At 66.9% G+C, this 57671-nt stretch carries 48 protein-coding genes and 1 riboswitch (1 of these 49 running past the window's edge); of the genes, 27 read left to right on the top strand and 21 right to left on the bottom strand.

Annotation, left to right across the window (positions count from 1 at the left end):
- The 5 genes from ACR9ZH_RS04350 to ACR9ZH_RS04330 all read left to right on the top strand — a co-directional run.
- A protein-coding gene (locus ACR9ZH_RS04350; RefSeq protein WP_166699672.1) for a response regulator transcription factor crosses the window boundary here: on the top strand, positions 1–384 show its 3' portion. Its footprint begins 303 nt before the window's first position; only the last 384 of its 687 coding nucleotides appear in the window; its start codon lies beyond the left edge, outside the window; its stop codon occupies positions 382–384.
- Positions 368–1651 (top strand): sensor histidine kinase, encoded by a 1284-nt coding sequence (locus tag ACR9ZH_RS04345; RefSeq protein ID WP_481289526.1) that lies wholly within the window; start codon positions 368–370, stop codon positions 1649–1651. The genes ACR9ZH_RS04350 and ACR9ZH_RS04345 overlap by 17 nt, the downstream gene beginning before the upstream one ends.
- A gap of 325 nt (positions 1652–1976) precedes the next feature.
- A complete protein-coding gene (locus ACR9ZH_RS04340; protein WP_481289580.1) occupies positions 1977–4277 on the top strand; it encodes a TonB-dependent receptor in 2301 nt (766 codons plus the stop codon).
- Entirely contained in the window at positions 4277–5851 is a 1575-nt protein-coding gene (locus ACR9ZH_RS04335; protein WP_481289525.1) for an esterase-like activity of phytase family protein, read from the top strand. The genes ACR9ZH_RS04340 and ACR9ZH_RS04335 overlap by 1 nt, the downstream gene beginning before the upstream one ends.
- A 12-nt stretch (positions 5852–5863) precedes the next feature.
- Complete coding sequence (locus ACR9ZH_RS04330; protein WP_481289524.1) at positions 5864–6739, top strand: hypothetical protein; 876 nt, start codon at positions 5864–5866, stop codon at positions 6737–6739.
- 129 nt (positions 6740–6868) lie between these two features.
- On the opposite strand, the gene ACR9ZH_RS04325 is transcribed toward ACR9ZH_RS04330, so the two are convergent.
- The 5 genes from ACR9ZH_RS04325 to ahcY form a co-directional block, all read right to left on the bottom strand.
- Positions 6869–7786, bottom strand: a complete 918-nt coding sequence (locus tag ACR9ZH_RS04325) for a branched-chain amino acid transaminase (RefSeq protein WP_481289523.1) — start codon at positions 7784–7786, stop codon at positions 6869–6871.
- A gap of 117 nt (positions 7787–7903) precedes the next feature.
- A complete protein-coding gene (locus ACR9ZH_RS04320; RefSeq protein ID WP_481289522.1) occupies positions 7904–8392 on the bottom strand; it encodes a DUF4124 domain-containing protein in 489 nt (162 codons plus the stop codon).
- Between the two features lie 72 nt (positions 8393–8464).
- Positions 8465–9295, bottom strand: a complete 831-nt coding sequence (gene metF, locus ACR9ZH_RS04315) for a methylenetetrahydrofolate reductase [NAD(P)H] (protein ID WP_481289521.1) — start codon at positions 9293–9295, stop codon at positions 8465–8467.
- Between the two features lie 67 nt (positions 9296–9362).
- Complete coding sequence (locus ACR9ZH_RS04310) at positions 9363–11612, bottom strand: glycoside hydrolase (protein WP_481289520.1); 2250 nt, start codon at positions 11610–11612, stop codon at positions 9363–9365.
- Positions 11613–11745: 133 nt separating this feature from the next.
- Entirely contained in the window at positions 11746–13179 is a 1434-nt protein-coding gene (ahcY, locus tag ACR9ZH_RS04305; RefSeq protein ID WP_481289519.1) for an adenosylhomocysteinase, read from the bottom strand.
- A gap of 18 nt (positions 13180–13197) precedes the next feature.
- Positions 13198–13279, bottom strand: a riboswitch (S-adenosyl-L-homocysteine riboswitch).
- Positions 13280–13373: 94 nt separating this feature from the next.
- Here ahcY and ppc point away from each other — a divergent pair.
- Positions 13374–16079: a phosphoenolpyruvate carboxylase gene (gene ppc, locus ACR9ZH_RS04300; RefSeq protein ID WP_481289518.1), complete on the top strand. Its 2706-nt coding sequence runs from the start codon at positions 13374–13376 to the stop codon at positions 16077–16079.
- Positions 16080–16305: 226 nt separating this feature from the next.
- On the opposite strand, the gene ACR9ZH_RS04295 is transcribed toward ppc, so the two are convergent.
- From ACR9ZH_RS04295 to ACR9ZH_RS04285, 3 genes are all read right to left on the bottom strand, one after another.
- Entirely contained in the window at positions 16306–18165 is a 1860-nt protein-coding gene (locus ACR9ZH_RS04295; protein WP_481289517.1) for an ATP-binding cassette domain-containing protein, read from the bottom strand.
- A 120-nt stretch (positions 18166–18285) separates the two neighbouring features.
- A complete protein-coding gene (locus tag ACR9ZH_RS04290) occupies positions 18286–19329 on the bottom strand; it encodes an aldose epimerase family protein (RefSeq protein WP_481289516.1) in 1044 nt (347 codons plus the stop codon).
- A gap of 23 nt (positions 19330–19352) precedes the next feature.
- A complete protein-coding gene (locus tag ACR9ZH_RS04285; RefSeq protein ID WP_481289515.1) occupies positions 19353–20531 on the bottom strand; it encodes a XylR family transcriptional regulator in 1179 nt (392 codons plus the stop codon).
- A gap of 150 nt (positions 20532–20681) precedes the next feature.
- On the opposite strand from ACR9ZH_RS04285, the gene xylA reads away from it, so the two are divergent.
- From xylA to ACR9ZH_RS04260, 5 genes are read left to right on the top strand one after another with little or no spacing between them, the layout of a single operon-like run.
- Positions 20682–21998 carry a xylose isomerase gene (gene xylA, locus ACR9ZH_RS04280; RefSeq protein WP_481289514.1) on the top strand — a complete coding sequence of 439 codons (1317 nt, stop codon included), beginning with the start codon at positions 20682–20684 and terminating at the stop codon, positions 21996–21998.
- A 12-nt stretch (positions 21999–22010) separates the two neighbouring features.
- Positions 22011–23528 (top strand): xylulokinase, encoded by a 1518-nt coding sequence (gene xylB, locus ACR9ZH_RS04275; RefSeq protein WP_481289513.1) that lies wholly within the window; start codon positions 22011–22013, stop codon positions 23526–23528.
- 16 nt (positions 23529–23544) lie between these two features.
- Complete coding sequence (gene xylF, locus ACR9ZH_RS04270; protein ID WP_481289512.1) at positions 23545–24558, top strand: D-xylose ABC transporter substrate-binding protein; 1014 nt, start codon at positions 23545–23547, stop codon at positions 24556–24558.
- Between the two features lie 10 nt (positions 24559–24568).
- Complete coding sequence (locus tag ACR9ZH_RS04265) at positions 24569–26116, top strand: xylose ABC transporter ATP-binding protein (protein WP_481289511.1); 1548 nt, start codon at positions 24569–24571, stop codon at positions 26114–26116.
- A gap of 39 nt (positions 26117–26155) precedes the next feature.
- Entirely contained in the window at positions 26156–27301 is a 1146-nt protein-coding gene (locus tag ACR9ZH_RS04260) for a sugar ABC transporter permease (protein WP_481289510.1), read from the top strand.
- 111 nt (positions 27302–27412) lie between these two features.
- Here ACR9ZH_RS04260 and ACR9ZH_RS04255 read toward each other — a convergent pair whose 3' ends face one another.
- The 3 genes from ACR9ZH_RS04255 to ACR9ZH_RS04245 all read right to left on the bottom strand — a co-directional run bounded on the left by ACR9ZH_RS04255 (position 27413) and on the right by ACR9ZH_RS04245 (position 30508).
- Positions 27413–27925 (bottom strand): DUF4142 domain-containing protein, encoded by a 513-nt coding sequence (locus ACR9ZH_RS04255; RefSeq protein ID WP_481289509.1) that lies wholly within the window; start codon positions 27923–27925, stop codon positions 27413–27415.
- A 119-nt stretch (positions 27926–28044) separates the two neighbouring features.
- Positions 28045–29262, bottom strand: a complete 1218-nt coding sequence (metK, locus tag ACR9ZH_RS04250) for a methionine adenosyltransferase (protein WP_481289508.1) — start codon at positions 29260–29262, stop codon at positions 28045–28047.
- A gap of 268 nt (positions 29263–29530) precedes the next feature.
- Positions 29531–30508: an aldo/keto reductase gene (locus ACR9ZH_RS04245; protein WP_481289507.1), complete on the bottom strand. Its 978-nt coding sequence runs from the start codon at positions 30506–30508 to the stop codon at positions 29531–29533.
- Between the two features lie 477 nt (positions 30509–30985).
- Here ACR9ZH_RS04245 and fusA point away from each other — a divergent pair, with 477 nt between their 5' ends.
- From fusA to ACR9ZH_RS04230, 3 genes are all read left to right on the top strand, one after another.
- Complete coding sequence (gene fusA, locus ACR9ZH_RS04240) at positions 30986–33055, top strand: elongation factor G (protein ID WP_481289506.1); 2070 nt, start codon at positions 30986–30988, stop codon at positions 33053–33055.
- 218 nt (positions 33056–33273) lie between these two features.
- Entirely contained in the window at positions 33274–33807 is a 534-nt protein-coding gene (mobA, locus tag ACR9ZH_RS04235) for a molybdenum cofactor guanylyltransferase (RefSeq protein ID WP_481289505.1), read from the top strand.
- On the top strand, positions 33804–34139 hold the full coding sequence (locus ACR9ZH_RS04230; protein ID WP_331546050.1) for a hypothetical protein: 336 nt from the start codon (positions 33804–33806) through the stop codon (positions 34137–34139). The genes mobA and ACR9ZH_RS04230 overlap by 4 nt, the downstream gene beginning before the upstream one ends.
- A 13-nt stretch (positions 34140–34152) precedes the next feature.
- Here ACR9ZH_RS04230 and fdhD read toward each other — a convergent pair whose 3' ends face one another.
- Positions 34153–35007 (bottom strand): formate dehydrogenase accessory sulfurtransferase FdhD, encoded by an 855-nt coding sequence (gene fdhD, locus ACR9ZH_RS04225; RefSeq protein WP_481289504.1) that lies wholly within the window; start codon positions 35005–35007, stop codon positions 34153–34155.
- Entirely contained in the window at positions 34997–37312 is a 2316-nt protein-coding gene (locus tag ACR9ZH_RS04220) for an FdhF/YdeP family oxidoreductase (RefSeq protein WP_481289503.1), read from the bottom strand. Before ACR9ZH_RS04220 ends, fdhD begins: the two co-directional genes overlap by 11 nt.
- A gap of 291 nt (positions 37313–37603) precedes the next feature.
- Here ACR9ZH_RS04220 and ACR9ZH_RS04215 point away from each other — a divergent pair, with 291 nt between their 5' ends.
- The 7 genes from ACR9ZH_RS04215 (at position 37604) to ACR9ZH_RS04185 (ending at position 44833) form a co-directional block, all read left to right on the top strand.
- Positions 37604–38956: a carbohydrate porin gene (locus ACR9ZH_RS04215; RefSeq protein ID WP_481289502.1), complete on the top strand. Its 1353-nt coding sequence runs from the start codon at positions 37604–37606 to the stop codon at positions 38954–38956.
- 12 nt (positions 38957–38968) lie between these two features.
- On the top strand, positions 38969–39877 hold the full coding sequence (locus tag ACR9ZH_RS04210; RefSeq protein ID WP_481289501.1) for a LysR substrate-binding domain-containing protein: 909 nt from the start codon (positions 38969–38971) through the stop codon (positions 39875–39877).
- Positions 39878–40120: 243 nt separating this feature from the next.
- Positions 40121–41203: a 4-oxalomesaconate tautomerase gene (locus ACR9ZH_RS04205; RefSeq protein ID WP_481289500.1), complete on the top strand. Its 1083-nt coding sequence runs from the start codon at positions 40121–40123 to the stop codon at positions 41201–41203.
- A gap of 22 nt (positions 41204–41225) precedes the next feature.
- The gene (locus ACR9ZH_RS04200) at positions 41226–41948 is read left to right on the top strand and encodes a PIG-L deacetylase family protein (RefSeq protein ID WP_481289499.1); all 723 of its coding nucleotides are present in this window, start codon (positions 41226–41228) and stop codon (positions 41946–41948) included.
- Positions 41945–42637 carry a 4-carboxy-4-hydroxy-2-oxoadipate aldolase/oxaloacetate decarboxylase gene (locus ACR9ZH_RS04195; protein ID WP_481289498.1) on the top strand — a complete coding sequence of 231 codons (693 nt, stop codon included), beginning with the start codon at positions 41945–41947 and terminating at the stop codon, positions 42635–42637. Before ACR9ZH_RS04200 ends, ACR9ZH_RS04195 begins: the two co-directional genes overlap by 4 nt.
- Positions 42638–42645: 8 nt before the next feature.
- On the top strand, positions 42646–43518 hold the full coding sequence (locus ACR9ZH_RS04190; protein ID WP_481289497.1) for an amidohydrolase family protein: 873 nt from the start codon (positions 42646–42648) through the stop codon (positions 43516–43518).
- A 22-nt stretch (positions 43519–43540) separates the two neighbouring features.
- The gene (locus ACR9ZH_RS04185; RefSeq protein ID WP_481289496.1) at positions 43541–44833 is read left to right on the top strand and encodes a dicarboxylate/amino acid:cation symporter; all 1293 of its coding nucleotides are present in this window, start codon (positions 43541–43543) and stop codon (positions 44831–44833) included.
- Positions 44834–44844: 11 nt separating this feature from the next.
- Here the strand turns inward: ACR9ZH_RS04185 and dusB are convergent, their stop codons facing one another.
- From dusB to ACR9ZH_RS04145, 8 genes are all read right to left on the bottom strand, one after another.
- A complete protein-coding gene (gene dusB, locus ACR9ZH_RS04180) occupies positions 44845–45831 on the bottom strand; it encodes a tRNA dihydrouridine synthase DusB (RefSeq protein WP_481289495.1) in 987 nt (328 codons plus the stop codon).
- A gap of 10 nt (positions 45832–45841) precedes the next feature.
- Positions 45842–47158 (bottom strand): S8 family serine peptidase, encoded by a 1317-nt coding sequence (locus tag ACR9ZH_RS04175; RefSeq protein ID WP_481289494.1) that lies wholly within the window; start codon positions 47156–47158, stop codon positions 45842–45844.
- Positions 47155–47796, bottom strand: coding sequence for an anti-sigma factor family protein (locus ACR9ZH_RS04170; protein ID WP_481289493.1), 642 nt, complete (start codon positions 47794–47796; stop codon positions 47155–47157). The genes ACR9ZH_RS04175 and ACR9ZH_RS04170 overlap by 4 nt, the downstream gene beginning before the upstream one ends.
- Positions 47793–48389: an RNA polymerase sigma factor gene (locus ACR9ZH_RS04165; RefSeq protein ID WP_481289492.1), complete on the bottom strand. Its 597-nt coding sequence runs from the start codon at positions 48387–48389 to the stop codon at positions 47793–47795. Before ACR9ZH_RS04165 ends, ACR9ZH_RS04170 begins: the two co-directional genes overlap by 4 nt.
- A gap of 57 nt (positions 48390–48446) precedes the next feature.
- Positions 48447–49136, bottom strand: a complete 690-nt coding sequence (locus tag ACR9ZH_RS04160; RefSeq protein WP_481289491.1) for a TorF family putative porin — start codon at positions 49134–49136, stop codon at positions 48447–48449.
- Positions 49137–49263: 127 nt separating this feature from the next.
- The gene (locus tag ACR9ZH_RS04155) at positions 49264–49644 is read right to left on the bottom strand and encodes a c-type cytochrome (protein ID WP_481289490.1); all 381 of its coding nucleotides are present in this window, start codon (positions 49642–49644) and stop codon (positions 49264–49266) included.
- Positions 49645–49679: 35 nt separating this feature from the next.
- Positions 49680–50957 carry a cytochrome C gene (locus ACR9ZH_RS04150; protein ID WP_481289579.1) on the bottom strand — a complete coding sequence of 426 codons (1278 nt, stop codon included), beginning with the start codon at positions 50955–50957 and terminating at the stop codon, positions 49680–49682.
- A 117-nt stretch (positions 50958–51074) separates the two neighbouring features.
- A complete protein-coding gene (locus ACR9ZH_RS04145) occupies positions 51075–51632 on the bottom strand; it encodes a cytochrome b (protein WP_481289489.1) in 558 nt (185 codons plus the stop codon).
- Positions 51633–51771: 139 nt separating this feature from the next.
- Here ACR9ZH_RS04145 and ACR9ZH_RS04140 point away from each other — a divergent pair, with 139 nt between their 5' ends.
- The 6 genes from ACR9ZH_RS04140 to ACR9ZH_RS04115 are packed head-to-tail and all read left to right on the top strand — an operon-like array spanning position 51772 to position 57471.
- A complete protein-coding gene (locus tag ACR9ZH_RS04140) occupies positions 51772–52197 on the top strand; it encodes a sugar 3,4-ketoisomerase (RefSeq protein WP_481289488.1) in 426 nt (141 codons plus the stop codon).
- On the top strand, positions 52194–53318 hold the full coding sequence (locus ACR9ZH_RS04135; RefSeq protein ID WP_481289578.1) for a DegT/DnrJ/EryC1/StrS family aminotransferase: 1125 nt from the start codon (positions 52194–52196) through the stop codon (positions 53316–53318). The genes ACR9ZH_RS04140 and ACR9ZH_RS04135 overlap by 4 nt, the downstream gene beginning before the upstream one ends.
- A complete protein-coding gene (locus ACR9ZH_RS04130; RefSeq protein WP_481289487.1) occupies positions 53315–54565 on the top strand; it encodes an O-antigen translocase in 1251 nt (416 codons plus the stop codon). Before ACR9ZH_RS04135 ends, ACR9ZH_RS04130 begins: the two co-directional genes overlap by 4 nt.
- A 1-nt stretch (position 54566) precedes the next feature.
- A complete protein-coding gene (locus tag ACR9ZH_RS04125) occupies positions 54567–55502 on the top strand; it encodes a glycosyltransferase family 2 protein (protein ID WP_481289486.1) in 936 nt (311 codons plus the stop codon).
- Positions 55499–56677: a S1 domain-containing protein gene (locus tag ACR9ZH_RS04120; protein WP_481289485.1), complete on the top strand. Its 1179-nt coding sequence runs from the start codon at positions 55499–55501 to the stop codon at positions 56675–56677. Before ACR9ZH_RS04125 ends, ACR9ZH_RS04120 begins: the two co-directional genes overlap by 4 nt.
- A complete protein-coding gene (locus ACR9ZH_RS04115) occupies positions 56650–57471 on the top strand; it encodes a Wzz/FepE/Etk N-terminal domain-containing protein (RefSeq protein ID WP_481289484.1) in 822 nt (273 codons plus the stop codon). Before ACR9ZH_RS04120 ends, ACR9ZH_RS04115 begins: the two co-directional genes overlap by 28 nt.
- Positions 57472–57671 lie beyond the last annotated feature (200 nt).

The raw sequence follows: 57671 nt of genomic DNA, 5'->3' as shown, positions 1-57671 counted from the left end.
AAGCCGTTCGCGCTGCAGGAACTGGCTGCGCGCCTGGAAGTGCTGGCGCGCCGCGGCAAGGGCCCGCAGAGCCGCGTGCTGAAGGTCGGCGGGCTCACCTACAACCTCGACACCCTCACCGTTACCCGGGAAGGCAAGTCGATACAGTTGAATCCGATCGGCCTGAAGCTCCTGCAGGCGCTGATGGAAGCGAGCCCGTCGGTGGTCACCCGGCAGGACCTGGAACAGCGCGTGTGGGGCGAGGAGCTTCCCGATTCCGACTCGCTGCGCGTGCACATCCACGGGCTGCGTGCGGCCATCGACAAGCCGTTCGAAAAGCCGCTGATCCACACGCGTCACGGTATCGGGTACCGCATGGTCGATCCGGATGCGGTCCAGGCGTAAGCTCCGCTTCCGGCTCGTAGTCACCTTCACGCTGTTCGGATTCGGGCTGAGCGCGCTGTTCGCGTTCGCCGCGCTCAACATCCGCGAGCGCGTCGAGGAACAGCTGATCAATTCCGCCCTGCAGGACGAGGTCGATTCGCTCAACGCGAAGGTGCGGGCGAATCCGAACGAGCGTCCGCAGTTCGAGATCGTCACTGCGGCTACATTCAGCGACCGTACCATCTATAAGGCGCCGCTAAACTGGCAGTCGCTGGGCACGGGCGTGCACGATCTCTACGAGACGGACAAAGCTGGGAGGAACCGGCACTACAAGGTGGCCGTACGCCGCGAAGGCGGCATCATCAGCTTCCTGCAGTTCGACGTGTCACGCGACGAACTGGGCAAGCGCCAGCTCATCACCAGCGTCATCGCCGCGGTGTTCCTGTTCGGTCTCATGTCGCTGGTGATCGGGGTCTGGCTGTCGTCGCGCGTGTTGCGTCCGGTGACCGACCTCGCGCGCCGTCTTCGCGACTTCCGCCGCGTGGGGAAGGCGGAGGCGCTCGCCCCGCACTTCGCGGACGACGAAGTGGGCGAACTGGCGGTGGCGCTCGACGAATACGCGATGCGCCTTACCTCCGTGGTGGAGCGCGACCGTGAGTTCAACTCCGACGTCAGCCACGAATTGCGCACGCCGCTTGCCGTGATCGCGAGCACGACCGAACTGCTGCAGGGTTCGCCCGACCTCACCGACAAGCTGCGCGAGCGGCTGAAGCGCATCGAGCGCGCGTCGCGCCAGGCCACGGAGCTCATCGAAGCGCTGCTGCTGCTTTCGCGTGCGGAGCGCCGCGGTCCGACGCGCGGGGAGACCACGGATGTCGCCAAGGTGGCGGCCGACGTCATCGAGAGCCAGCGTCCGCAGATGGGTGGCAAGCCGATCGAGATCGAGCTGATCGCCGATGGCTCGGTCACCGTCAACGCTCCCGCTTCGGTGCTGTCGGTGGCCCTCACCAACCTGATCGGCAACGCGATCAAGTACACGATGGAAGGCATGGTCACGGTGCGCGTGCTCGACGGCCGCATCGACGTGATCGATACCGGGCCGGGTATCAAGCCCGAGGACGCGGAGAAGCTCTTCCAGCGCGGTATCCGCGGTGAGAGCGCCACTGGCGGCGGCGCGGGCCTCGGGCTGGCGATCGTTCGCCGCCTGTGCGAACTCTACGGCTGGGACGTTTCCCTGCGCCCGCGCCCGGAAATGGCCGGCGCCATCTCCACCATCGACTTCCGCTAATGGGCGTCCCCGTCCGTAAATGTCCGCTAGCGGTGATGTAGGAGCGCGCTCGCGCGCGACATCTTTTCGCGAAGAGCAACAGGCCCTGTAACACACGGCCCCAAAAGATGTCGCGCGCAAGGCGCGCTCCTACCCGCCCGACCAGTCCGAGTAATCGAGACTCCTGTCATCTCACCTGTCATCAGACTTTCATTCAGAGATCCGAACATGCGTCGCTTCAACGACGCGTACCGGGCCATCTCTGGGGAGTAAGGCCGCGGCGTGTCAGCACAAGGAAGGACACCGCCTCTTGTTCAAGCAGACCGTTCTGGCCGTCGCCCTCGGCATGGCCTTCGCCTCCGTCGCCTCCGCGACCGACATCCCCGCTGACACTGACAACGCCGTCGCCAGCCGCGACAAGGCGCAGGACCTCGACGCCGTCTCCGTCATCGGTACCGGCGAAACGCGGCAGGTGCAGCGCCTGCGTCCTTCCGACCAGAAGGTGCTGCCGCCGGGAACGAGCCTGCAGAAGGTGCTGAACACCCTGCCGGGCGTGAATGCACAGTCGGTCGACGCGCTGGGCAGCAACGAACAGTCCATGACCCTGAGCCTGCGCGGCTTCAGCGGTACGCGCCTTGGCTACACGCTCGATGGCGTGCCGCTCGGCGACAGCGCCTACAACAATTACAACGGCCTCACGATCAACCGCGCGCTGATCTCGGAGAACTTCGCGGGCGCCGAGCTTTCGGAAGGCATCGGCAACCTGGGCACGCCCTCCACCAGCAACCTTGGCGGCACCATCGCCTATACGTCGAGCGATCCCGCGAAGACCATGGGCGGGCGCGTCGTGCAGAGCTTCGGCAGCGACCGGAACCGACATACGTTCGCCCGCTTCGATACGGGCGAATACCACGGCTTCTCGATGTACCTGTCGGGTGCGCGCACCACCTCCGACCTGTTCAACGACCAGGACGCGTACAACGGCTCGACCACCAAGCAGTTCAACGGCAAGGCGGTCTGGGACTTCGACTGGGGCCGCCTGACCGGCTTCGCCGATACCTCGCGTACCTCGCAGGCGGATTACTTCTACCTCTCCAAGAGCGAGCTCGCCCGCGGCCTCGGATGGGACTGGGGCGGCTATGCGCCGGACTGGCAGCGTGCCGTCGGCAAGGCTTACTGCAATGCCGGCACCTTCAATGCCAGGCTGTGCGACAACAGCGGCGCGGACAAGGACGCAGACGGCGCGTTCACCGCCGGACAGATCCTGCGCAGCGACGATCTCTACTACCTCGCCGGCGATTTCTTCCCCAGCGATTCGGTGACGATCCATGCGCAGGTCTACCATCACGAGGACGCGGGCGAAGGCCACAACTGGAACAGCGGCACGTACTCGTACCCGGGCACGCCGCAGCAGCTGCCGATCATCTTCCGCAACACGCTGTACACGATCAACCGTTCCGGCGCGATCCTGTCCGCGTCGTGGGACGTCGCCAACCAGCACATCGAAGGCGGCGTCTGGTACGAGCACAACATCTCCAGCGCCTCGCGCTACAGCAGCTACGTGACAGGGCCGCGCGACCTCAGCGGGCCGATCGACACCACGCCGGACCTCGGTGTCTTCGACCAGCGCACCGTATGGAACACGCGCCAGGCCTTCCTGCAGGACACGATCGGCTTCCTCGACGATGCGCTCGCCGTCGACGTGGGCGTGAAGAGCCCGCACGTGACCTCGCAGGCGACGGCCCTCCCCGGCGACGCGGTGCAGCCGATCAAGCCAACCTCGAACAACCAGTTCGCGAGCGGCAAGCTCAGCGCGAGCAAGGCCTTGCTGCCGCAGTTCGGCGCGCGTTACCGCCTCGCCGAGGGCCAGGAAGTGTTCGCCAGCTTCGCCAAGAACATCGCCATGTTCCAGGGCGGTTTCAAGCTCGGCCCGCAGGCGGTCAGCCAGGCGACCTGGGATACGCAGGGCGACCTGAAGCCCGAGAAGTCGCGCAGCCTCGAGGCCGGTTACCGCATCCAGACCGGTCCGGTGGCCGCATCGGTCGCGGCGTACAACGTGCGCTTCGACAATCGCCTGCTGCAGTACAACCCCTGCGATTCGCGCCAGCCGGTGGGGCCGACCTGCGGCAACCGCTTCTACAACGTCGGTGGCGTCGACAGCCGCGGCGTGGAGCTCACCTTCGTCTGGTCGCCGACGGAGCACCTGCGCTGGTACAACTCGGCTTCGTACAACCGCTCCACTTACGCGAGCGACTATGTGCAGGCTGGGGTGGTCCAGCACACCAAGGGCAAGATCCAGACCGACACGCCCACGAAGCTGTTCGCGACCCAGATCGACTGGTCGGAAGGCCCGTGGTTCGCCTCGCTGCGCGGCAAGTACACCGGCAAGCGCTTCTACACGTACACCAACGACCAGGGCTTCGGCGGCTTCACCGTGTGGGACCTGTCCGGCGGCTACGACTTCGGTCCCGTATCGGTGGCAAAGGACGTCCGCCTGTCGCTCAACGTGACCAACCTCGGCGACAAGCGCTACGCCAGCAACTTCGATTCCAGCGCCTTCGTGCCCAGCGATCCGAACGGCACGGCATACGTGTTCCATGCGTCCGCGCCGCGCCAGTACTTTGCCACGCTGGACGTGCGCTTCTGATGCCGCGTCTTCTCGCGGGTGCCGCGCTTGTCTTCCTCCTGGCGAGCGCCATGGCCAGGAGTGGCGAGGTACGCGTGCCGGATATCGCCGCCACACCCCTGCCGCGGGCGATCGAGGCGGGCGGCGATCGCTACGTGGACAAGGGTCTGGTCGCCACCGGTTCGCTGCCGGCGGGGACGGTGGATTTCCTCGGCGACACGCTCGGGTCGTTCTCCTCCCTGATGATCGAGCCGGGGACATGGAAGCGCGAAGGCAATACGTATACGGGCGTGCTGTGGACCCTGCCGGACCGCGGACGCAACGATCCGGAACATGGGGTCTTCTTTGACTACCGGGGGCGGCTGCATCGCTTCCGCTTCACGATGACACTGTGGGAGCCGGCTACGCCGGCGATCCCGCGCCAGCGGGCAAGCTCGCCACGAGCACCCATCGCCCCTGCAGTGGCCCCCACAAAAGGGACGGTCACCATCGTTCCCGACGGCGGCCGTGAGCTTCGCGACTTCGACGGCAAGACCTTCACCGGCGCGGAACCCGGCGAAAGCACTTGCACGGAGCGCGGCGTCGTCCTGCCGTCACCGGCAAAGGGGACGGGCGCGGGCAAGGTATCCCTCGACGCCGAGTCGCTGCAGTTCACCCGCGACGGCGGCTTCTACATCGGCGACGAATACGCGGCGAACGTCTATCGCTTCGATGCAAAGGGCAAGCTGACCGGCGTCATCGTGCCGCCGCGTGCCGTGCAGCCATTGGACAAAGAGGGGAAGCCCGCTTTCACCTCCTTGCGTCCGCCGGCCAGTGGCCGTCGCAACAACCAGGGCGTGGAGGGCATGGCGCTGTCGCCCGACGGAAAGCGTCTGTTCGTCATGCTGCAAAGCGCGCTCGTCCAGGACAGCGCCCCGGGCGATGCCTCCGGCCGCACCCTGACCCGCGTGCTCGTCTACGACGTGAGCCATGGGGCCGTGCCGAAGCGCCCCCTCGCGCATTACGTCGTCCGGCTTCCGGCCTACGACGACAACGGCAAGGGCGGCAAGCCGAACCGTACGGCGGCACAGAGCGAGATCCGCGTCCTCGATGATCACCATTTCCTCATGCTCGCCCGCGATGGCAGCGGGTATGGCGCGGAAGGCGGCAAGCCGATCGTGTTCAAGAGCGTGCTGCTCGTCGATACCACGCGCGCGACCAACCTCGCGGGCACCACCTATGAAACCGCGACGAGGCCGGTATTGGGGGAGGGCGGCGACCTGCGGGCGGATATCCGTCCCGCGACCTGGCAACCGCTGGTCAACCTGCTCGATCCGGTCGACCTCGCGCGCTTCGGCCTGACGGTCGACAGTAATGCGCAGGGCATGGCGCTTCTCTCGGAAAAATGGGAGGCCATGGACCTCGTACCCGCGCTCGACCCGGCGCACCCCGGCGACTGGTTCCTGCTCGTGGGCAACGACAACGACTTCATCGCGAAGCACTGCGTCATGGAAGGCCAGCGCTGCGATTCCGCCATCGACAACGACAACCGCATCCTCGTGTACCGGTTGAGCCTGCCGGACACGCGTTCCACCGACGCTTCCCACCACCGCTGAAGGGTCACGCGCATGATGAAACGTACGGTTCTTTCCCTGCTGTCCGCCACCCTGTTGCTCGGGGCCACGGCCAGCCACGCCAATTCGCCGGCCTACGTCGACAGCAAGGAATACAAGGTGCTGCTCGATGCTTCACGCTTCGCGAGCAATCCGTCCAGCGCTGCCGCGACGCTGCTGCACGACGTATCCGCGCGTCTTTCGACCCTCGGGTTCGACAAGACCGTCACCGGCAACTTCAGCGCCGGCGACCGCGACACGCTGGCCTATTACGACACGCCGCACACCTGCTCCCTGATGAATCGCGGTTACTCGGTGCGCACGCGTGCCGGCGACCATTCGGACATCCAGTTCAAGTTCCGCCATCCGGACGAGGAACTCTCGTACTGGACCGACGTCTCCGGCGCGGGAAAGAACAAGGAAACGAAGCTGGAAACCGACGTGACGCCGGGCAGCCTCGTGCTCGCGCATTCCACCAAGCAGGACGCGACCACCACGCCGACGACGATCGCTGCGCTCATCAAGCAGTTCCCGGGGGCTTCGGCGCTCTCGGACATCGCCAGCGCCGGGCTGGCGCCGGTGGCGGGCGTCACGGTGACGCAGCAGGAATACGACGGTCCCGAGTCCGACATCGGCGAATCGGTGGCCGAGTTCACCCTCACGCTGTGGTACGTCAACGGCGCCGCCACTCCTGCGCTCGCCGAACTCTCGTTCCGCGTCGAGGCCGACGAGGACAACTACTTCACCACGCCGGTGCTCAACCGCTCGCAGGTACTCAACACCGCCATCGGCTCGATCGGCAACGGCTGGAACATCGCGAACGACGGCGGCAAGACAAGCTGGCTCTACGCGTATCGTTCGTCCAGCTACCCGAACGGCTTCTGCAACTAAGCGCCTCCACTGTGTAGGAGCGCGCCTCGCGCGCGACATGTTTTGAGGCCGTGGCCCGGAACTGGCGCGCCAGCTTGGGAACTGCGGCGAAAACATGTCGCGCGCAGGCGCGCTCCTACACGCTTCCGCTTAAAGCGGTTCCAGCCAGCCCCAGCGGTCGGCCGTCTTGCCATTGAACAGGCCGAAATACAGTTCCTGCAGGCGCCGCGTGATCGGGCCGCCCTTGCCGGTGCCGATCTTCTTGCCGTCCACCGAGCGGATCGGCGTCACTTCCGCCGCCGTGCCGCACATCAGGATTTCGTCGGCGAGGTAGAGGTATTCGCGCGGCAGGTCGCGCTCGATCACGTCGATGCCTTCCTCGCGCGCGAGGGTCATCAGCGTGTGGCGGGTAATGCCGGTGAGGATGGACGCACTGGCCGGCGTCGTGTGCAGCGCGCCGTCGAACACCAGGAACAGGTTCTCGCCCGCGCCTTCGCTCAGCAGGCCCGTGGAGGCCAGCGCGATGCCCTCGCCGAAGCCGAGGCGGCGCGCCTCGCGTGCGATCAACTGGCCGGAGAGGTAATTGCCGCCGGCCTTCGCGCCTGCCGGGATCGTGTTCGGGGCGAAGCGCTGCCAGCTCGACACGCAGGCGTCGATGCCGTTTTCGAGCGCCTCGGGTCCGAGGTACGGGCCCATCGGCCAGGTCGCCACGGCGACATCGGTCGGGCACTCGGCGGAAAGACCGAACCCGCCCAGACCGCGGAAAGCCACGGGGCGCAGGTACGCCGCCTTGAGGTCGTTCTTCTTCACCACCTCGCGGCAAGCCTCGGCCAACTCATCCATCGAATAGGGAATCTCGATGTCGTAGATCTTGGCCGACTGGTACAGCCGCTTCAGGTGGTCGGTGAGGCGGAAGATCGCGGCGCCGTCGGGCGTTTCATAGCTGCGGATGCCTTCGAACACCGACGAACCGTAGTGCAGCGCGTGCGCCATCACATGGACGGTGGCTTCGCGCCACGGCTTGATCTGGCCGTTCTGCCAGATCCATTCGGGGTAGTTCTGCGACATGGGTACGCTCCGGAGGTGACCGCCCATGATAACGGGTCGCGCCCCCGGCTACATGGCGCGATGCGGCAGTGCGCCCCGGAATGGCGCTTCCCACGGGGACGAGCAACGGGCGGCGCCTTAGCCTGGTGGCCTCAGCCAGAGGCAGCCGGAGTCGCGGACCACGGCGAAATGGGCACGGCGGGTGGCGCCGTCTGCTCCCGGAATGGAGGTCACGGCGTCGATCCCGGCGCCCTCGTTGCCTTCCAGGGATACCAGCGGCCGGCGGACCAGCGATTCCATCGCCCGCAGATTATCGACGGCACCCGCGCTGCCGTAGCCGTTCCACAGGATCAGCCCGCCCACGCGGTTGGCGCTGCGCGCGGCGAAGGCCTGGGCCAGTCCGTCACGTAGCTCCGCCATGTCCTTCGCGCAAAGCAGGCCCGCCGTGGGACCGGCCTGCACGCTCGACGCCGAGGGCGGCAGCAGTGAGGTGGCCCCCACGCTCGCGCAGGGCTGATCGCTGAAGACAGGGCTTCCATCGGCACCGGCACAACGGTGGATCGCCGTCTGGGCGGCGGCGGGCAGGGCGGCGAACAGCAGGACGAGCAGGAGGATGGCGCGGGTCACGGAGCGTAACGCGGTGGCGACGGTGGCTCATCATCCACGCCGCCGCATCCGCGAAGAGTGACGGCGCGCACGTTACCGCGGGGCGAGCCGCTCCAGCACCGAGCTCGTCGCGCGGGCGCGGTTGATCGTATAGAAGTGCAGCCCGGGAGCGCCGCCGTCCAGCAGGCGACGGCACAGCTCGGCCACCACGTCGGCACCGAGTTCGCGCACGGCGGCCGCGTCGTCGCCATGGGCCTGCATGCGCTTCACGATCCAGCGGGGGATCTCGGCGCCGCACTGTTCCGAGAACCGGCGAAGCTGGCTGAAATTGGCGATCGGCATGATGCCGGGCACCACGGGCACATCAACCCCGAGCTTCGCCACGTCGTCGACGAAGCGGAAATACGCGTCCGGATTGAAGAAGTACTGGGTGATGGCGCCATTGGCGCCCGCGTCGATCTTCGCCTTGAAATGACGGAGGTCGGCGAGCGCGTTTTCCGCCTGCGGATGCGTCTCCGGATAAGCGGCCACTTCGATGTGGAAATGGTCGCCGGTGTGTTCGCGGATGAAGGCCACCAGCTCGGCCGCGTAGCGGAAGTCGCCCGGCGTCGCCATGCCCGAGGGCAGGTCGCCACGCAGCGCCACGATGCGACGGCAGCCGGAGGCCTTATAGGTATCGAGCAGGGCGGCGATCTCGGCCCGCGTGCCGCCCATGCAGGACAGGTGCGGCGCCACCGAGAGCGCGTGCTCCGTCCGCAGCCGGCGTACGGTTTCGTCGGTATAGCTGAGCGTCGACCCTCCCGCGCCGAAGGTCACGGAGACGTATTCCGGCGCATGCACCTTGAGCCGACGGACAGCCGCATCGAGCTGTTCGCGCTGCTCGTCGGTCTTGGGGGGGAAGAACTCGAAGCTGATGGCGGGCATGGGCGATCTCGGCTGGATGGCCCGCAGTATAAATATCTTTCCATCCAGATGGAAAGATGGCTTGTCGTTACCGCCCCTCACCGGTTGGCAAGCGTGCCGTCGTACCGTCCGCGGCGATGGCAACGACACTGCGGGGCGGCAGGTCGGTTCCGCCCGTGGTGTGCACTGTGCCGCCGAAGTTCGCGATGATCCTGGTGCCGTCCGCGAAGGTCGTTCGCTGCACCAGCCGATCGTCCGTCAGCCATTCGAAGCGGGTCAGCGCCTGGGTGGCCAGGCGGCGGTGCAGGGGGGCGAAGAACTCGTCCTGGCGAAGGATGGATGGCAGTCTCTTCTCCAGTGTTCCCTCGCTCAGGTGGTATAGGCCGGGCACGTTGTACAGGAGTTGCGTCAGCTCTCGCTCGACTTGAACGTCCGGGAACTTCAAGTTGTCGTACAGCCAGTGGTGCGTGGTTACCACCGAGTCGTGGAACACCGCCTGGTAAAGCGGCAGGCGGTAACGCGGATCGAAGTGCACGGTCCGGTACGCTTCCTTTGAAGGCACGGGCTTGAAAAACAAACTCGGTTCGCTTGCCGGATACCAGTTGCCTACGAAGTAGCGCGATTGCTTGTTCTTCTTCCTTCCCTGACCCATGTCGGGGTCGTCCCAGGCGATCACCGTCGTGAGCATTCCGTGGGCGAAGGCGAGGCCGCCCGTGGCGAGAGCGTTACCGCCCTCCGAGCCGGCGGGAAGGCGCTGGGACTCCTGCATCCATCGTACGTTGGCCACGGCGCCCTCGACGTTTTGCCTGCGAGTCATCGTGGCGCCTTCCCGATAGCTTTCGAATGACATGCCGGTCGCGTACGCATCGAGGAACCAGCTGTTATAGGGGGCGCGTGTGCGAATCGCCCTGACGCGTTCACGCATGGCGGTCTGCATGCAGCGCGGGTCCGTATAGCGCCCCTTGCCGAGGAATCCAGCCTGGGGTTCGCCGCCCTGCCTGAGGATGCCGCAGCGGTCGAAGGCATGCCTGCCCAGGTGCGCGGTGGTCCAGCTGCGGTCTACATCTGGAGTGAGTGCCGTCTCGTACGAATCGTAGGGGGCGACGAGGTAGCCGGTCGCCACGGCTGCCGAGACCGCTTCCGGATGCCACAGTCCCGGCTCCCAGCCCTGGCCATGACCAAGCCAAAGCCGATGCAGGCCCGCGTCGCGCAGTCTGTCGATCGTCCGCATCCATCCACCCCAGCGTGTCGCGTCGGAACGGAGCGCGCCCGCGAACAGTTCAGAGACCTCCTGCCGGATCGTGCCGTAAGCAGTTCCCAGCTTTTCCATGTCCGGCGTATCGCCCATCCACTGCCGCCTTGCTCGAGTGGCCAGAGCTTCATTGAACGCCTCGAGCACGGCGCGCCTGGTGTACTCGGGAGACTCGTGGCGCAGGGGCAACAGCGCCAGTATGTCCTTGCCGATGCCTTCGCGAAGCGCCGATGCGAAAACCGAATCCCCAAGGAGGATGCGGCTGAATGCCTGCCAGTCGGTGATGTCCGAAGGCGCAAGGAGGCCGCCCCACAGGTAGATGTGCGTGGCGCCTGGCAACTTCCGCATGTCCGGCGTGCGCTCGATCTTCTCCGCCATGGGTTCGAAGCGTCCGTTGTCGTGCAACCAGCGGCGATAGCGCCGGGCTCCGGCGAGAAGATCGTTTTTGCCACGGTCCAGATGCAGGATAAGCGTGACCGGATCGCGGATCGTCAGCGGCGTGAAGCGATGGGTGAGATCGACGGTGACGGCGTCTCCCTTCGCTGCGAAATCCAGGCGATTATCGAACGAGTCCGGCAGCATCCATGTGAGTGAATGACCGCCATAGGCATTGCCCCAGAGAGGCAGACTCAGGTCTTCCACCGTATCCATCGACGATATGGACTCCGTCAGGAACTGCCGCCACGTGGCTTGTCCCCTCGGCACGTAGTGGCCTTCGGCGAAGGGGAGGACCAATCCCTTGCCCATGGCTTCCGCGGGCTGACGAACGAGGTTCAGTTCGCCTTCCGAGCTTGCCCGCACGGTCAGAACGAGGTCGTCGCCCTCGAGGCTTGCAGAAAATTCGTAGGATCCATCGTCCCAGATCCAGTCCACGCGCGTTGCCGTCGCGGAAGTTACCGTCGCCGCATGGGTCACGCCGCCGGTCGAAATCGGCACGCGCCGCTCACCATCGATCGTCGTGCTCAACGCAAGCGTGGAAGGGTCGAGCGACGCCTGCCAGCGGGCGTTCCGGAGTTCGAGTTCGGCGCCGAAAGCTTGCGTGGCGAACAGGGCGTACAGCCCGAGTAGTGCGGCAGTCCTGGCCATGGATTCTCCTTGTCGGTCGTGCGGTTTCCCGGTGGGAACGAGGCGCCGGGCTCCTGCTTTCGCAGGAGCGACGGGGGCATAAACGAAGAAGGCGCCCGAAGGCGCCTCCTGTCAATCTCTAAACCAACACCGATCAGTAGCGGTAATGATCCGCCTTGTACGGACCTTCCACCGGCACGCCGATGTAATCGGCCTGTTCCTTCGTGAGCACGGTGAGCTTCACGCCGATCTGCTCGAGGTGCAGGCGGGCCACTTCCTCGTCCAGCTTCTTCGGCAGGCGGTACACCGTCTTCTCGTAGGTGTCCTTGTTCTTCCACAGGTCGATCTGGGCAAGCGTCTGGTTCGAGAAGCTGTTCGACATGACGAAGCTCGGGTGGCCATGGGCGCAGCCGAGGTTGACCAGACGGCCTTCGGCCAGCATGTAGATGCTGCGGCCCGTCGCGCCGAAGGTGTAACGGTCGACCTGCGGCTTGATGGTTTCGCGGGTGACGTCCTTCGCCGTGTTCAGGCGATCGATCTGGATCTCGTTGTCGAAGTGGCCGATGTTACAGACCAAGGCGTTGTTCTTCATCTTCGCCATGTGTTCCAGCGTGATGATGTCCTTGTTGCCCGTGGTGGTGACATAGATGTCGCCGATGCCGAGGGTGTCTTCCACCGTGGTGACCTGGAAGCCTTCCATCGCGGCCTGCAGGGCGTTGATCGGATCGATCTCGGTCACGATGACGCGCGCGCCGAAGCCCTTCAGCGAATGCGCGCAGCCCTTGCCCACGTCGCCGTAACCGCAGACAACGGCGACCTTGCCGGCCACCATGAGGTCGGTGGCGCGCTTGATGCCGTCGGCCAGCGATTCGCGGCAGCCGTAGAGATTGTCGAACTTGCTCTTGGTCACCGAGTCGTTGACGTTGATGGCCGGAACGAGCAGCTTGCCGGCTTCGGCGAGCTGGTAGAGACGGTGCACGCCGGTGGTGGTCTCTTCGGAGACGCCGCGCCATTCGGCGGCGACCTTCTTGAACCAGCCCGGACGCTCCGCGGCTGTCTTCTTCACGAGGTCCTTGATGACCTGCTCTTCGTGGTTGCCGCTCGGGGTGTTGACCCAGTCGCTGCCGTCTTCGAGCTCCACGCCCTTGTGGATGAAGAGGGTGGCGTCGCCACCGTCATCCACGATCAGCTGCGGACCGAGCTCGCCCGGGTGGGTCAGCATGTCCAGCGTGCATTCCCAGTATTCCTCCAGCGACTCGCCCTTCCAGGCGAACACCGGCAGGCCGCCGGCAGCCAGGGCCGCGGCGACGTCGTCCTGGGTGGAGAAGATGTTGCAGGAAGCCCAGCGGACCGAGGCGCCCAGCTCGCGCAGGGTCTCGGCGAGCACGGCGGTTTCCTTGGTGACGTGCAGCGAGCCCGACAGGCGAACGCCCTTGAGTGGCTGCTCCTTGGCGTAGCGGGCGCGGATCTGCATCAGGCCCGGCATTTCTTCTTCCGCCATGCGGATGCGGCGGCGGCCGAGGTCGGCCTGCGAAATGTCGCGGACCTTATAGTCCTGGAAAGAGGTGTCTTTGGTGACGGCGTTCATCTGGCGTAGCTCCGGAGATTCACGGGGGCGCCGTTCGGTGGGACGCCGCGCCGAGCCTGGCCTATGGGTGGTCCCCATGGTCGCAGCGCCCCTCGGCGGGCAAAACGGTCCCACGATTATATCGCGGAATCCGGATGCAGGGATGAACGGTGTTTTTCGGTACTCTCGGGGTTCCGGTCAGACAAGAGAGCCCGATGGAAGCCGCACGCGATCCCGAATTCCTTCCCCACGACGGCCCCCTGCGCGAGGACGTCCGCCGCCTGGGCGCACTGGTCGGCCAGATGCTCGCGGAGCAGGGCGGCCAGGCCTTCTACGAGCGGGTCGAGCACGTGCGCACGGCGGCCATCCACCGGCGCCGCAGCGGGGCCTCGGTGGATGCGCTCGCCGAAACCCTGACCGGTCTGGACGCGGCCGATGCCGAAGCCCTGGCCCGCGCCTTCGCCACCTACTTCCAGGCGGTGAATACCGCCGAGCGCGTGCACCGCATCCGGCGCCGTCGCGACTACCAGCGCGAGGGCGGCGCACCGCAGCCGGAATCGCTGGCCGCCGTGCTGGCACTCCTGAAAAAGGAAGGCGTGGATCGCGACGAACTGACCCGCCTGCTCGGGCATCTCGATGTCGAGCCCGTGTTCACCGCGCATCCCACCGAGGCGGTCCGCCGGTCGCTGCTGGAAAAGGAGCAGGAGATCGTCCGCGCACTGGTCGACGAGTTCGATCCCACCCGCACGCCGCAGGAACGGCGCGACGACGACTCACGCATCCTCATGGCGCTCTCGGCCGGTTGGCAGACCGCCGAGGCGTCGCCGGTGCGGCCGAGCGTGCAGGACGAGTTCGAACACGTGGGCTTCTATATCGCGCAGCCCCTCTATCGCGTGCTCCCCGCGTTGTACGAGTCGCTGGAACAGGCGCTCGCCGATACGTACGGCGAAGGCATCGCCATTCCTCGCCTGCTGCGCTTCGCCACCTGGGTGGGCGGCGACATGGACGGCAATCCGAACGTCAACGCCGACACCATCGCGGCGACCCTTTCGGCACAGCGTTCCCTGGTGCTGGAGCGCTACATCGAGGACGTGGGCGCGCTGGGCCGGCTGCTCAGCCAGACGGAAGACAGGGTCACGCTCGATGAGCGGCTGCGGGCGCGGCTCGCGTCGTACCGGGAGCGGTTTCCGGAAGCCGGCGCGCGGATCCGTCCGCGGCATGCCGATATGCCTTACCGCAGTTTCCTCACCTTCGTCGCCGAACGCCTCGCGGCGACCCTGCGGGAACAGGATGGCCGCTACGCCAATGCCGACGAGTTCATCGAAGACATCGCGCTGGTGGAGCACAGCCTCCTCGCACACGGCGGCAAGCACGCCGGTGCCTATGCCGTAAGCCGCCTGCTCTGGCGTGCGCGCACCTTCGGCTTCCACCTCGCGCGGCTGGACGTTCGCCAGGACGCGCGCGTGCACGACGAAGCGCTGTCTGCCTTGCTGGGCGATGGCGACTGGGCGAACCGCGACGCCGCCGCGCGCGCGGGCACCTTGCGCCCGTATGCATCGGGTGAGCGCCGCTTCGACGCGGGTGTCGATGACGAGAACGCCGTCATGCTGCGTGACGTGTTCGCCACCCTGGCCGATTCGCGCAAGCGCTACGGACACGAGGCAACCGGCCTCTACATCATCAGCATGGCCGAGACGGCGGCGGACGTGCTCGCCGTGCTGGCGCTCGCACGCCATGGCGGGCTCGTGCACGAGGACGGGGTACCGCTGGACGTCGCCCCGTTGTTCGAGACCATCGACGACCTCGCCGGTGGCGCGGAAACCCTGCGCACGCTGCTCGAGGACCCGGTCTACCGCGCACACCTGAAAGCGCGCGGCGACCGGCAGTGGGTGATGCTCGGTTACTCCGACAGCGGCAAGGACGGCGGCACGGTCGCCTCCAAGTGGAGCCTGCAACGCGCCCAGGTGGAACTGCTCGAGGTGGCGGCGAAGGCCGGTATCCGCGTGGCGTTCTTCCACGGTCGCGGAGGCTCGGCGAGCCGGGGCGGCTCGCGGATCACGCCGGCGCTCATGGCGTCCCCGCGCGGTTCGGTCGACGGCGTGCTGCGCGTGACCGAGCAGGGTGAGGTCATCCATCGCAAATACGGTATCCGTGCGCTGGCGGTGCGCAACCTCGAGCAGACGCTCGGCGCGGTCATCCGCGCCTCGCTGCGGCCGCGCGACAGCGAAGCGCGCGAGGCGGCCTGGAAAGACACGATGGCGCGCCTGTCCGGTGAGAGCCGCAAGGCATACCGGGCGTTCGTCGACAAGGAAGGCTTCGTCGACTATTTCCGCGGCGCCACGCCGATCGACGTCATCGAGCGCATGACGCTCGGCTCGCGTCCCGCGCGCCGGCGCAGCATGAAGGGCGTGGAAGATCTTCGCGCCATTCCCTGGGTGTTCTCCTGGACGCAGTGCCGCGCGGTGCTCACGGGATGGTATGGGCTGGGCTCGGCGCTTGACGCCGTGGCGAAGGATTGCGGCGAGGAAGCGTTGGTTCGCATGGCACGCGAGTGGCCGTTCTTCTCCACCATGCTCGACGACGTGGAGATGGTCCTCGCGAAGGCCGACATCGACATCGCCGAGGCGTTCTCGAAGCTCGCGGGGCCCTTGCACGAGCGTTTCTTCCCGATGCTGCGCGAGGAGTTCGAGCGGACCGTGCGGTGGGTGCTGAAGCTCAAGGCCGCGAAGGAACTGCTGGCCGGCGATCCGCGGCTAGCCACGTCGATCCGCCTGCGCAACCCGTACGTCGACCCGATGAGCCTGCTGCAGGTGGACCTGCTGAAGCGGTGGCGGGCGACGGAGGGGAAGGACGATGCCTTGCTGAACGCCCTCGTGGCCTGCGTCAATGGCGTTTCACAAGGCTTGCAGAATACGGGCTAGCCTACCAAGCGTTCCATACACGCCGTTGTAGGAGCGCGCCTGCGCGCGACATGTTTTGAGGCCGAGACCCGGAGCTGGCGCGTGAACGTGATGACTGGCGCGAAGAGTTGTCGCGCGCAAGGCGCGCTCCTACACCGCAAGCGCGCTCCTGCAACGCGAAGGGTAATCAACGGCGCAAAGGCATGACCAGGCCTCGCAAAGCGTGATCAGCCCCCGAAGGCATGGATCAGCCTTCCAGCTCTTCCCACCGCGCGAACGCCACATCCAGCTCCGCCTGCAGCTTCGCCAGTTCCTCGTTGCCGCGCGCGATCGCCGCGGCATCCTGCTGGAAATACTTCGGGTCGGCCATTGCCGCCGTGCGGCGGGCGATTTCGGTCTCGAGTTCTTCCAGCTTCGCCGGCAGCAGGTCCAGCTCGCGCTGTTCCTTGAACGACAGCTTCTTCTTCGGTGCGGCCGGCGGCGCCGGTGCCGGGGCAGGCGCCGCCTTCGCTACCGGCTTCGCCACCCCCGCCACGGGTCGCTGACGCAGCCAGTCGCTGTAGCCGCCGACATAGTCGCCGACCACGCCGTCGCCTTCGAGCACCAGGGTGCTGGTGACCACGTTGTCGATGAAGTCGCGATCGTGCGAGACCAGCAGCAGGGTGCCGGTGTATTCGTTGAGCAGCTCCTCCAGCAATTCGAGCGTCTCGACGTCGAGATCGTTGGTCGGTTCGTCCATCACCAGCAGGTTGGACGGCTGGGCGAACAGCTTCGCCAGCAGCAGGCGGTTGCGCTCGCCGCCGGAAAGTCGGGTGATCGGCGCGCGTGCGCGCTCGGGGGAGAACAGGAAGTCCTGCAGGTAGCCGATGATGTGCTTGCGCTGGCCGTTGAGCTCGATGTACTCGCGGCCCTCGGCCACGTTGTCCAGCGCGTTCATGCGGTCGTCGAGCATGGAACGGTGCTGGTCGAAGTAGGCGATCTCGAGGCCGGTGCCGAGGATGACCTCGCCTTCCTGGGGCTTCAGTTCGCCGAGCAGGATCTTCAGCAGCGTGGACTTGCCGGCACCGTTCGGTCCCATGATGCCCACGCGGTCGCCGCGCATGATCGTCGTGGAGAAGTCGCCGAGCAGCGTGCGACCGCCGTAGGCCTGGGTAACGTGCTTCGCCTCGATCACCTTGCGGCCCGATGCCTGCGCCGTCGCCAGCGTGATGCGCGCGTTGCCCGACTGCTCGCGCCGTTCGGCGCGTTCGCGGCGCAGCGCCTTCAGGGCGCGCACGCGTCCTTCGTTACGCGTACGGCGCGCCTTGATGCCCTGGCGGATCCACACTTCTTCCTGGGCCAGCTTGCGGTCGAAATGCGCGTTCGCCTGGGCCTCGGCGTGCAGGCGCTCTTCGCGACGGCGCAGGTAGTTGTCGTAATCGCCGGGCCAGCTGGTCACCGCGCCGCGGTCGATCTCGACGATGCGCGTCGCCAGTGCGCGCAGGAAGCTGCGGTCATGGGTGATGAAGACGATGCTGCCGGTGAAGCTCTTGAGGAAACCTTCGAGCCAGGCGATCGCCTCGATGTCGAGGTGATTGGTCGGCTCGTCGAGCAGGAGCAGGTTCGGGTCGCGCACCAGCGCCTGGCCGAGCAGCACGCGGCGCTTCATGCCGCCCGACAGCTCGGAGAAATCGGTGTGCCCCGGCAATTCCAGGCGCTCGATCACCTGCTGCACGCGGGAATCGAGGTCCCACGCGTTCTGTGCCTCGATCTGTGCCTGTACGTCGCCCAGGCCGTCCATGTCGCCCGCGTCGAGGAGGTGGTGGTAGCGCGCGAGCAGGTGGCCGAGCTCGCCGAGGCCGTCGGCGACCACGTCGAATACGCTGCCCTCGGTGTCCTGCGGCACCTCCTGGGTGAGCCGGGCGATGCGGGTGCCGCCTTGCAGGCGGATCTCGCCGTCGTCGGGATGCAGTTCGCCCGAGATCAGCTTCAGCAAGGTGGACTTGCCGGCCCCGTTGCGCCCGACGATGCACACGCGCTCGCCGGTATCGAGGGAAAGATCGACCTGTTCGAGCAGGAGCGGGCCGCCGACGCTGTAGTCGACGTTAAGGAGTTGGATGAGCGACATCCGGCCATTGTACCCGGGCTGTAGGAGCGCGCCTGCGCGCGACATCTTTTGGCGCCAGTTTTCACGTTCACGCGCCAGCTCCGGGGCACGGCCTCAAAGATGTCGCGCGCAGGCGCGCTCCTACACCGCGTCGATGCGGTAGCGGGTGTGCTGGCGCCAGACGTTGCCGGGGCGCAGGATCGCGGCTTCGGCGTCGGGTCCGTTCACCTGGTCCGGAAAGGCCTGGGTCTCCAGGGCGAAGCCGGCAAACGGGCCGTAGACGTCGGCATGGCGCCCGGGCTGCCCAGTGAGCTTCTGGCCGCTATAGAACTGCAGGCCCGGCCGGTCGGTTTCCACGCTCAGGCGGCGGCCGCTGGAGGGTTCGGAAACCACGGCCACCATGCGCGGCGCGCTGCCCGGGGCACCCCGCGGGACATAGCAGTGATCGAACCCGCCGACCAGCCGCAGCTGCGGGTCCGGCCAGTGCAGGCGCGAACCGATCGGCGCCGCTTCGCGGAAATCGAAGGCCGTCCCCGCCACCCGCTGCCGCCCCACCGGGATCGCCCCGGCGTCGATGGCGAGGAATTCGTCCGCCTCGATCCGGATCAGGTGGTCGCGGATGTCCGGCCGCCGGTCGTTGAGGTTGAAATACGGATGGGCGGTGAGGCTGAGGGGCGTCGGCGCATCCGAGGTGGCCGCATAGCGAAGGTCCAGCGTGCCGTCGTCCTCGAGGCGCAGGCGCAGTTGCACGGACACCTCGCCGGGGAAGCCGCCCTCGCCCTCGGGCGAGACGAGCCGCAGGACCAGCCCGTCGCCTTCCGTTTCCACGTCCCAGCGCTGCCGGTGGAAGCCGTCGTTCCCGCCATGCAGGTGATTGCCGCCATCGTTGCGATCCACCTTGTAATCGATGCCGTCGAGGCGGAACCGGCCACCGCGGATACGGTTGGCCCAGCGGCCCACGATGCCGCCCATGTAGGCGTTGGAGTCGAGGTATTGCCGTGCGTCGGCATGGCCGAGCAGCACCTCCCCCAAGCGGCCCTGGCGATCCGGCGTCTGCCACGAAAGGAGGGTGGCGCCGAGGTCGCTGATCTCGACCTGCGCGCCGCCGGCGTTGCGCAGCGTCCAGCGGTGCAGGGGGCGTCCGTCGGGAAGTTGGCCCCAGGCGGTGGCGTTGGATACGGGCATGGAGCGTTCCGGACGGGAGGCGATCAGGTCGCTCCCGTCGTCCGATGGAGGTCGAGGTACTGGCGTGGCGTGCAATCGTACTCGCGCCGGAACACCGCGTACATGTACTGCAGCGAGGTGAAGCCGCAACGCAGCGCGATGTCGGCCAGCGGCGTGTCCGTATTCGCGATCAGGTCGCAGGCGCTGTCGAGCTTGTGCTTCAGGATCACCTGGTGCACCGTCTGTTTCAGCTCGCGCTTGAAATGCTCTTCCAGCACGGTGCGCGACACACCCACGTAATCGGCCACCTGCTCGGTCTTGATGCCGAGGCAGCCATACTGGCGGATGTAGTGGCTCGCCCGCATCACGTGCGGGCTGCGCATCGGGTGATACCGGCTGGATACCTGCACGCTGATACCCACCGGCGGCACCAGCACGCGCGTGCCCGAACAATCCACGCCGCGAAGCATCTGGTGGAGCAGGTGCGCCGCCGTGCGGCCCATTTCCTCCGCACCCTGGATCACCGAGGTGAGGGGAATGCGGGTGAGCAGCTGGGCCATCGGGTCGTTGTCGATGCCGACGATGGCGATCTGCTCGGGCACGGGGATGTCGCCGATCACGCAGGCCTGGAGCACCTGGCGCGCACGCGCATCGGTGGTCGCGATGATGCCGACGGGCTTGGGCAGCGCGGTCAGCCAGGCGACGAGTTCCTCCACCGCTTCACCCCAGCCGCCGGCCGTGGTGGGCGACCCCTCGTATACCGTGGCTTCCACCGCTTCTTCTTCCACGATGGCGCGGAAGGCATGTTCGCGCTCCTGCGCCCAGCGGCTGCCCGGATGGGGCGGGAGGCCATAGAAGGCGAAGCGGCTCAAACCCTGTTCGATGAGGTGGTCGTAGGCGAGGCGGACGAGGCGCGCATTGTCGGTGGCGATGTACGGCACGCCGGCCGGGTACGCGGAAGGATCGTGGTACGAGCCGCCCACCGCGACGACGGGAATGTGCAAATCGCACAAGGCCTCGGGCGCTTCCGGATCGTCGAAGTCGGCGATGACGCCATCGCCCTTGAACTGGCGGATGTCGCGCATGCGGCTACGGAAATCCTCTTCCATGAAGAGGTCCCATTCCACGCGCGTGCTGTTCAGGTAGTGGCCAATCCCGGCGATGACCTGGCGGTCGTACACCTTGTTGGCATTGAAGAGCAGGGCGATGCGGTGAGGGTTCATGGCCGCATGAAACTAGCAGGGTTGGCCGCGTTCGACCATGACGCAGCGCGGCATCGAAAAAGACCTCGCACCCGCTGGAAATCGCAATTGCGCAGGGCAGGGCCCGGTGGTCACGATCGTCCGAATCCGTCCGTTCGTCAAGGAACAGGTATGTCGTACTTTTCCGCTATCCCGAAGATCCGCTACGAAGGCCCCGGCAGCGACAACCCGCTCGCCTTCCATCATTACGATCCCGACAAGCTCGTGCTCGGCAAGCGCATGGCCGATCACCTCCGCCTGGCGACCTGCTACTGGCACACCTTCGTCTGGCCGGGCTCCGACGTGTTCGGCCTGGGCACCTTCGCGCGCCCCTGGCAGCAGCCGGGCGATCCGATGGCCAGGGCGCGCGAGAAGACCGACGCGGCGTTCGATTTCTTTTCGCGGCTGGGCACGCCCTTCTACACCTTCCATGACACCGACGTGGCGCCGGAAGGCGATGGCCTCGCGGACTACAAGTCGAATTTCGCCGCCATGGTGGACGTGCTGGAGAAGAAGCAGGCCGAGACCGGCATGAAACTGCTGTGGGGCACCGCCAACCTGTTCAGCCATCCGCGTTACGCCGCCGGTGCCGCGACCAATCCGCAGCCGGAAGTCTTTGCCTATGCCGCGACCCAGGTGCGCCACGCCATGGAGGCCACGCATCGCCTCGGCGGGGCGAATTACGTGCTCTGGGGCGGTCGCGAGGGCTACGACACCCTGCTCAACACCGACCTGAAGCGCGAGCGCAGCCAGCTCGGCCGGTTCTTCCAGATGGTGATCGAGCACAAGCACAAGATCGGCTTCACGGGCACGATCCTCATCGAGCCGAAGCCGCAGGAGCCGACCAAGCACCAGTACGACTACGACGCGGCCACCGTCTACGGCTTCCTGAAGGAGTTCGGCCTGGAGAACGAGGTGAAGACGAACCTCGAGGCCAACCACGCCACGCTCGCGGGACATTCCTTCCACCACGAGGTGGCGACCTCGATCTCGCTGGGTTTGTTCGGCTCGATCGACGCGAACCGCGGCGACCCGCAGAACGGCTGGGATACCGACCAGTTTCCCAACAGCGTGGAAGAACTGACCCTGATCGTCTATGAAATCCTGAAAGCGGGTGGCTTCACCACGGGCGGCTTCAACTTCGACACCAAGGTGCGCCGCCAGAGCAGCGCGGCCGAAGATCTCTTCCACGGCCACATCGGCGCGATCGACGCACTGGCGCTCAGCCTGGAGCGGGCGGCGAAGATGATCGAGCGCGACGCGCTGGCCGAGGCCAAGGCCAGGCGTTATGCCGGATGGGACGGCGATTTCGGCAGCAGGATTTTGCAAGGCGGCTACACCCTGGCCTCGCTTGCCGACGATGCGGTGGCGCACGATTTCCGTCCCAAGCACGTTTCGGGTGGACAGGAGTTGCTCGAGAACATCGTCAACCGCTATATCTACGGGTGAATGAGATACGACATGGAAGCATCGGCGCGCCTGTACCTGGGCATCGATCTGGGCACATCCTCGGTGAAAGCGGTCCTCATGGACGAGGCGGGGGCCGTGCGCGCCAACGCCAGCAGCCCGCTGGACGCCTTCCACCCAAGGCCGCGCTGGTCTGAGCAGGACCCGGCGGCCTGGTGGGGTGCGGCGGAGGCTGCCGTAGAGAAAATCCTCAAGGACATCGACCCTCGCCGCATCGTGGCGATCGGCCTCTCCGGGCAGATGCACGGGGCGACATTGCTCGACGCATCCGACAACGTCCTGCGTCCCGCCATCCTGTGGAACGACGGCCGTGCGGATGTGGAATGCGCCGAGCTCGAGCGGATTCCCGGCTTTCGCGCGATCACGGGCAACCTGGCCATGCCCGGCTTCACCGCGCCGAAGCTCGCCTGGGTGCGCAGGCACGAGCGCGAGGTCTTCGATCGCGTTGCCAAGGTGCTGCTGCCGAAGGATTACCTGCGCCTGCGGCTCACCGGCGAATACATGACTGACGCCTCGGATGCCGCGGGCACGTTGTGGCTGGACGTGAAGAGCCGCCAGTGGAGCGACGCGATGCTCGCCGCGACGGGGCTCGACCGCTCGCACATGCCGCAGGTGCTCGAAGGCGTCCAGCCGGCCGGGCGCCTGCGCCGCGAACTGGCCGAGCGCTGGGGGATGGATTGCGTGCCCGTGGCGGCCGGCGGTGGCGACAACGCAGCGGGCGCCGTCGGCGTCGGGATCGTGCGCCACGGGCAGGCGATGCTTTCCCTGGGAACGTCGGGCGTGTACTTCGCCGTTTCGGACGGCTTCCTCGCCAGCCCGGAGCAGGCCGTGCATGCCTTCTGCCATGCGTTGCCGGATACGTGGCACCTGATGTCGGTGATGCTGAATGCGGCCAGCTGCCTCGATTTCACCGCGCGGCTGACGGGGCTTCCCAGCGTCGCCGCCTTGCTTGCCGAAGCCGAGGAGCGCGGGCTCGGCATGCATGGTGCGCTGTTCCTCCCATACCTCACCGGCGAACGCACGCCGCACAACAATCCGCATGCCCGCGGATCGTTCACGCAGCTGGGCCCCGACACCGACCGCGCCGACCTCGCCAATGCGACGCTGGAAGGCGTCGGCCTGGGCCTGCTGGACGGCTTGCTCGCGGTGGAATCGACAGGGCTCGCGGCCGACGAGATCACCGTCATCGGTGGCGGTTCGCGCAGTGCCTACTGGACGCAGATGCTCGCCGACATCCTCGGCAAGCGGCTGGTGTTGCGCAGCGGCGGCGAGGTGGGTCCTGCGCTTGGTGCGGCGCGGCTCGCGAGGCTGGCCGTCGAGCCGGACACCCCGCTCGAGGTGGCCTGTCCGATGCCGGCCGTCACCGCTGCGTTCGAGCCCGATGCAGCGCGTCATGCTTATTTCCTGCAAACGCGCCACCCTTTGTTCCGCCGCTCGTACGAGCAACTCAAGCCCCTGTACGTCGACGCCGCAGGCGACGACTTCCGCCCTTCCCTGAGGGCGATGCCATGACCGGATGGAGAAGCCCATGAAACAGCAATCCCTGCACACCCTCCTGGCCCTCTCGATGGCTGCCGCCGGCGTCTTCGCGACGCCATCGGCGCACGCGAGCAAGGAGAAGCCGGTGATCGGTTTCTCCATCGACGACCTTCGCGTCGAACGCTGGACGCGCGATCGCGATTACTTCAAGGCCGCGGCCGAGGCCAAGGGCGCCACCGTGTCCGTGCAGTCCGCCGACGCCAACGAGCAGAAGCAGATCCAGCAGATCGAGAACCTGATCTCGCGCAAGGTCGACGTCATCGTCATCGTGCCGTTCAATGCGAAGACGCTCACCACGGTGGTGGCCGAGGCGAAGAAGGCGGGCATCAAGGTGGTCTCGTACGACCGCCTGATCCTCAACGCCGACGTCGATGCCTACATCTCCTTCGACAACGACAAGGTCGGGCAGATGCAGGCGCAGGGCGTCGTGAACGCGGCGCCCAAGGGCAACTACTTCCTCCTCGGCGGCGCGCCCACCGACAACAATGCGAAGATCCTCCGCGAAGGCCAGATGAAGGTCCTGAAGCCGCTGGTCGACAAGGGCGACATCAAGATCGTCGGGCAGCAGTGGACCAACGAATGGCTCGCTTCGAACGCGCAGTCGATCATCGAGAACGCGCTCACCGCGAACAAGAACAACATCCAGGGCATCGTCGCCTCCAACGACGGCACGGCCGGCGGCGCCATCGCCGCATTGAACGGCCAGAAGCTGGCCGGCAAGGTCGCGGTATCGGGCCAGGACGCCGACCTTGCCGCCATCAAGCGGATCAAGGCGGGCACGCAGACTATGACGGTGTACAAGCCGATCAAGACGATCGCCACCGACGCCGCCAACCTTGCCGTGGAGCTGGCGAAGGGCGGCACGCCGAAATTCACCTCGAAGATGAACAACGGCAAGAAGGACGTGGACACCATCCTGCTCGAGCCCACGGCGCTGACGAAGCAGAACGTCGATCTCGTGGTGAAGGACGGCTTCTATACGCAAGCCCAGGTAGGCCCCTGATCCCGTCGTCATGAGCGAATACCTGTTCGAGATGCGCCGCATCGTCAAGGAGTTCTCCGGCGTGCGCGCGCTGAATGGCATCGACCTGGCCGTGCGGCCGGGCGAATGCGTGGGCCTCTGCGGCGAGAACGGCGCGGGCAAGTCCACTCTCATGAAGGTGCTGTCGGGGGTCTATCCCTATGGCACCTGGGAGGGCGAGATCCTCTTCGACGGCAAACCGCTCAAGGCGTATTCGGTGCGCGACAGCGAGGACGCCGGCATCGTCATCATCCACCAGGAGCTGATGCTGGTGCCGCAGCTCTCCGTCGCCGAGAACATCTTCCTCGGCAACGAGATCCGCCGCTTCGGCGGCCTGATGGATTACGACGCAATGTACGCGAAGGCGGAAGCGCTGCTGGCCCGCCTGAAGCTGAAGGACGTGAACGTGGCCGCGCCGGTGATGAACTACGGTGGCGGTTACCAGCAGCTGTTCGAGATCGCCAAGGCGCTGGCCAAGAACGCACGCCTGCTGATCCTCGACGAGCCGTCCTCGTCGCTGACCTCGTCCGAGACGGACACCCTGCTCTCCATCATCGAGGACCTGAAACGCGACGGCGTGGCCTGCGTCTATATCTCGCACAAGCTGGAAGAGGTGGCGCGGGTATGCGACACGGTCACCGTGATCCGTGACGGCAAGCACATCCTCACGAAGCCGATGGCGGAGATGAGCACGCATTCGATCATCACGGCCATGGTGGGCCGCGACATCGAGAACCTGTTCCCGAAGGTGGAGCACGACATCGGCGAGGTGGTGTTCGAGGCACGCCACGTCACCTGCTGGGACGTGGCCAACCCGAACCGCAAGCGGGTGGACGACATCTCCTTCCAGGTGCGCCGCGGCGAGATCCTCGGGATCGCCGGGCTTGTCGGCGCCGGCCGCACCGAACTGGTGTCGGCCATCTTCGGTGCCTACCCGGGACGCTACGAAGCCGAACTGCTGCTGGAAGGCAAGCCGATCAAGGTGCGCACCCCGGAGCAGGCGATCAAGGCGGGGCTGTCGCTCGTGCCCGAGGACCGCAAGCGCCAGGGCATCGTGCCCATGCTGGGCGTCGGCGACAACATCACGCTGGCCACGCTGTCGCATTACGCGCATGCGGGCCAGATCGACCGTCAGGCCGAGCTGCAGACCGTCGACGCCGAAATCAAGCGCCTGCGCGTGAAGACGTCCAGCCCGGAGCTGCCGATCATGGGGCTGTCCGGCGGCAACCAGCAGAAAGCGGTGCTGACCAAGATGCTGCTGCCCAACCCGAAGCTGCTCATCCTCGATGAGCCCACGCGCGGCGTCGACGTCGGTTCCAAGTACGACATCTACAAGCTGATGTTCGAACTGGCGGCCAAGGGCGTGGCCATCATCATGGTTTCCTCGGAGATGCCCGAGGTACTCGGCGTCAGCGACCGCGTGCTCGTGGTGGGCGAGGGAAAGCTGCGGGGCGACTTCCCCAGCCTCGGCCTCACCCAGGAGCAGGTGCTCGCCGCCGCCATATCGCATGCGGCGGAGGGGCCCGCACACGCGGCCTGATCCGAAGCCCCGTTCACAGCGTTACCAGGAAAGCCGTCCATGCAGGCACAGAAAGTCCAGCAACTGTTCGTCCGCTACAAGATCCTCGCCCTGCTCATCGCGGTCGCGATCATCTGGGTGTTCTTCCATGTGAAGACCGACTCGACCTTCATCACGCCCGGGAATCTTTCCAACCTGTTCCGGCAGATGGCGATCACCGGCATGCTCGCCTGCGGGATGGTGTTCGTCATCATCGCCGGCGAGATCGATCTTTCGATCGGTTCGCTGCTTGGCCTGCTCGGCGGTGTGGTGGCGATCCTCACCGTGAACGAAGGATGGGGAACCTGGACCGCGATCGGTGCGGTGCTCGTCCTCGGCCTGCTGCTCGGCGCCTTCAACGGCTTCATCGTCACGAAGATGCGCGTGCCCTCGTTCATCGTCGGTCTCGGCGGCATGCTCGCCTTCCGCGGCATCGTGCTGAACATCACCGGCAGTTCGACCATCGCCCCCGTGCCCGACGACCTCATCGCACTGGGTCAGGGCTTTGTGCCGCAGGCGCTGTCGCGCTGGATCGGCGCCGTCATCTTCCTGGTGATGGTCGGACTCACCGTGCGCCGGCGCGTGCGCCGCTCCAGGCTGGGACTCCAGCAGGCGGCGGTATGGATCGACGTGGCGCGACTGGTAGCCATCGGCGCGTTCATCGCGGGCTTCATCCGCATGCTCAACGACGCGAATGGCATTCCCATCCCCGTGATGATCCTGCTCGGCCTGCTTGCGGCGTTCACTTACGTGTCGACGCAGACCGTATTCGGCCGGCACATCTACGCGGTCGGCGGCAACATGGAAGCCACCCGCCTGTCCGGCGTGAACGTGGCGCGGGTGAAGCTGGTGGTTTTCGCGCTTATGGGCCTGATGTGCGCCTTCGCGGGCATCATCACGGTGGCGCGCACGGGTTCCGGTTCGCCCTCGGCGGGCACGGGCGGCGAACTCGATGCCATCTCGGCGTGCTTCATCGGCGGAACTTCCATGCGCGGCGGCTCCGGCACGGTCTATGGTGCGCTCATCGGCGCCCTGGTGATGGCCAGCCTCGACAGCGGCATGCAGCTGATGGACGTGGACAATTCCTGGCAGATGATCATCAAGGGCGTGATCCTGGTGCTGGCCGTCTGGGTGGACGTCCTCTCAGGCTCCAACCGCAACGCATAAGTAATGTAGGAGCGCGCTTGCGGGCGACGTCTTTTGAGGCCGCGAGCCGCAGGGCCTGCTGCTCTCCGCGAAAAGATGTCGCGCGCAAGGCGCGCTCCTACAACGCGCTGCTCACGGCAGCGCCTTCGCCAGCTCCAGGTGGTGCTTCAAGGTCGGCAGGGTCCTTTTCGCAAACGCCTTCAATTGCGGGCTTGAGCCCTTCTCGATCTCGGTCTCGAAGATCGCCACCGCCTTTTCATGGTCGGCCACCATCATCTTCGCGTAGGCCTTGTCGAATTCGGCGCCCTGCATGCGCGACATCGCATCGATGATCTTCTCGCTGTCCGGCATCGGCGAGTGCACCAGCGCATAACCCTTGTCGCCCGATTTCAATCCCTCGAGTTCCTCATTGGCGCGGGTGTGGTCGTCCACCATCATCTGCGCGAATTTCTTCACCTTGGCCGACGACGACTGCTTCAGCGCGAGTTGGCTTGCCTCGACTTCCGCCAGCCCGGACGCGCCGGCGTTCTTGAAGAAGCCGGCATCCGTGGCGGTACCGCCCTGGCTGTCCTTTTCCTGGGCCTGCGCGGCGAGGCCCAGCGTGGCGGCGAGGAAGGCGATGGCGAGGACGGGGCGGCGGTTCATGGCGGACTCTCCGGGGTGGGGAACCCTAGGTGTCGCACCGGGCCGATGAAGTGCTCGTGACAGGCCTAAAAAAAACGGGCACCCGAAGGTGCCCGTCCGATAGCGCAGGCGAGACCGCCTTACTTGCGCGCGACCTTCGCACCGAGGCCCGCGGCATCGCGCAGGATCTCGGCCTTGTCGGTCTTCTCCCAGGAGAACGCCGTGAACGTGTTGCCGTTCTTGTCGGTGATCTCGTAGGGCTTGCGGCCGAAGTGACCGTTCGAGGCGGTCGGCTGGTACATCGGGTGCACCAGGTCGAGCATCTTGATGATGCCGTACGGGCGCAGGTCGAAGTGCTTGCGGATCAGCTTCTCGATCTTCTCGTCGGAGATCTTGCCGGTGCCGAAGGTGGTCACCGAGATCGAGGTGGGCTCGGCCACGCCGATGGCGTAGCTGACCTGGATCTCGCAACGGTCGGCGAGGCCGGCGGCCACGATGTTCTTCGCCACGTAGCGCGCGGCGTAGGCGGCCGAACGGTCGACCTTCGACGGATCCTTGCCGGAGAACGCGCCGCCACCGTGGCGGGCCCAGCCGCCGTAGGTGTCGACGATGATCTTGCGGCCGGTGAGGCCGCAGTCGCCCACCGGACCGCCGATGACGAACTTGCCGGTCGGGTTGATGTGGAACTTGGTGCCCTTGTGCAGCAGCTTCGCCGGCAGCACGGGCTTCAGGATCAGCTCGCGCACGCCTTCGATGAGGTCCTTCTGCTTCACGTCCGGATCGTGCTGGGTCGAGAGCACGACCGCGTCGATGGCGACGGCTTCGCCGTTCTCGTAGCGCAGGGTGACCTGGCTCTTGGCGTCCGGGCGCAGCCACGGCAGCGGCGAGTTCTTCTTCTTGCGAACCTTGGTCTGCTGCTCCACGAGACGGTGGGCGTAGTGGATCGCCGCCGGCATGTACTCGCTGGTTTCGTTGGTGGCGTAGCCGAACATCAGGCCCTGGTCGCCCGCGCCCTGTTCTTCCGGCTTCTTGCGGTCCACGCCCTGGTTGATGTCCGGGCTCTGCTTGCCGATGAGGTTAAGCACGCCGCAGGTCTCGCCATCGAAGCCGACCTCGGAGGAGTCGTAGCCGATGTCCAGGATGACCTTGCGGGTCAGTGCCTCGAGGTCGATCCAGGCGCTGGTGGTGATCTCGCCCGCGACGATGGCCACGCCGGTCTTCACCAGCGTTTCGCAGGCCACGCGTGCCCGCGGATCCTGCGCCAGGATGGCATCGAGGACCGCATCCGAGATCTGGTCGGCGATCTTGTCCGGATGGCCTTCGGAGACCGACTCGGAGGTGAAGAGGTAGTTGCTCATCGGGGCGATATATCCTTCTTTACGGATAAAGAGATAAAAGGGGCGCGCCATGATACACGCCCCCGGTCCGTTTTGCAGCGGGAAGGGTAGCGCCAGGGGGTGACGATTGCATGGATATTCAGGCGCCAGGCCCGGAAGTTGTAGGAGCGCGCCCCGCGCGCGACATCTTTTGGGGCCATGCCGTTGGGCTGGCGCGTGAGGCTGGGGACTGGGGCGAAAGGATGTCGCGCGCAGGCGCGCTCCTACAGGGCGGGAGCGGTACGGAGGCTCAGAATCCTGCGATGGGGTGGGGCCCGTAGGCCTCCTCCAGGAGCGCCGTCTCTTCGGCGCTGAGGACGAGGTCGATCGCCGCCACGGCATCGTCGAGATGGTGCGGCTTGGTCGCCCCGACGATCGGCGCGGTAACCCCCTGGCGGTGCGCCACCCAGGAAAGCGCGACCTGCGCACGCGGCACGCCCCGCCCGTCCGCGACCCTCTTCACCGCTGCGACGATCGCCTTGTCCGACTCCACGGTGGCGTTGTACAGCGTGCTGCCGAACACATCGCTTTCCTGTCGCGCGCTGCGCTCGTCCCAGTCGCGGGTGAGGCGGCCGCGGGCCAGCGGACTCCACGGCAGCACGGCGATGCGCTGGTCGATGCAGAAGGGGATCATCTCGCGCTCTTCCTCGCGCTGGAGCAGGTTGTAGTGATCCTGCATGCTCACGAATTCCGTCCATCCGTGCAGGCGCGAGGTGTACACCATCTTCGCGAACTGCCACGCGTACATGGACGACGCGCCGAGGTAGCGTGCCTTGCCCGCCTTGACGACGTCATGCAGCGCTTCCATCGTCTCCTCCACCGGCGTGTGGCGGTCGAAGCGATGGATCTGCAGCAGGTCGATGTAGTCGGTACCGAGACGGCGGAGGCTGTCGTCCACGGAATGAAAGATCGCTTTGCGCGAAAGGCCGCCGCCGTTCGGGCCTTCGCGCCAGGGATAGAAGGTTTTCGTGGCGATCACCACTTCGTCGCGCCTCGCAAAATCCTGCAGTGCGCGGCCCAGGATTTCCTCCGACGTTCCGTCGGAGTAGAAATTTGCGGTGTCGAAGAAATTGATGCCCAGGTCCAGCGCCTTGCGGATGAACGGACGACTTTCTTCCTCGTCCAGTGTCCACTCATGCGTGCCGCGCCCGGGCACGCCGTACGTCATGCAGCCCAGCACGAGGGGAGAAATATCGAGGCCGGTGCGGCCGAGTTTCACGTAGCGCATGGTCGGAACTCCGTCGGGAGGTGGGTGCCTGCCGTAATGGCGTAGACGTTACATATACCAGCCAAGGCTATCTTCAAGGGGCTCGCACCTGCCCCTACTACCTGGTGGCCGGTGCGGCCCTGTATCGGGATGCGTTGTGGGAGCCGGCTATGCCGGCGATCCCGCGGCAGCGGGCCAGCTTGCCGCGAGCACCCATCGCCGTTGAAGCGGCTCCCACACCCCATGGTCAGTCGCTTCTACAACGCCTCTTGAAACCGGCGGGGGCGCCCTCAAATAGCCGCGATCAACGAAAGAGAGACAGCCATGTTCCGCTGCAAGCACGATTTGATGCACATGCCAACGATCGCCCCACGGGCGCGTCGCGGGTGCGCGTGCGCCGTGCATGGAGCTACGTTGTCGTAAGACGGCGTTCCGGCCTCGAAGAACCTGAAAGCACCCGCAAGGGTGCTTTTTTTTTTGCCTCCAGGAACCCTAGCCATGAGCACTACCCGAGAAACCCGTATCCCCGTCGGCCGCTGGCGCAACCTCGGCATCATCGCGCACGTCGATGCAGGCAAGACCACACTTACCGAGCGCCTCCTTTACAAGACCGGCACGATCCACCGTACGGGCGAGGTGCACGATGGCGCGACCACCACCGATCACATGGAACTGGAGCGCGAGCGTGGCATCACGATCGGCGCCGCGGCCGTGCGCGCGAACTGGACGCCCGAAGGCGGCCAGCCGCATCGCCTGACCCTCATCGACACGCCGGGGCACATCGACTTCGCGATCGAGGTCGAGCGTTCGCTGCGCGTGCTCGACGGCGCGGTGACGGTGTTCTCCGGGGTTGCCGGCGTGCAGCCGCAATCGGAAACCGTGTGGCACCAAGCACGCCGCCATGGCGTGCCGCTCATGGCGTTCGTCAACAAGATGGACCGGCCCGGCGCCGACTTCGACGCCGTGGTGGCGCAGATGCGCGACAAGCTCGGTGCGAATCCGTGGGTGGTCGCGCGTCCGCTCGTCGAGGACGAGCACATGACCGGCCTCGTGGACCTCGTCGCCGAGCGCATCTGGCGTTTCGACGACGCGGGCAATCCGAGCACGCATGCCTGGGACGACGGCGAGCGCCTGGCCTATCGCGATGCACGCGCCGAACTCGTCGCGGCCGTCGCGGACCGCGACGAGGCGCTGGCCGAACTGTGGCTCGCCGACCAGCCCATCGACGCCGCCGCGCTCGCCGCGGCGCTACGGCGGGGCACGCTCGCGGGCGCGGGTTCGCCGGTACTGCCGGGCTCGGCGTTCCGCAACGTCGGCATCGAGCCCTTGCTGGATGCGCTGGTGGCGTACCTGCCATCGCCGCTCGACCGTCCCGCGGTCGTCGCACACACCGACGACGGCGACATCACGATCGCGCCCGATGCGGAAGCGCCGCTGGCCGCGCTCGTCTTCAAGGTTGTGAACCAGGCGCATGGACCGCTGGCCTTCGTGCGGCTTTACGCGGGTCGCCTGCATGTCGGTGATGCCGTATGGCGCAGCGGTACCGATCGCGTGCAGCGCATCGGCCGCCTCGCCGTGGTGCGCGCGGAAGACACCGAAGCCGTGGAATCCGCGGAGGCGGGCGACATCGTCGCCATCGCGGGCTGGAAGGACGTCGCCACCGGCGAGACCTTGTCGGACGCGCACCGGCATGCGCGGCTGGAGACGATCCAGGCGCAGCCTGCCGTGCTGTCGTGGCGCCTGTCTCCCGAGCGCTCGGCCGATCTGCTCAAGCTGGGCAATGGGCTGGCGCGCCTGGCGCAGGAGGATCCGTCCTTCCGTGTCGGCACCGACCCGGACACCGGCGAAACCCTGGTCTGGGGCATGGGCGAACTCCATCTCGAGGTGATGGTGGAGCGCCTGCGCCGCGAATGGGGCGTGCAGGTGCGCACCGGGTCGCCGCGGGTGGCCTATCAGGAGACGCCGGCCGCCGCATCGGGCGCGGTCGAAGGCAAGCTCGCCAAGCAGACGGGCGGCAGCGGCCAGTTCGCGCGCGTCGTGCTGTCGATCACGCCGAACGGTGGCGCGTCCAACGCGTTCGAAGACCGCACCACTGGCGGCGTGATTCCGAAGCAGTTCCAGGCCGCCGTGGAGAAGGGTGTCGCTTCGGCATTGCTGGAAGGACCGCGCGGGTATCCGGTGGTCGGTGCGTCGGTAGCCGTGCTGGATGGACAGGCGCATGCCGTGGATTCGAACGAGATGGCCTTCCACCGCGCTGCGCAGATCGCCGTGAAATCGGCGCTGGAAGCGACGGGCACGGTGCTCCTGGAGCCGGTGATGCGCGTCTCCGTAAGCGCGCCGGGTGCGGCGGTCGGCGACGTGCTGGGCGACCTGCAACGCCGCGGCGGGCAGATCGTGAACCTGGTCGACCGGATGGAGCGCACGGAGATCGAAGCCGATGTTCCGCTGGCCCAGCTGGACGGTTACAGCACGGCGTTGCGCTCGTTGAGCCAGGGACGAGCCTCCGCGACGGTAGCTTTCCACGCCTACCGCCCGGTGACACAGGAACCGTCCCGCCGTTCGGCGTGAAGAGGAGGGAGGGGCCCAAAGGCCCCTCCCATGTAGGAGCGCGCACCGCGCGCGACATGTGTTGAGGCCGTGCGCCGGAGCTGGCGCGCCAGGTTCGGGACCGGGGCGAAAGGCTGTCGCGCGCGGTGCGCGCTCCTACACGGGACGCGCGGGGCGCGCTACGCTTTACGCATGATTCCCTATCCGAATGCGTGGCCCCTCGATCCGGCGGATGCCACATGATCGTGGGCCTCGTACTTGCCGGCGGCCGTTCTTCGCGCATGGGCGAAGACAAGGCGATGCTGCGTATCGACGGTCGCAGCCTGCTGGAAAGAACCATGCAGGCGCTGCGGGATGCCGGTGCGGAGCGAGTGGCGATCAGCGGCACCCGCGCGGGCGGCATACCGGACCGCTGGCCGGGGACGGGGCCCGTCGGCGGCATCGCGAGCGCGATGCATGCATTGCCCGATGGCGAATGGCTCGTCGTACCGGTGGACATGCCGCGGCTTGGCAGCGCGGTCCTCGCGCCGCTGCTCGGCGAGCGCAGCCTTGCCGCGACGCACTGGCAGGACCATCCCTTGCCCATGCGCCTGAGCATGCACGCCGCCGCGCGCGAAGCCCTGGATGAACTCATGACCCGGCCCGGGCGCGGCTGTTCGATCGCCGCGCTGCAGGCACGACTCGGTGCGACGGCATTGCCGCTAGACGGTCTGGACACACGGCTGCTGGTCAACTGCAATACCCCCGATGAATGGCGCGAGGCGAACGCATGAGAGTGCAACTGGAGGAGGACACGATCCGCGTGCGGATCGACGAGGACGAACTGAGCGAACTGCTCCAGGACATCGCGTTGCTCGGATCCACCGCGTTCGGCAGGGCCTTCACCATGCGTTATGCGATCGACGCCACCGACAACGGCTGCACCCTGTCGGGCACGGCGCACGAATGGCGGATGGAGGTGCCGCGCGAGGCATTGCGCGACCTGCAGTCGCGCCTGCCGAGCAAGGACGGCCTGGTCTTCGACATCCCGGGCTACGACACGGTGGCGACGACGGTGCGCTTCGACGTCGACGTGAAAGACAGCCTGCGCCGCCGCAGGGGTTAGGACCCCGGGGCTTTCAGGCGATGCGCTCGGGGCGGCTGTAGATGTTGAAGCGGCCGGGCCGCGCGAAGCCGAGCAGCGTCAGCCCGCAATCTTCCGCCAGGTGCACCGCGAGCGCGGTGGGCGCGGAAATCGCCACGACGATCGTCATGCCCGCGACGGCGGCCTTGGTGACCATTTCGTAGCTGGCGCGGCTGGTGATCACCAGGAAGCCGTCGCGCGGATCGGCGTTCGCGGCGAGCATCGCGCCGATGAGCTTGTCGAGCGCGTTATGCCTGCCCACGTCTTCCCGCACGTCGACGATCGTGCCGTCGACCGAGGCCCAGCCAGCGGCGTGGACCGATCCGGTGAAGGCATTGACCGGCTGGCGCGTGCGCAGCGATTCCAGCGCGCGTTCGATGGCATCGGCGCCGACGACGGGGCCGGCGGCAACCGGGGGAGGGTGGTGCACCACGTCCTCGAGTTCCCGGCTGCCACAGATGCCGCAGCCGCTGCGGCCCGGCAGTTCGCGCCTTGGGTGGGAGCCGGCTTCCCCCGCGATGTTGGCGGACCCGGGCGAGCCCTTTTCGCCGCTGAAGCGGCTTCCAACAGTGCGTACGTCGACGATGATCCCTTCGAGCACTTCGCGTATTTCAATGTCCGCGATGTCGAGCACCGTCCCGACCTTACCCTCGGTCAGTGCGAAGCCGCGCGCAAAATCCTCGAGGTCGTCCGGCGACGTCATCATCACCGCGAACGGCTCGCCGTCGAAGTGCATCGCGACCGGCACTTCCTCGGCCAGCCGGTCGTCGTCCTCGTTGCGCCGGCCCCGCTCGAAGCGGATCACGGGGCGCGTGGCGCAGCCGGCGGGGAGGCGTCTCTCAGGTGGCATGCGCCGCCTTTGCCAGGGCCGCCGCCTCGATGCGCACGGGCACGGATTTGTACGCTGGCGTGCCGGAGCGGCGGTCGTGGCTCTCCAGTGCGATGAGCGCGTTACCCTCCGGGTAGTACATCGCGACCGAACCTTCGGCAATGTCATATGCCAGGGCGACGAAGTTGCGCACGGCGCGCTCCTTGCCGTCGGCCGCGTTCACGCCGGTGGCGAATACGTCGATGCGGTCGCCGTGCGCGAGCCCCCGCGCGGCGAGGTCGTTCGGGTGCATGAAGACCACGTCGCGGCGGCCGCTCACGCCGCGATAGCGGTCGTTGAGGCTGTAGATCGTGGTGTTGTACTGGTCGTGCGCACGCACCGTGGTGAGCATCAGGCCGTCCGCGTCCGCCGGCGGATCTTCGTCGAGGCCCTGGGCGAGGAGGAAATGCGCACGCTTGTCCGGCGTGGCCCAGTCGCGCTCGCTCGCCGCCACGCGCAGGCGGAAGCCGCCGGGCACGCTCACGCGGCGGTTGAAGTCGCGGAAGATCGGGAAGACCTTCTCGATGTCGTCGCGGATGAGGTTGTAGTCGCCGACGAGACGGCCCCAGTCCACGCGTGTGTGCGGCAGGGTCGCCTTGGCGATGCCGGCGACGATCCATGGTTCGGAACGCAGGTGCTCGGAGGCCGGCGTGAGGGTGCCGGCGGAGGCGTGCACCATCGACATCGAATCCTCGACCGTGACGGCCTGCGGGCCGGTGGCCTGCTCGTCCAGTTCGGTGCGGCCGAGGCAGGGGAGGATGATCGACTCCTTCGCCAGGATCAGGTGCGAGCGGTTGAGCTTCGTGGCGATGTGCACGGCGAGGTCCAGCTTGCGCATCGCCTCGAAGGTTTCTTCGGTATCGGGCATCGCGACGGCGAGGTTGCCGCCCAGCGCCACCAGTGCCTTGGAACGGCCCTCGCGGATGGCGATCACCGCGGCGACGGCGTCGTGGCCATGCTCGACCGGCGGCTCGAAGCCATAGGTCCGGCGAATGCCCTCGTTGAGCTCCTCGTTCGGCTTTTCCGTGATGCCCACTGTGCGGTCGCCCTGCACGTTGCTGTGTCCGCGCAGCGGGCAGATGCCCGCGCCTTGGCGGCCGATGTTGCCGCGCAAGAGCAGGAGGTTGGCGATCTGCTGGACGTTTTCCGTGCCGTGCGCGTGCTGGGTGATGCCCATGCCGTAGCAGACGATCACGTTCTTCGCCTTGGCGTAGATGTCGGCCGCGTCTTCGATCTGGGCGCGGGTAAGGCCGGAATGACGCTCGATGGCGTTCCATGAGGTTCGGGCGAGATCCTCGGCGAGCGCCTCGAAGCCGGTCGTGTTGGCGGCGATGAAATCGCGGTCGAGCACGCCCGGCATGCCCGCGGCGATGGCGCGTTCGTCTGCCGTGAGCAGCGCCTTCATCATGCCCTTGAGCACGGCCACGTCGCCGCCGATCTTCAGCTTGTAGTAGGTGGAGGCGATGCGCACCGACTTGCCGGTAAGCATTTCCACCGCATGCTGCGGCGAGGTGAAACGCTCCAGGCCGCGCTCGGGGAGGGGGTTTAGCACGACGATCGGCACCCCGCGCAGCGACGCCGCGCGCAGCGTGGACAGCATGCGCGGGTGGTTCGTGCCCGGGTTGTGGCCGATGCAGAAGATCGCGTCGCAATGCTCGAAATCGTCCAGTACCACCGTGCCCTTGCCCGAGCCGACCGACTGCGGCAGCCCCACGCTGGTGGCCTCGTGGCACATGTTCGAACAGTCGGGAAAGTTGTTCGTGCCGTACTCGCGGACGAACAGCTGGTAGAGGAAGGCAGCCTCGTTGGACGCGCGGCCAGAGGTGTAGAACTCGGCCATGTTCGGATCGGGCAGGGCGCGCAACGCCGTGCCGATGCGCTGGAATGCCTCGTCCCACGCGATCGGCTTATAGGTATCGCTGGCGCGGTCGTAAGCCATCGGATGGGTGAGGCGGCCGAGGCCCTCGAGGGCGTAGTCGGTCAGGTTCCACAGGTCCGCGACCTTGTTGCTGGCGAAGAACTCAGGCCGCACGCGCTTCGCGGTCGCCTCCCAGGAGACGGCCTTCGCGCCGTTCTCGCAGAATTCGAAGGATGAGGTTTCTTTCGGGTCGGGCCACGCGCAGCCGGGGCAATCGAAGCCCGTCGGCTGGTTGACCTTGTGCAGCGCCATGGATTCGCGCGCTATCGCCATCTGCCCGCTGATGGCTTTCGCTACGGCACCGAGGGCGCCCCAGCCACCCGCCGGGCTTTCGTAGGGCTCGTAGCCCGGGACGGATTTCTCACTCATGGGTCTGCTCACCGATTGGGATCCCGCGTCCCGGAATTCTACGCGCGCCAGGCCCGCCGGACTTGGCTGTAGGAAGCGCGGCCGGGGCTGACGCGTTGCGGCAAGCACGGCCCATATCCGCGACATAATGCGACCTGCCGGTTTTGTGCAATGCACAATGCTCATGACGTAATGCAAGTCATGCATGCGATGCATAGCTGATAGTGGCATGATCGCGTTGTTCCCGCCGCCCACGGCGACGAGCATCGCCCCGCTCCGTCGGCGTTTCGGCGGGTTCGGGGGTATTCCGCCATGACGTTCCAACGCTTCGCCATCACCGTGTTCGCCACCCTGTTCGCGTCCGCAGCTCTCGCACAGAGCACCCCGGATGCGCAGCAGCCACGCCAGACCGCGCCTGCCGCCACGAAAGACGACAAGGGGCCTGTCGACCGGCTCCGCGACGAAGGCGTGTCGCTGCGTTTCGTCTGGGCGAACGACTGGGCGGGCAGTGTCCGCGGCGGCGAGCGGCTCGGCGCGACCAATGGCGGCGGCGCGGTAGGCGGCGCCGACCTCGACATGGCCAAGCTCGCCGGCATCGAAGGCGGCAAGATGCACATCACGTTCGCGCGCTATTACGGCCACAGCGTGGCGGCGGACGATATCGGCGTGGTCCAGAAGATCCAGGGCTACTGGTATCCGAAGCGCCAGTGGGAACTGGCCCAGCTGACCTGGGAACAGCAGTTTTCCAGCAGCCACATCAACGTGCTCGCGGGCCGGATGAATGCGACCTGGCAGTTCGCCCGTTCCACTTACGGCTGCCGCTTCGTCAGCGCACCGGACTGCCCGTACCAGCTCACCAACACCTCCGGCGGCTTCACCGGCTTTCCCTATGTGAACTGGGGGGCGCGCGTGAAGTACCAGCCGGACGAGCGCTACGTGTCCATCGGCGCGTTCGAGATCAATCCGGACCGCCGCAACAACAACGGCCTCGACTGGGGTATCGGCAAGGCCACGGGCGTGCTCATCCCGGTCGAAGTCGGGTACGGAACGACCTTCGCCAACGACCCTTATCCGAAGCACCTGATGATCGGCGGCTGGTACAACTCGGCCCCGTTCACCGATCCCGAACTCAACACGAAGGGCCTGCATCGCGGCCTCGTCGGCGGCGCCGCCCGCAATTACCAGGGCGGCCGTTACGGTCTCTACCTGCTCGCCGACAAGGTCGTGTGGAAGCCGGACCCGACCCGCAACACACGCAACCTCGCGCTGTTCGGTTCGATCACCGGACCGATGGACAACGCCGAGAACTACACGCTGCAGTCGACCTTCGGCCTGCTCTGGACCGGTCTGTCCGCGGCGCGTCCCACCGATTCGCTGGGCTTCCAGGCCACGCTGTTCCGCTTCAGCCGCAAGGCGGTGGGCTTCGAGGACGACCTGATCCACAAGAACAGCGGCACGAACGATCACTTCGCCCGCAACGAGTGGATGACCGAGCTCAACTACAGCTACAAGCTCTTCCCGGTGGTGAGCCTGGTGCCGAACCTGCAGTACATCGTGCATCCGGACATCCTCGGCAACACCGCCGGCGTCAAGCGCGTGCCGGCCAACGCCATCGTGATCGGCCTGCGCGTGATGGTGAACATGGGCGGACCGGGCAGCCAGTGACATAATCGCGCCGTGGACCTGAAACACCTGCAGAGCTTCATCCGCATCGTCGAGTTCGGCAGCCTTACCCGGGCCGCCGCAACCCTCGACGTGTCGCAGTCGTTGTTGAGCCGCCAGGTGCGCCAGCTCGAAATGGAACTGGGCACCCACCTGCTGGAGCGCAACGGCCGTGGCGTGGTCGCCACCGAGGCCGGCCGCGAACTGGTCGAACATGGCCGCGGCATCCTGCGCCAGGTGGAAGTGGCGCGCATGCAGCTGGGCCAGGCACGCGGCGTCGTCGCCGGCAAGCTCGCCATCGGCCTTCCGCCCAGCGTGGGCGGCCTGCTCACCGTCGACCTCGTCATGCGTTTCCGCGAACGCTATCCGGCCGCGCAGATCAGCGTGGTGGAAGCGCTGAGTGCGAGCCTGCTCGAATGGCTGCAGCTTGGCCGCCTGGACTGCGCGTTGCTGTACAACCCCGCGGTGAACGCGAACATGCGTTTCCGCCACGTGCATTCCGAGCAGCTTTACCTCATCGGCAGCATGAAGGATGGCCGCGACCTGCCGGCCAGCGTGCCCCTGGCAACCCTTGGCCAGTATCCGCTGATCATTCCCTCGCCGCTGCATTCGGTGCGGCAACTCATCGAGGCGGATGCCGCGCGCTACGGCGTGTCGCTCGATATCCGGCTGGAAATCGATTCGGTCCGTTCGCTGCTGGATCTGGTCGAACGCGGCGTGGGCTATGGCGTGCTTTCGCGAAACGCGGTGCTGGCACGACGCGGGCCGCACCAGCTGCGCGCGGTGCCGATCGTGATGCCGAACATCGTCACGCGCCTGGTGGTCGCCACGCCTACCCAGCGGCCGATGAGTCCGATCACGGAAAAGGCACTGGCCCTGGTGGACGAACTGATCGCGGAAGGCAAGCTCGATCCGCGGGAGTGAGCTGGAGCCAGAGGTGGAGTCGCTAGGTCCCTGCCTTCGCAGGGACGCCGGCGGGGAGCTTTCGTCATTCCTGCGAAGGCAGGAATCCAGCGCCTCTACGCTTCCCAACCGTGCTGCATTGCATCAAATGCAAGACACCGCCCCGGCTATGACAATTACGCAAAGCAGATAGGCCGCCGAACGCGTTGTACCCCCCCGCCGCCGGGAAGACCATCGCTCCATCAGCTCTCCCGGTCGAAAGCCATGGCGCACGAAATTCCCTGCTGGTACATGCGAGGCGGAACCTCGAAAGGTCCCTTCTTTCTTGCCCGTGACCTGCCCGCGGACCGTGCCACCCGCGACGCGGTGATCCTGGCGGCCATGGGCTCGCCGGACCCCCGCCAGATCGACGGCCTCGGCGGCGCGAAGACACTGACCAGCAAGGTGGGCATCCTGTCCGTTCCAACCGACGGCGTCGCCGATCTCGACTTCCTGTTCGGCCAGGTCGGCATCGCCGATGCGACGGTGGATACCACGCCCAATTGCGGCAACATGCTCGCGGCCGCCTTGCCTGCGGCGATCGAGTCGGGCCTCCTCCAGGGCGACCACGGCACCACGACCCGCCGCGTACGCACGGTGAATACCGGCGTGGTGGCCGAAATCACCATCGAGACGCCGTTCGGCCGGCCCGCGTACGATGGCGACGCGCGCATCGACGGCGTGCCGCGTCCCGCGGCACCCGTGACCTGCGGCTTCCTCGACACCGAGGGCTCGCTCACGGGTAGCCTGCTGCCCACGGGCAACGTGCGTGACACCGTCGACGGCGTCGAGATGACGCTGATCGACAACGGCATGCCGGTCATGATCATCGCCGCGGCCGCGCTCGGCGTGAGCGGCGACGAGACGCCCGAACAACTCGACGGCAATGCCGCGCTCAAGGCCCGCATCGAGGCGTTGCGCCTGCAGGCCGCGCCGCTGATGAACCTCGGCGACGTCACCCACAAGCCGGTACCCAAGATCACCCTGGTGTCGCCACCGCGCGCCGGCGGCGCCATCGGCACGCGCACCTTCATTCCACACGACGTGCATACCTCGATCGGCGTGCTCGGTGCGGTCACCGTCGCCACGGCCGCCGTCCTGCCGGGCTCGGTGGCCTACGACGTCGCGAACCCGGGCGAGGGCGACGTGCGCACTCTTTCGATCGAACACCCCACCGGCGAGTTCAGCGTCGAGGTGGGCATGGAGGGCACGCGCGTGGTCCGCGCGGCGCTCCTGCGCACCGCGCGGCTGCTGATGCGCGGCACCGTTCCCGTCTCCCCATCGATCTGGCGCGGCCCCGCCGCCTGATCCCCCGCACCTGGAGCTAGCCATGTCCGAACAGAAAACCGCGCTCGTCGTCAGCGCCCATTCCGCCGATTTCGTCTGGCGCGCCGGCGGCGCCATCGCGCTCCATGTGGCCCAGGGCTGGCGCGTGCACATCGTCTGCCTGTCGTTCGGCGAGCGCGGCGAATCCGCGAAGCTGTGGCGCCAGCCGGGCATGACGATGGAAAAGGTGAAGACCGACCGCCGCGCCGAGGCGCAGGAAGCCGCGGACATTCTCGGCGCCAGCGTGGAATTCCTCGACATCGGCGATTATCCGATGCGCGCCGACCTCGACGTGGTGTTCCACCTCGCCAAGGTGTATCGCGAGCTGCGCCCGTCCTTCGTGCTCAGCCACTCGCTGAAGGACCCGTATAACTTCGATCATCCGCTCGCCACCCACGTGGCCCAGGAGGCGCGCGTGGTCGCCCAGGCGCATGGCCACGAGCCGCAGGTGCCGGTGATCGGCGCGCCGCCGGTCTTCCTGTTCGAGCCGCACCAGCCCGAGCAGTGCGAATGGAAGCCCGAGCTGTTCCTCGACATCACGCCGGTCTGGGAAAAGAAGCGCGCGGCCTTCGAAACCATGCGCGCGCAGGAACACCTGTGGGAGTACTACACCCGGGTCGGCCTGCAGCGCGGTGCCCAGGCCTCGCGCAATTCGGATTTCAAGATCACCTACGCGGAAGCGTTCCAGCGCGTGTTCCCGCACGTGACCCAGGGGACGCTCGCATGATCGGCGTGGTCGTTCGCAAGCGCCCGTCCATCGGCGCAGAGCAGGCCAGCGCGCTGGCCGGGTTCGGCGTGGCGACGGTGCACGAGGCGCAGGGCCGCACCGGCCTGTTCCAGCCGCCGATCGCGCCGATCCAGCAGGACCGCTCCATCGCGGGTTCCGCGGTCACCGTGCTGGCCCAGCCCGGCGACAACTGGATGCTGCACGTGGCCGTCGAGCAATGCCGCCCCGGCGACGTCCTGGTCGTCGCATGCACCACCGAGAATACCGACGGGATGTTCGGCGACCTGCTCGCCACCTCGCTGATGGCCCGCGGCGTGGCCGGCTTGGTCATCGACGCCGGCGTGCGCGACAGCGCGGAACTGCGCCGCATGGGCTTTCCGGTCTGGGCGCGCGCGGTGCACGCGCGCGGCACCGTGAAGGCCACGCTCGGTTCGGTGAACGTACCCGTCGTCATCGGCGGCCAGCTGGTCAAGCCGGGCGACGCCATCGTCGCCGACGACGACGGCGTGGTCGTCGTGCCCTACGCGACCGTGGATGCCGCCATCGACGCATCGCGCAAGCGCACGCTGAACGAAGAAGAGAAGCGCAAGCGTCTTGCGGCGGGCGAACTCGGCCTCGATATCTACGGGATGCGGCCGAAGCTCGAAGCCGCCGGCCTGCGCTACGTCGACGAGCTTCCCCACGAGTGACCATCCCCATGAAGTCCTGCCTCCCCCCCGATCCCCATCCCACCAAGCCGCAGCAGGCGCTCCCCCCGCTTGCCTGCGACGCGCACTGCCACGTGTTCGGCCCCGCCGAGCGTTTCCCCTATGCGCCCGACCGCAGCTATACGCCACCGGACGCGCCCTACGAACACCTGGTCGCGCTGCACGACTTCCTCGGCCTCGACCGTGGCGTCATCGTCCAGGCCAGCTGCCATGGCACCGACAACACGGCGATGCTCGACGCCATCGCGCGTGGCGAAGGCCGTTACCGCGGCGTGGCCATCGTCGACGACGGCATCGACGACAAGGGCCTCGAGGCGCTGGATCATGGCGGCGTGCGCGGTGTCCGCTTCAACTTCGTGCAGCATCTCGGCGGCCGGCCGGACATGAAGGTGTTCTGGCGCGTGCTCGACAAGGTGGCCGAAATGGGCTGGCACGTCGTGCTGCATCTCGACGCCAACGACATCGTGGAACTGAACGACGACGTGCTCGCGAAGATCCGCGTGCCCTTCGTCATCGACCACATGGGCCGCGTGCAGGCCGCCAAGGGCCTGGAACAGGAACCCTTCCGCCTGTTGCTGGCGCTCATGCGGGACAACCCGCTTGCCTGGGTGAAGGTCTGCGGCGCCGAGCGCGTCTCGGTCGGCAAGAGGCCCTTCGACGATGCCATCCCGTTCGCCAGTGCTCTGATCGAGGCCGCGCCCGATCGTGTGCTCTGGGGTACGGACTTTCCGCATCCAAACATCTCGAAGGACATGCCCAACGACGGCGGCCTGGTCGACCTGATGTTCCGTTTCTGCCCGGACGAGGGGCTGCGCAAGCGCCTGCTCATCGACAATCCGGCGCGCCTGTACGACTTCGCCTGATCGATCCACGCCCGAGAACTCCATGTCCGATATCGCCGCCACCGTTCCGTCGTCGCAGAAGCCGCGCAAGCCGTTCTACCGGCAACTCTACGTCCAGGTCCTGGTGGCGGTGGTCATCGGCGTGATCCTCGGTTATCTCTCGCCGAAGTACGCCGTGGCGATGAAGCCGCTGGGCGACGGCTTCATCGCCCTGATCAAGATGGTGATCGGGCCGATCATCTTCTGCACCGTGGTGACCGGCATCGCGGGCATGCGCGACATGCGCAAGGTGGGCCGCGTGGGCGGCAAGGCGCTGCTCTACTTCGAGATGATCTCGACGTTCGCGCTGTTCTTCGGACTCGTCGCCGCGCACGTGTTCCATCCCGGCACGGGATTCAATGTCGATCCGTCTACGCTGAAGGCAGGCGAGGTGGGCAACCTCGTGGCCCAGGGCCACAACATCGAGTCGATCGGCTTCCTGCTCTCGATCATTCCTTCCACCTTCGTCAGCGCGTTCGCGAAGGGCGACGTGCTCTCGATCCTGCTGATCTCGGTGCTGTTCGGTTGTGCACTGGCCTCGGTGGGCGAGCGCGGCAAGCCCGTCTACGACGTGATCGAGGCCGGTGCGCAGGTGTTCTTCAAGATCGTCCACTACATCACGGCGGTCTCGTCCATCGGCGCGTTCGGCGCCATGGCCTTCACCATCGGCAAGTACGGCGTGGTGTCGCTGGTGCCGCTGATGGAACTGATCGGCAGCTTCTACCTCGTATGCATCCTCTTCGTCGTCCTGGTGCTGGGCGCGGTGGCGCGCTTTGCCGGCTTCAGCATCCTGCGCTTCTGCGCCTACATCAAGGACGAGCTGCTGATCGTGCTCGGCACCAGTTCGTCGGAAGTCGTGCTCGCGCCGCTGATGCGCAAGATGGAAGACCTGGGTTGCCCGAAGGAGACGGTGGGCCTGGTCGTGCCGACCGGCTATTCGTTCAACCTCGACGGCACCAACATCTACCTGACCATGGCGATCCTGTTCATCGCCCAGGCGCTGAACATCCAGCTTTCCCTGGAGCAGCAGATCACGGTGGCGATCGTTGGCATGCTGACCTCGAAGGGCGCCAGCGGCGTCGCCGGCGCGGCGCTGGTGATGCTGGCCTCGACGCTGAGCGTGGTGCCGGTGGTCCCGGTGGCGGGCATGGTCCTGATCCTCGGCATCCACCGCTTCCTCGGCACCGGCCTCGCGATGACGAACCTCGTCGGCAACGGCGTGGCGGCGATCGTCGTATGCGCCTGGGAGCGCGAACTGGACCGGTCGAAGATGGCCGCCGTACTCAAGGCAGCGTGAAACGTGGGGTATCAGGCGGCTAGGGCGGCGCCTGCTTGCAGCTCATCGAAATACTCACGCGTAAGGCGCAACTGCGTCGCTGCGTCTTCCGCCTTGTTCACCACGTGCCGGAACGACGCGTTCTCGGGACGGTCCTTCGCGTACCAGCCGAGGTGCTTGCGGGCGATGCGTACGCCCATCGCCTCGCCGTAGAACGCGTAGAGATGTTCGAGGTGGCCGGTGAGGATGTCGCGGACTTCGCCGGGCGTGGGCTCGGGGAGGAAGCCCCCCGTCTCCAGGTGGTGAGCTATCTCGCGGAAGATCCACGGGCGCCCCTGCGCGCCGCGACCGATCATGACCGCGTCGGCGCCGGTGATGCGCAGGACCTCGCGTGCCTTCGCCGGGTCGACGATGTCGCCGTTCGCGAGGACGGGGATGGAAACGCTGGCCTTCACCGCGGCGATGGTGGCGTACTCGGCCTCGCCTTCGTACTTGTCGGCGCGCGTACGCCCGTGCACGGAGAGCGCCGCGACGCCCGCGTCCTCGGCGATGCGGGCGATGCTCAGCGCATTGCGGTGTTCGCGGTCCCAGCCCGTGCGGATCTTCAGCGTGACCGGGATGTCGACGGCCTTCACCACGGCGTGGAGGATGCGCGCCACGAGTGGCTCGTCCTGGAGCAGGGCGGAGCCCGACCAGACGTTGCACACCTTCTTGGCGGGGCAGCCCATGTTGATGTCGACGATCTGCGCGCCGTTGTCGGCGTTGTACCTGGCGGCCTCGGCGAGCATGCCGGGATCGTAACCGGCAATCTGTACGCTCACGGGCTCGGGTTCGCCCTCGTGGTCCATGCGCCGCAGCGATTTGCGCGTATTCCACAGGCGCGGATCGGCGGTGGTCATCTCCGACACGGCAAGCCCGGCACCCATGCGCTTGCACAGGAGCCGGAACGGCTTGTCGGTCACGCCGGCCATGGGTGCGAGCACCACGGCAGGCGCGATGGAGTAGGGGCCGATACGCATGGCCTTGATTTTACTGCTTTCTGCGCTCCGCGCCCAGCGCGGCCACGGCCGCGGCGGCATCCACTTCCAGCATACCGTGGGTGACGCTGCTGGTTCGCAGCAAGATGTCGCGTGCCGTGCCGGCGTCCAGCCGGGGCGACAGCGACAGCAACAGGGCGAGGATGCCGCTGACATGCGCCGCGGCCATCGAGGAGCCCGAGGTGAAGTCGTAGCCGCCGCCGGGCTGGGTGGTGAGGATGTCCTTGCCGGGTGCGCTCAGGACGCCGGACGCCGCCGCCGTGGCCTCGCTCGAACGGACGACGATGACGCCGGGCGCGTTGTCGGGGAAACCGCCGGTACCGCCGCCGGGCGGCAGCGCGGCCACGACGATGCGTCCCTGGCTCAGTAACTGCTCGAGCAGCTTGCCGAGCAGCGGATCCGCGGGGCCGCCGAGGCTCATGTTGACGATGCGCGCATCGGTGTCGTTGACCGCCGCGAGCGCCTTGGCGAGGGTGAACGAGTTGCAACGCGCGCCCTTGGCGGGATCGGGGTACCAGCAGGCCTTGTAGACGCTGATGCGCGACTTCGGCGCGATGCCCACCATGCCCTGGTGATTGTCGGCCTCGGCGGCGATGATCCCGGCCACCTCGGTTCCGTGGCGGTCGGTGTTGAATGCGCCGGCGTTGTCGTCCACGGCATCGCCGCCGTCGCGCACGTGGTCGCGAAGATCGGGATGGCTCATGTCGGCGCCGGTGTCGACGACCGCGACGTGCACGCCGTCGCCCTGGGTCACCGTGTGCGCGACCGCCGCCCGGGTTTCGACGAACCCGCGCTGCAGGTCCGTATAAGGATCGTTGTAACGGCGTCCGTCCTGCGGCGCCGCCTTCTGCGCGCTGTCGGCATCGCTGTAGACGGCGTATTCCTGCAGCGGCTGCGCCAGTTGCACGCGCTTGTCCGCCACGAGCCGCGCGATGAGCGCATCGCGGTCCACGCCGGGTGGCGGCTGCATGACGACGCAGTAGAGGCCCAGCGCCTTGATCGGCCAGCCCGTGAGCGTGCGCACGCCATAGGCCTTCTCGATATCCGCCAGGGCGGATGCCGCGCGCTGGCCTGCGCTGTAATTGGCCGAGGGCGTGTAGCCGAGCAGGTTGGAGCCCGCGTGCGTCGCCGCCGGCTCCAGCGGGTTGGCCACGGCCAGGACGATGTCGCGGTTGCTGTCCATGGCGGCGACGTCGCCGGCTGGCGACGTGCCGCCTGTGGAGGGGCCGGGCGCGGCGGGCACGGCCGCGCACCCGCCCAGCGTGGAAAGAAGCAACGCCGCCGAAAGGACGAAAAGCAGCCGCTTCATGGCGCTCCGCTGACGGGCTCCGCGAAGCGGATGCCCGGCGTGGCGCGCAGGCGCAGCAGGGTTTCTTTCGACGCGGCCTTGCCGTCTTCGGAAACCAGCGTATAGGCGCCCACGTCGTTAGGTCCGCCGGCGACACGCAGGTGGAAATCCTGCAGGAGCCGGTTCCACTCGGCGACCTTCATCGACGACTGCGGGACGACGCGCAGCGCGCCCGCAGGGACAGGAGCATCGGGCTGGCTCAAGGTACGGTACACAGGGGCGGGCGATTCCTCGCCGCGCAGCTTGATGCCGAGCACGCCGATACCGATGGCCTGGACCAGCACCGCGGCAACCAGGCCGCGGACCAGCCAGCCCGACGACGCGAAGCGGCGCGTCATGGGAGGTTGTGCCTCGGCGTCGTCGATGCGGCTCATCAACCGCGCAAGCCCTGCCTCCGCGTCGACCGCGAGGTCGGACGGCAGCGACAGCGCCGCGCGCAGGCGTTCCTGCTGGGCGAATTCCTCGCGGCAGGCCGGGCAGCCGGCAAGGTGGGCTTCCAGCCACTCGCCTTGTTCGGCGGAGGCATCGCCGCGGAGTACCCAGGGCATCGCTTCCCAGGCTCGTGTGCAATCCCTGCCAGCATCCTTATGGAGGGTCATGGCGCGTTCTCTCTGTTGATGGTTCGCTCCCCGGCAAGTCCGGGAAGCACGTTGCGCAGTTTCACCCGCGCGTGGAACAGGCGTGCCTTCACGGTACCCACCGGGCAGCCCATGATCGTCGCGACGTCGTCCAGCGTATGGCCGACGCCGTACACCAGTTCGACCACGACGCGCTGGTCGGCGGAAAGTCTCTCGAGGCCCTTGCCCAGCCAGTCGCGCATCACCCGGTCGTCGTCGGGATCGTGGGCCGGCGTGCGGTCCTCGGGAAGGCTGTCCTCGTCCACCGGCTCGCTGCCGTGCTGGCGCAGGGCCTTGAGGCCGCAGCGGTAGGCGATGCCCATGATCCAGGTGGAGACGCGGGAATCGCCCTGGAACGTGCCGGCCTTCTGCCAGGCGATCCAGAAGCAGTCGTTGATGGCTTCCTCGACGATGTCGCTACGCCGCGTGATGCGCGACAGGAAGCGGCAGAGCCGCCCATGGTAGGCGCGGTACATGACCGACAGCGCGGCGCGGTCGCCGTCCGCCATGCGCCGCAGCAGCTGACGGTCGGTGGCATCGGCCTCGTTGTTGGCGTCGCTCATGGGCTGGCCCATCGGTTCGGATGACTCGTGAGTCCCGGGCGGGAGGCAAAAGGTTGCCCCGGTTACCTTTCAGAAAGCCCGCGACACGGTCGCCGTCCACGGTGAGACTTTGGGCTGGAACGACTGGCGGTCGCGGTTGCTGGCGATGTGGGCCACTTCGATACGCCAGGGTCCGTTATCCCAGGTGAGGCCTGCATGCCCGTAATAATAGTGGTTCCGCCGCTCGTAGCCGGACCCGCGCGGCGGGACCAGCTCCTGGGCCACGCCGGCGCTCGCCGAGAGCGCGAAGCCCCGCGCCAGGGGCCAATGCAGGCCGAGATCGGCCGCGCCGCGCGGACGCTGGCCGCCGTAGTTGTTCAGGTGCGAACCCGACAGGCCGAAGGTGAGCACGTCGCGGTAGATCCAGCTCACGCCCAGTTCCGTGCGGTCGTAGGTCCGGCTCCGGCCGTGGCTGGGATAGCGGTAGTCGATGAGGCTGGCCTGCATCTGCCAGTCCGTCGACAGCGACCAGGAATGCGCCACCTGGGCGACGAAGCCGGCGAAGCCGCGCGGCCTGTGGACCTGCGCGCTGGCGGAGACGCCAACCGACCATCCGGACGGCGAGGCCCAGTTGAGCGCGCCCTGCAGAACAGGCCCGGGCCGGGTGATGGCCAGGCCGCGATCGACGAGCTGCGAACTGAGCGCAACGGTGCCGCTCAGGGGCGAGGTCTGTGCATGGAGCGCCGGACAGGCCAGGGCCACCCCGACGAGGAAACCCACGCGGGCTCCCAGGCTCGCGCGGGTTCGGGTGACCTGTCGGTGGTGCAGGGCATGCGGGAACGCGGGACCATACTCCATCTGCGGCAACCGGCCGATCCGGGCCGCCTCCGGGCGGCCCGGATCCACTCTAGTGCAGGGTGCCGAGATAGGAAATCAGGTCGTCGAGATCCTTGGGGTTGTCGAGGCCCTCGTATTTCATTTTCGTGCCCGGGTTGGCCTTTTTCGCCGGTTGCGAAAGGTAGGTGTGCAGCTGTTCCGCCGTCCACGTCCACGGGCTCTGTTTCAGCGCGTCGGAGTAGTCGTAGTCGGGCACGCTGCCGGCCTTCCGGCCCACGATGCCGAACAGGCTGGGGCCTTTCTTGTTGCGGCCCTCCTTCACGGTGTGGCACTCGGCGCATTCGGACTTGAAAACGTCCTTGCCGGCGTTGGCGTCGCCGGCCCGGGCGGGCGTTGCCGCCCAGCCGGCGGCCGCGACGAGGAAAACGGCGAGATGGAGGCTTTGTCGCAAGATGGATGTCGGCACTCGAACGGCTCCCTTCATGGTCAGAAAGCGATGCTGGCCGAGAGGGAAAACGCGTTCAGGTCGCGAGCGTCCGTCCGCTGCGTACCTGGTGGCGCGAAGAAGATGTCGTCTTCCCTGCCGGCGAAGCGGCTGAAGCGGAACCAGGTGGCCGCGAGCTTCAGGTTGGCGATCGAGGTATACGAATCGTCCTTGCCGAACGGTGCCCAGTACACGCTGATGAGGTTGGTGGTCGTGTCCGGATCGCCCGAGGGCCCGAAGCGCGCCAGGTCGCGCGATCCGGTGCTCTTGAAGTGGCTGAAGGTCACGCCGTAGGTCTGCTTGAAGGTGTAGGTGACGCTCATCGTCTGGTCGTGCACGATGCCGCTGTCGCGTGCGACGACGCCCCCGATCACCGGCGTGCTGCCGTAATCGCGCTTCTCGAGGATGTTCACGTACGCGAGCTGCACGATGTGGTCGCGGTTGCCCAGGTACTGGTAGGTGAGGTCGTAGCCGAGGTCGACGATGTCGTCGCTGGGGCCGGAGCGGGGCAGTTGCCGCTTCGTGGTCAGGCCGACCAGGCCCGCCGAGAAGAACTGCGTCTTCATGTCCTTCATGTACGCGAAGCGGGTATAGGCCGTATCGCGGAGGCGTCCCGGGTCGCCGCCGATGTTGTAACCGAGGTGGTCCTGCTGCGATGTGGGCAGGGAGCGATAGGTACCCACTTCGCCATACCAGTCGTTGTCGTAGAGCGCGTAGGCCGTCGCGCCGATCACGCGGTTGGACAGCGAGTTCGGGCTGGAGGGATTGAGCAGGGAACCGGTGATGCCTGCCGGACCGAGGAAGTTGGCCGACGGCAGGTTGTGGAGCGGGTCGCTGAAGCCTGGGCTGTTGTTCACGCTCACGCCGAACAAGGTGTCCTTGCCGCCGATCTTCAGTTCCTTGGCGACGAAGCGCAGGTCCACGCTGCTGAGCTTCGTGTTGTACGTGTTGTGTCCGGTGTGGTCGGCCTCGACCTTGACGAAACCGCCGATCTGGTCGGTGAGGCGGCCGGCAAGGTACAGGTCACCCTCGGTCAAGGCGGTGGTGCTGTCGCCGCGCGCCGGATTGGTGTGCGTCTCGGTCAGCTGCATGGCCAAGGGGATCTTGGTGCCCTTGCCGTCGGTATCGGTGTAGCCGCCCAGCTTGAAGCGCATGCCGTAGGGCGTGAGCGCGGGACCGTAGGCGCCCGCATGGCAGTCCGCGCAGGCCGCGCCGGTCTGGCGGGCATAGGCGGGAATGGCCTGTGCCGCCGTGGTGGCGAAGAGCAGGAGAGCGGCCATGAGGCCACCGAGGAGCAACTTGTCGGTCCTTCGCTTCACGCGTCGGCTGGATAACGGCAGCATGGTCTGTTCCCTCTTCCTATCGATGGGTCGCAACGTGCAGGCAGCCGCCGCCCATCAGCGGCGGCGCCTCGGTAACATCATTCGGAGCGTGTGGTCGCGCAGCACGAAGTGGTGCCAGAGCGCGGCGCCAAGATGCAGGGTGACGAGCACGAGCAGGGCCCAGGCGGCATCGATGTGCAGGGCCTGCAGGTTGTCCGCCAGGTCCTCGTCCTCGCCGACCAGTGCCGGCAGGGTGAGACCGAAGAAGTGCACGTCGTTGCCCGCGGCGCTGGACATCGCCCAGCCCAGGAGGGGCAGGGCGAGGAGCAGGGCATACAGGGCGACATGGGTGATGCCGGCGCAGATGCGCACGATCCGCGGGTGGTCGCCGCCCGGCTGCAGCTTGCCGTAGCGGACACGCAGGGCCACCCGGACGCCGAAGAGCAGGAGCACGAGCAGCCCGGCATGGCGGTGTCCCTCGAGCAGCCACATGCGCACCGTGCGCCCGTCGAACCCCTCCAGCTCGTCGCGCATGAGGATCAGCGTCGCTGCCGCGACGACACACAGGACCGTGAGCCAGTGGAGCGCCACCAGCTTGCGCGGGCGCGTCGGTACCGGTTCCGCGTTGGTCATCGCCAGGGCTCCTCGAGTGCCATGTCCGTCTGAGTGCCGGTCGACGCGGAGAAGGTTGCCGCGGCGCCCCCACAACCTTTTGCCGCGGGCTTCGGCACTCAGGTGGGAGTCCGCCGTGAGCCCAGCAGGTCGCCCCAACATGGACATCCAACCGATCCTCCTGCAAACGCACGGCGACAGCCGTGGCATGCTCGTCGCGCTCGAGCAGGAACGGAACGTGCCCTTTCCCATCCGGCGCGTTTATTACCTTTTCTCCACGAGCACCGACGTGCATCGCGGCATGCACGCACACCGGCACCTCAACCAGCTGGCGGTGGCCGTGCGCGGCAGCGTCACCATCCTCCTCGACGACGGCACCGGGCCTACGGAGGTGACCCTCGACGACCCGGCGAAGGGCCTGCTGCTGGGGAGCATGGTGTGGCGCGATCTCTACGACTTCAGCGACGACTGCGTGCTGATGGTGCTGGCCGACCAGTTCTACGACCCGGCCGACTACATCACCAATTACGATGAGTTCCTGAGCGAGGTACGCGGCGATGCGAGGCTCGGGGGCACCGCGTGGTGACGATTGCGTCGCCGGCCGTGCCGTTCCTTGACCTCCGCGAGGTCAACGCGGCGCATGCCGGTGAACTCAAGGCCGCAGCGGCCCGCGTCATCGACTCCGGCCGTTACATCCTTGGCGAGGAGCTGTCCGCATTCGAAAGCGAGTTCGCCCGGTGGTGCGGTGTGCGCCATGCCGTCGGCGTGGGCAACGGCCTGGACGCGCTGGCGCTGATCCTGCGTGCCTACATGGAACTCGGGAGCATGGACGAGGGCGACGAGGTGATCGTCCCCGCCAACACGTTCATCGCGAGTTTCCTCGCCGTGAGTGCCAACCGGCTGGTGCCCGTGCCCGTGGAACCGGACGACGAATCGTTCAACCTGGACCCGGCCCGGGTCGAAGCGGCCATCGGACCGCGCACGCGGGCCATCATGGCGGTGCATCTCTATGGGCGCCTGGCCGACACGCAGGCGCTGGCCACGATCGCGCGGCGGTACGGCCTGCTGCTGATCGAGGACGCCGCACAGGCGCATGGCGCATCGAACGGCGGGCGCAAGGCGGGCGCGTTCGGCGACGCGGCAGCCTTCAGCTTCTATCCGGGCAAGAACTTCGGCGCGCTGGGTGATGCCGGCGCGGTGGTGACGGACGACGACGTCCTCGCGGCTACCGTACGCGAACTGCGCAACTACGGTTCGGTGGAGAAGTACCGCCACGCACGGGCAGGCGTGAATTCGCGCCTCGATGAGATCCAGGCGGCCATGCTCCGCGTGAAGCTTCGCTACATCGATGCGGAGAACGCCGCGCGGCGCCGCATCGCCGCCATGTACCGGGAAGCGATCGTCCATCCGGCCATCCGCGTTCCCGCGGAAGGCCGTCCCGGTGGCCATGCATGGCATCTGTTCGTAGTGCGCAGCGCGTGGCGCGAGGCGTTGCGCGCGCACCTCGCCGATGCCGGCGTACAGACCCTGGTGCATTACCCGATACCTCCGCACCGGCAGGGTGCCTATCCGCAACTGCGCGGTCTCGCGCTGCCGCTGACCGAGCGCATGCACGACGAGGTGTTGAGCCTGCCGCTGGCACCCAACCTGGGTGGGGAGCAGGTCGAGCGGGTGATCGACGCCTGCCTTTCGTTCGCAGTGCCATGAATTTCGTCCGCTCCGGTTTCTATGCGGCAGCCGGTACCGCGGCGCGCCTGCTCGCCGCGCTGCTGGTGGTGAAGCTCGTGGCATCGTTCGCTGGCCCCGCCGGCGTGGGGCGCCTCGGCCAGTTCATCAGCCTGATGTCGCTGCTGGCCGTGTTCGCGGGGGGAGGCATCGGCTCCGCCGTCGTGAAGTACGTAGCCGAATACCGTGAGGACAGTGCCCGCCTGTCGCGGCTCCTGGCCGCGGCACTCTGGTATGCCTTGCTCGCTTCCTGCGCGATGGGCCTGGTCACCTGGCTGTTCAGCGCGAAGATCGCGCTGTGGCTGCTCGGCGACGCGAGCTATGCAGGCCTGGTTCGCATCCTGGCCTTTGCCCAGCTCGGCGTCGCCATCGTCAACTACATCCTCGCCGTCATCAACGGCTTCATGGACGTGCGCCGGCTGGCGCTCATCCAGGTCGCCGGTTCGCTGCTGGCGATGCTGGCCGCGCTCACGCTGTCGCGCTGGCTGCACCTGTACGGTGCGCTGCTCTCCCTGGTGCTCGGCCAGGTGCTCTGGCTGATTGTCGGCCTGCCCGCATGGTGGCGCAGTCCCTATTTCAGCCGGGGCATGCTCCGCATGCGCTTCGATCGCGAGATGACCGGACGGCTCGCGGCCTTCTCCACGATGACGCTGACCTCGGCCCTGGTGCCGCCCCTGGTCAACATCGCCGTGCGCGACGACCTCGCCGGCCGCTTCGGCTGGGAACAGGTGGGCTACTGGCAGGCGGTGACCCGCGTGTCGGACGCCTACCTGCTGTTCATCGTCACGGCGATCAACATCTACTACCTGCCGCGCCTTGCGGCGGCGAAAGAGCGGGGTCCCCTGGTCGAGGCGCTGCGTGAAGCATGGCGCTACCTGCTGCCGGCGGTGACGCTGGTGGCCGCGCTCATCTACCTCCTGCGTGACACCGTCACACGGGTGCTGTTCAGTGGCGACTTCGCCGCGGCGAACGCGTTGTACGCACCCCAGCTCATCGGCGATGTCCTGAAAATCGCTTCGTTCGTCATGGCCTACCTGATGCTGGCCAAGGCGATGACCCGCCTCTTCATCGTCTCCGAACTGGTCTTCGCGGCGACCTACTTTCTCCTCGTGCATGCGTTTTCCGCGCATTTCGGCCTCATAGGCGCGATGTACGCGTTCGCGGCGAACTATGCGATCTACCTGCTCTTCAACCTCGTCGTAGCGCGGCGCTACCTGGGAGCCCTCTGACATGGCTGCCTCCACGACCCCGATGCCGCTGGTTTCCGTGCTGGTTCCGGCGTACAACCACGAAGCGTTCGTACAGCACTGCCTGGACAGCATCCTGGCCGACCCGTATCCGGCCAAGGAGATCGTCATCATCGACGATGGCTCGACCGATCGCACCGCCGAGCGGATCGAGGCATGGCTGGCGCTCCACCGCGACCATATCCCGGTGGAATACGTGAGCCGCGAGAACCGTGGCATCGCCGCCACGCTCAACGAGCTGGCCGCCCGTGCGCATGGCGAATTCCTGCGCATCGGGGCCAGCGACGATTACCTCCTGCCCGGCGGCTCGGAAGCGCTGGTCCGTTACCTCCTGTCGCATCCCGCCAAGGGGGCGGCCATCGGCGATTGCGTCGTGGTGGACGGCGAGGGCAACAAGATCCTCGATAGCGGCATGTGCGACCTGCACGGCGCCGACAAGCGCCTCTACCGGTCGGACGACGGCATCCGCCGGGCGGTAATCAGCCATTGGGCCATCGGTGGGCCTGTCACGATGCTGCGCAAGGGTGCGCTCGAAACCGTGGCGCGCTGGACCGAAGGCCTGCGCATCGACGACTGGGACCTGTTCCTGCGCCTGGCTGCCCGCGACGCCATCGGCTTCATCGACGTCAAGGTGTGTGCTTACCGCCTGCATGGTGCCAACTTCAGCAAGACGCGGCACACCGCCACGCGCATCGTCAACCTCACCGAGGCACGGGAGGTGGCGCTGCGGCGGGTGTGCATGTTCGCCGAGCCAGACCGTACGCGGCTGCGCGCGGAGGCCTGCCACATCGGGGCGAAGATCGCGTTCCTGCAGGGCAGGATGGGACGCGTCGCCATCCACATGACGGCGTATTTCTCGCTGCTGGCGCTGTCGAAGCTCCGCTTCGGGCACGCCCGTCACCGCGTGGGCGCGGCATGAAGCAACTCCTTCGCCTGCCGTCGACCTACCTTTGCCTGCCGATGCTCCTGGCCTGCGGCGTCACGCTGCTTACCTACGACCTGCCGGAAGGCTACGGGCAGGGGCTCCTGCTGCTGGTGCTCGTGGCGGCAGGCATCATGCTCGCCGACGCGTTCTTCGGCACGCGGTTGCCTCCGCCGGAGCGGTTCCGCGAGCGGCACTACGCGGGAACGCGGGAGGCGTTCGTGGCGCTTGCCTTCGCCGCCGTCATCGTCGTGTTCTGCGTACTGGACGTGGCGCTGTACCCGGTGCCGCTGATCAGCGATCCCTCGTCGTATGCCAACCTCGAGCCCGGACGCGAGCACCTCAGGCATATCTCGGACATGTGCTGGACCCTGCCGGTCATCGGCCTGCTTTGCGCTCGCCATCCGGCGCTGCGTTACGGCCTGGTGATCGTGGGCCTGGTGTTTCCGGTGATGGTGATCGATCGCAATCGGATCTTCGCCGGATTGTTTTCCGTCGCCTTCGTGCTGGCCTTCCGTCGCGACGGCTCGCGGCCCCTGCCATGGAAAGCCATCGGCGCGCTGGCGGTGACCGGCTGCGTGGTGTTCTCGGTGCTGGGCAGCTTGCGTTCCGGTTCCATCGACCACGTGACCCTGCCATTCGGCGACCTGTACAAGGCCGCGCCTCAGGGCATCAAGTGGCTGGTGCTTTACGTCAGCGCGGGTCCGTACAACTTCGCATCGATGCTCGCCAAGCATTACGCCAATCCGGATTTCCTCTTCCACCAGCTCGTGCCCGGAAGCGGGCAGCTGCTCACCTCGGACACCGATATCCCGTTCGACGCCGTCAACATCAACGTCGGAACCGAATACCTTCCCTTCCTCCTGGCCTGGGGCGTGGGCGGCGCCATCGCCTCCATGCTGGCGGCGTATGCCTTGCTGCTCTGGTGCGTTCGCCGGTTGAGGCCCGGGGTGTCCCTGTTCGGCCTGCTGATGTTCCTGCGCATCGCCTACGTGTCGCTCATGGCGCCGTTCGCACCGCAGATCTTCATCTGGATGAACGGCGGCTTCCTCGTCCTCTGCCTCCTGCTTCAGTTGCTGTCGGGGCTCCTGCCGAACCGGCACGAGGCGCATCCCTCCCGTTCCATCCACCACGAGTTTCCGGCATGGCAAAAGACGACGAAATCTATCTGATCGACATGTGGCGCATCGTCGTCCGCGAGTGGCGCTGGTTCATCGGCGTGGGCCTCGTGATCCTCGCGGCCACCTTCGCCTATCTGCACCATGCGCGCAGCCAATGGGAGGCCACCGCCTGGATCCAGATCGGCCAGGTGGGCACGACACCGGTGGGACAGGATCCCCATGTGGAGGCTTTCTCGCGCACGGTCGAACGGCTGGAAACCCGGTCCTTCCAGGACGACGTGCTGAAAAGCATCGCCGTGCCCGTGGATGCGCCGGAAGGACAGCTCTATCGCCGCAGCATGAAGATGGAGCAGATGCCGTACGCCAACATCATCAAGCTGCGGGTTCGCGGGTACTCGGCCGAGGATGCGAAACAGCTGGCCACCGCGACCGTCACCGTGCTGCACGCCGTGCATACCCAGATTGCCGCCGCCCCGGTCGCGCTGGCCAGGGGCCGCATGGAAGAACTGGAGTCGAGGCTGAAGGAAACCCGGGCCAACCGCGACCGGCTGATGAGCGAAGCCGCGGGCAACGGACCCGCGGCGGCGCTGGCTGGCGTGGCATTGGCCACGAGCAACGACGACCTGCGTGCCCTCGAACAGTCGCGCGCCGAACTCGCGACCCGCCAGCTGACCAACTACACCTACGAAACATCGTTGGCTTGGCCAATCTATGCGCCGAACGAGCGAGTCTTCCCGAACACTGTGCTCACGCTAGCCGTCGGCGTACTCGCCGCGGGATTCTGCGCCGCACTGGCCGCGGTCGCGCGCCACGCACTACGCAGCAGACCGGCGCCCCCCTTGTAGGAGCGCGCCCTGCGCGCGACCGCTTTTCGCATCGGTTGGCCCGCTGGCGCGTGCCCATGTCTTAAGCGGCTTCGCCGCAGGGAGCGTTGCCCCGGCTCGGCTATCGCCATCGCGTCTTGCTTGGGCGTGGCGGCGGGTCGCCGGCGCCTGCCATTTTTGTCGCTAAGTCCTCGTCCGGCCTACGCCTCCCTGCGGAATCG

This window comes from Luteibacter sp. SVR4-7G (assembly GCF_056755555.1).
The sequence above is the reverse complement of the archived record's forward strand: the minus strand, read 5'-3'. Positions and strand labels throughout refer to the sequence as shown.

What these genes read in the sequence shown, in the direction of transcription:
- ACR9ZH_RS04115 (WP_481289484.1), top strand. Translation starts at nt 56,650, where the DNA reads ATGGCAAAAGACGACGAAATCTATCTGATCGACATGTGGCGCATCGTC.
- ACR9ZH_RS04330 (WP_481289524.1), top strand. Translation starts at nt 5,864, where the DNA reads ATGATGAAACGTACGGTTCTTTCCCTGCTGTCCGCCACCCTGTTGCTC.
- xylB (WP_481289513.1), top strand. Translation starts at nt 22,011, where the DNA reads ATGGAAGCATCGGCGCGCCTGTACCTGGGCATCGATCTGGGCACATCC.
- xylA (WP_481289514.1), top strand. Translation starts at nt 20,682, where the DNA reads ATGTCGTACTTTTCCGCTATCCCGAAGATCCGCTACGAAGGCCCCGGC.
- ACR9ZH_RS04175 (WP_481289494.1), bottom strand. Translation starts at nt 47,158, where the DNA reads ATGAAGCGGCTGCTTTTCGTCCTTTCGGCGGCGTTGCTTCTTTCCACG.
- ACR9ZH_RS04190 (WP_481289497.1), top strand. Translation starts at nt 42,646, where the DNA reads ATGAAGTCCTGCCTCCCCCCCGATCCCCATCCCACCAAGCCGCAGCAG.
- ACR9ZH_RS04335 (WP_481289525.1), top strand. Translation starts at nt 4,277, where the DNA reads ATGCCGCGTCTTCTCGCGGGTGCCGCGCTTGTCTTCCTCCTGGCGAGC.
- ACR9ZH_RS04230 (WP_331546050.1), top strand. Translation starts at nt 33,804, where the DNA reads ATGAGAGTGCAACTGGAGGAGGACACGATCCGCGTGCGGATCGACGAG.
- ACR9ZH_RS04290 (WP_481289516.1), bottom strand. Translation starts at nt 19,329, where the DNA reads ATGCCCGTATCCAACGCCACCGCCTGGGGCCAACTTCCCGACGGACGC.
- ACR9ZH_RS04150 (WP_481289579.1), bottom strand. Translation starts at nt 50,957, where the DNA reads ATGGCCGCTCTCCTGCTCTTCGCCACCACGGCGGCACAGGCCATTCCC.
- ACR9ZH_RS04295 (WP_481289517.1), bottom strand. Translation starts at nt 18,165, where the DNA reads ATGTCGCTCATCCAACTCCTTAACGTCGACTACAGCGTCGGCGGCCCG.
- ACR9ZH_RS04145 (WP_481289489.1), bottom strand. Translation starts at nt 51,632, where the DNA reads ATGACCAACGCGGAACCGGTACCGACGCGCCCGCGCAAGCTGGTGGCG.
- ACR9ZH_RS04215 (WP_481289502.1), top strand. Translation starts at nt 37,604, where the DNA reads ATGACGTTCCAACGCTTCGCCATCACCGTGTTCGCCACCCTGTTCGCG.
- ACR9ZH_RS04340 (WP_481289580.1), top strand. Translation starts at nt 1,977, where the DNA reads ATGGCCTTCGCCTCCGTCGCCTCCGCGACCGACATCCCCGCTGACACT.
- ACR9ZH_RS04200 (WP_481289499.1), top strand. Translation starts at nt 41,226, where the DNA reads ATGTCCGAACAGAAAACCGCGCTCGTCGTCAGCGCCCATTCCGCCGAT.
- ACR9ZH_RS04195 (WP_481289498.1), top strand. Translation starts at nt 41,945, where the DNA reads ATGATCGGCGTGGTCGTTCGCAAGCGCCCGTCCATCGGCGCAGAGCAG.
- ppc (WP_481289518.1), top strand. Translation starts at nt 13,374, where the DNA reads ATGGAAGCCGCACGCGATCCCGAATTCCTTCCCCACGACGGCCCCCTG.
- ACR9ZH_RS04245 (WP_481289507.1), bottom strand. Translation starts at nt 30,508, where the DNA reads ATGCGCTACGTGAAACTCGGCCGCACCGGCCTCGATATTTCTCCCCTC.
- metK (WP_481289508.1), bottom strand. Translation starts at nt 29,262, where the DNA reads ATGAGCAACTACCTCTTCACCTCCGAGTCGGTCTCCGAAGGCCATCCG.
- ACR9ZH_RS04265 (WP_481289511.1), top strand. Translation starts at nt 24,569, where the DNA reads ATGAGCGAATACCTGTTCGAGATGCGCCGCATCGTCAAGGAGTTCTCC.
- ACR9ZH_RS04220 (WP_481289503.1), bottom strand. Translation starts at nt 37,312, where the DNA reads ATGAGTGAGAAATCCGTCCCGGGCTACGAGCCCTACGAAAGCCCGGCG.
- ACR9ZH_RS04140 (WP_481289488.1), top strand. Translation starts at nt 51,772, where the DNA reads ATGGACATCCAACCGATCCTCCTGCAAACGCACGGCGACAGCCGTGGC.
- ACR9ZH_RS04345 (WP_481289526.1), top strand. Translation starts at nt 368, where the DNA reads ATGCGGTCCAGGCGTAAGCTCCGCTTCCGGCTCGTAGTCACCTTCACG.
- ACR9ZH_RS04255 (WP_481289509.1), bottom strand. Translation starts at nt 27,925, where the DNA reads ATGAACCGCCGCCCCGTCCTCGCCATCGCCTTCCTCGCCGCCACGCTG.
- ACR9ZH_RS04285 (WP_481289515.1), bottom strand. Translation starts at nt 20,531, where the DNA reads ATGAACCCTCACCGCATCGCCCTGCTCTTCAATGCCAACAAGGTGTAC.
- ACR9ZH_RS04120 (WP_481289485.1), top strand. Translation starts at nt 55,499, where the DNA reads ATGAAGCAACTCCTTCGCCTGCCGTCGACCTACCTTTGCCTGCCGATG.
- xylF (WP_481289512.1), top strand. Translation starts at nt 23,545, where the DNA reads ATGAAACAGCAATCCCTGCACACCCTCCTGGCCCTCTCGATGGCTGCC.
- ACR9ZH_RS04310 (WP_481289520.1), bottom strand. Translation starts at nt 11,612, where the DNA reads ATGGCCAGGACTGCCGCACTACTCGGGCTGTACGCCCTGTTCGCCACG.
- ACR9ZH_RS04325 (WP_481289523.1), bottom strand. Translation starts at nt 7,786, where the DNA reads ATGTCGCAGAACTACCCCGAATGGATCTGGCAGAACGGCCAGATCAAG.
- ACR9ZH_RS04260 (WP_481289510.1), top strand. Translation starts at nt 26,156, where the DNA reads ATGCAGGCACAGAAAGTCCAGCAACTGTTCGTCCGCTACAAGATCCTC.
- ACR9ZH_RS04165 (WP_481289492.1), bottom strand. Translation starts at nt 48,389, where the DNA reads ATGGGCCAGCCCATGAGCGACGCCAACAACGAGGCCGATGCCACCGAC.
- ACR9ZH_RS04130 (WP_481289487.1), top strand. Translation starts at nt 53,315, where the DNA reads ATGAATTTCGTCCGCTCCGGTTTCTATGCGGCAGCCGGTACCGCGGCG.
- metF (WP_481289521.1), bottom strand. Translation starts at nt 9,295, where the DNA reads ATGCCCGCCATCAGCTTCGAGTTCTTCCCCCCCAAGACCGACGAGCAG.
- mobA (WP_481289505.1), top strand. Translation starts at nt 33,274, where the DNA reads ATGATCGTGGGCCTCGTACTTGCCGGCGGCCGTTCTTCGCGCATGGGC.
- ACR9ZH_RS04185 (WP_481289496.1), top strand. Translation starts at nt 43,541, where the DNA reads ATGTCCGATATCGCCGCCACCGTTCCGTCGTCGCAGAAGCCGCGCAAG.
- ACR9ZH_RS04205 (WP_481289500.1), top strand. Translation starts at nt 40,121, where the DNA reads ATGGCGCACGAAATTCCCTGCTGGTACATGCGAGGCGGAACCTCGAAA.
- ACR9ZH_RS04125 (WP_481289486.1), top strand. Translation starts at nt 54,567, where the DNA reads ATGGCTGCCTCCACGACCCCGATGCCGCTGGTTTCCGTGCTGGTTCCG.
- fdhD (WP_481289504.1), bottom strand. Translation starts at nt 35,007, where the DNA reads ATGCCACCTGAGAGACGCCTCCCCGCCGGCTGCGCCACGCGCCCCGTG.
- dusB (WP_481289495.1), bottom strand. Translation starts at nt 45,831, where the DNA reads ATGCGTATCGGCCCCTACTCCATCGCGCCTGCCGTGGTGCTCGCACCC.
- ACR9ZH_RS04170 (WP_481289493.1), bottom strand. Translation starts at nt 47,796, where the DNA reads ATGACCCTCCATAAGGATGCTGGCAGGGATTGCACACGAGCCTGGGAA.
- ahcY (WP_481289519.1), bottom strand. Translation starts at nt 13,179, where the DNA reads ATGAACGCCGTCACCAAAGACACCTCTTTCCAGGACTATAAGGTCCGC.
- fusA (WP_481289506.1), top strand. Translation starts at nt 30,986, where the DNA reads ATGAGCACTACCCGAGAAACCCGTATCCCCGTCGGCCGCTGGCGCAAC.